General features: G+C 53.0%; 56 protein-coding genes, 2 tRNA genes and 1 pseudogene (1 of these 59 running past the window's edge). 33 read left to right on the forward strand and 26 right to left on the reverse strand.

Annotated elements, in window-relative coordinates:
* The first annotated feature begins 209 nt into the window (after positions 1-209).
* Positions 210-575, forward strand: a complete 366-nt coding sequence (locus tag BS640_RS17805; RefSeq protein ID WP_017492903.1) for a DNA-binding protein — start codon at positions 210-212, stop codon at positions 573-575.
* A gap of 153 nt (positions 576-728) precedes the next feature.
* Positions 729-1112 (forward strand): DNA-binding protein, encoded by a 384-nt coding sequence (locus BS640_RS17810; protein ID WP_084913025.1) that lies wholly within the window; start codon positions 729-731, stop codon positions 1110-1112.
* A gap of 58 nt (positions 1113-1170) precedes the next feature.
* On the opposite strand, the gene ispB is transcribed toward BS640_RS17810, so the two are convergent.
* Positions 1171-2142 (reverse strand): octaprenyl diphosphate synthase, encoded by a 972-nt coding sequence (ispB, locus tag BS640_RS17815; RefSeq protein ID WP_084913026.1) that lies wholly within the window; start codon positions 2140-2142, stop codon positions 1171-1173.
* A 259-nt stretch (positions 2143-2401) separates the two neighbouring features.
* Here ispB and rplU point away from each other — a divergent pair, with 259 nt between their 5' ends.
* The 4 genes and pseudogenes from rplU to cgtA all read left to right on the forward strand — a co-directional run bounded on the left by rplU (position 2402) and on the right by cgtA (position 4531).
* A complete protein-coding gene (rplU, locus tag BS640_RS17820; RefSeq protein WP_009636772.1) occupies positions 2402-2713 on the forward strand; it encodes a 50S ribosomal protein L21 in 312 nt (103 codons plus the stop codon).
* Positions 2714-2731: 18 nt separating this feature from the next.
* Positions 2732-2989, forward strand: coding sequence for a 50S ribosomal protein L27 (gene rpmA, locus BS640_RS17825; protein WP_017492900.1), 258 nt, complete (start codon positions 2732-2734; stop codon positions 2987-2989).
* Between the two features lie 96 nt (positions 2990-3085).
* Positions 3086-3368, forward strand: a pseudogene (locus tag BS640_RS22275) (EamA family transporter); the annotation flags it as partial.
* Positions 3365-4531 carry an Obg family GTPase CgtA gene (cgtA, locus tag BS640_RS17835; RefSeq protein WP_017492899.1) on the forward strand — a complete coding sequence of 389 codons (1167 nt, stop codon included), beginning with the start codon at positions 3365-3367 and terminating at the stop codon, positions 4529-4531. The pseudogene BS640_RS22275 and the gene cgtA, both read left to right, overlap by 4 nt.
* A gap of 76 nt (positions 4532-4607) precedes the next feature.
* Here cgtA and pmrB read toward each other — a convergent pair whose 3' ends face one another.
* Genes pmrB through dacB form a run of 3 tightly spaced genes read right to left on the reverse strand, consistent with a single transcriptional unit; the run spans position 4608 to position 7814 of the window.
* Positions 4608-5696 (reverse strand): two-component system sensor histidine kinase PmrB, encoded by a 1089-nt coding sequence (gene pmrB / locus BS640_RS17840; RefSeq protein ID WP_017492898.1) that lies wholly within the window; start codon positions 5694-5696, stop codon positions 4608-4610.
* Positions 5693-6355, reverse strand: coding sequence for a two-component system response regulator PmrA (pmrA, locus tag BS640_RS17845; RefSeq protein WP_017492897.1), 663 nt, complete (start codon positions 6353-6355; stop codon positions 5693-5695). The genes pmrB and pmrA overlap by 4 nt, the downstream gene beginning before the upstream one ends.
* Before the next feature lie 25 nt (positions 6356-6380).
* On the reverse strand, positions 6381-7814 hold the full coding sequence (dacB, locus tag BS640_RS17850) for a serine-type D-Ala-D-Ala carboxypeptidase (protein WP_084913027.1): 1434 nt from the start codon (positions 7812-7814) through the stop codon (positions 6381-6383).
* Between the two features lie 278 nt (positions 7815-8092).
* Between dacB and greA the strand changes: the two genes are divergently transcribed.
* A complete protein-coding gene (gene greA, locus BS640_RS17855) occupies positions 8093-8569 on the forward strand; it encodes a transcription elongation factor GreA (protein ID WP_017492895.1) in 477 nt (158 codons plus the stop codon).
* Between the two features lie 158 nt (positions 8570-8727).
* Here the strand turns inward: greA and yhbY are convergent, their stop codons facing one another.
* The gene (gene yhbY / locus BS640_RS17860) at positions 8728-9024 is read right to left on the reverse strand and encodes a ribosome assembly RNA-binding protein YhbY (protein ID WP_009636779.1); all 297 of its coding nucleotides are present in this window, start codon (positions 9022-9024) and stop codon (positions 8728-8730) included.
* A gap of 183 nt (positions 9025-9207) precedes the next feature.
* Here yhbY and rlmE point away from each other — a divergent pair, with 183 nt between their 5' ends.
* The 17 genes from rlmE (at position 9208) to BS640_RS17940 (ending at position 27466) form a co-directional block, all read left to right on the forward strand.
* On the forward strand, positions 9208-9837 hold the full coding sequence (gene rlmE / locus BS640_RS17865) for a 23S rRNA (uridine(2552)-2'-O)-methyltransferase RlmE (protein ID WP_026110675.1): 630 nt from the start codon (positions 9208-9210) through the stop codon (positions 9835-9837).
* A 56-nt stretch (positions 9838-9893) separates the two neighbouring features.
* Positions 9894-11837, forward strand: a complete 1944-nt coding sequence (ftsH, locus tag BS640_RS17870; RefSeq protein ID WP_084913028.1) for an ATP-dependent zinc metalloprotease FtsH — start codon at positions 9894-9896, stop codon at positions 11835-11837.
* 132 nt (positions 11838-11969) lie between these two features.
* Positions 11970-12806, forward strand: a complete 837-nt coding sequence (gene folP / locus BS640_RS17875) for a dihydropteroate synthase (protein WP_084913029.1) — start codon at positions 11970-11972, stop codon at positions 12804-12806.
* 9 nt (positions 12807-12815) lie between these two features.
* Entirely contained in the window at positions 12816-14150 is a 1335-nt protein-coding gene (gene glmM, locus BS640_RS17880; RefSeq protein WP_017492891.1) for a phosphoglucosamine mutase, read from the forward strand.
* Between the two features lie 249 nt (positions 14151-14399).
* Positions 14400-14735 carry a preprotein translocase subunit SecG gene (secG, locus tag BS640_RS17885; RefSeq protein WP_017492890.1) on the forward strand — a complete coding sequence of 112 codons (336 nt, stop codon included), beginning with the start codon at positions 14400-14402 and terminating at the stop codon, positions 14733-14735.
* A gap of 123 nt (positions 14736-14858) precedes the next feature.
* Positions 14859-14945, forward strand: a tRNA-Leu gene (locus tag BS640_RS17890).
* Positions 14946-15036: 91 nt separating this feature from the next.
* Positions 15037-15113: transfer RNA gene (locus tag BS640_RS17895), tRNA-Met, on the forward strand.
* 213 nt (positions 15114-15326) lie between these two features.
* Positions 15327-15779, forward strand: coding sequence for a ribosome maturation factor RimP (gene rimP / locus BS640_RS17900; protein WP_026110674.1), 453 nt, complete (start codon positions 15327-15329; stop codon positions 15777-15779).
* A gap of 21 nt (positions 15780-15800) precedes the next feature.
* Positions 15801-17309, forward strand: coding sequence for a transcription termination factor NusA (gene nusA, locus BS640_RS17905; protein WP_017492888.1), 1509 nt, complete (start codon positions 15801-15803; stop codon positions 17307-17309).
* Between the two features lie 24 nt (positions 17310-17333).
* Positions 17334-20036: a translation initiation factor IF-2 gene (gene infB / locus BS640_RS17910; protein WP_017492887.1), complete on the forward strand. Its 2703-nt coding sequence runs from the start codon at positions 17334-17336 to the stop codon at positions 20034-20036.
* A gap of 109 nt (positions 20037-20145) precedes the next feature.
* Positions 20146-20559 (forward strand): 30S ribosome-binding factor RbfA, encoded by a 414-nt coding sequence (gene rbfA, locus BS640_RS17915; protein ID WP_017492886.1) that lies wholly within the window; start codon positions 20146-20148, stop codon positions 20557-20559.
* Positions 20559-21503: a tRNA pseudouridine(55) synthase TruB gene (gene truB / locus BS640_RS17920; RefSeq protein ID WP_017492885.1), complete on the forward strand. Its 945-nt coding sequence runs from the start codon at positions 20559-20561 to the stop codon at positions 21501-21503. The genes rbfA and truB overlap by 1 nt, the downstream gene beginning before the upstream one ends.
* 157 nt (positions 21504-21660) lie before the next feature.
* A complete protein-coding gene (gene rpsO, locus BS640_RS17925) occupies positions 21661-21930 on the forward strand; it encodes a 30S ribosomal protein S15 (protein WP_017492884.1) in 270 nt (89 codons plus the stop codon).
* Positions 21931-22242: 312 nt separating this feature from the next.
* Positions 22243-24360: a polyribonucleotide nucleotidyltransferase gene (gene pnp, locus BS640_RS17930; protein WP_084913030.1), complete on the forward strand. Its 2118-nt coding sequence runs from the start codon at positions 22243-22245 to the stop codon at positions 24358-24360.
* A gap of 130 nt (positions 24361-24490) precedes the next feature.
* Positions 24491-25375, forward strand: coding sequence for a lipoprotein NlpI (nlpI, locus tag BS640_RS17935; protein ID WP_017494418.1), 885 nt, complete (start codon positions 24491-24493; stop codon positions 25373-25375).
* A gap of 122 nt (positions 25376-25497) precedes the next feature.
* Positions 25498-25572, forward strand: a complete 75-nt coding sequence (yrbN, locus tag BS640_RS22395) for a protein YrbN (RefSeq protein ID WP_223499600.1) — start codon at positions 25498-25500, stop codon at positions 25570-25572.
* Positions 25562-27466, forward strand: a complete 1905-nt coding sequence (locus BS640_RS17940; RefSeq protein WP_017494419.1) for a DEAD/DEAH family ATP-dependent RNA helicase — start codon at positions 25562-25564, stop codon at positions 27464-27466. Before yrbN ends, BS640_RS17940 begins: the two co-directional genes overlap by 11 nt.
* An 85-nt stretch (positions 27467-27551) precedes the next feature.
* On the opposite strand, the gene BS640_RS17945 is transcribed toward BS640_RS17940, so the two are convergent.
* Positions 27552-28589 carry a luciferase-like monooxygenase gene (locus BS640_RS17945; RefSeq protein WP_084913031.1) on the reverse strand — a complete coding sequence of 346 codons (1038 nt, stop codon included), beginning with the start codon at positions 28587-28589 and terminating at the stop codon, positions 27552-27554.
* A gap of 218 nt (positions 28590-28807) precedes the next feature.
* Between BS640_RS17945 and BS640_RS17950 the strand changes: the two genes are divergently transcribed.
* The 3 genes from BS640_RS17950 to BS640_RS17960 are packed head-to-tail and all read left to right on the forward strand — an operon-like array spanning position 28808 to position 32111.
* Positions 28808-29785 (forward strand): HlyD family secretion protein, encoded by a 978-nt coding sequence (locus BS640_RS17950; protein ID WP_084913032.1) that lies wholly within the window; start codon positions 28808-28810, stop codon positions 29783-29785.
* On the forward strand, positions 29785-30945 hold the full coding sequence (locus tag BS640_RS17955) for an ABC transporter permease (protein ID WP_084913043.1): 1161 nt from the start codon (positions 29785-29787) through the stop codon (positions 30943-30945). Before BS640_RS17950 ends, BS640_RS17955 begins: the two co-directional genes overlap by 1 nt.
* Positions 30942-32111, forward strand: coding sequence for an ABC transporter permease (locus tag BS640_RS17960; protein WP_017494213.1), 1170 nt, complete (start codon positions 30942-30944; stop codon positions 32109-32111). Before BS640_RS17955 ends, BS640_RS17960 begins: the two co-directional genes overlap by 4 nt.
* Before the next feature lie 5 nt (positions 32112-32116).
* On the opposite strand, the gene BS640_RS17965 is transcribed toward BS640_RS17960, so the two are convergent.
* Both BS640_RS17965 and ubiU read right to left on the reverse strand, forming a co-directional pair.
* Positions 32117-32995, reverse strand: a complete 879-nt coding sequence (locus BS640_RS17965; protein ID WP_084913033.1) for a U32 family peptidase — start codon at positions 32993-32995, stop codon at positions 32117-32119.
* A 13-nt stretch (positions 32996-33008) separates the two neighbouring features.
* Complete coding sequence (gene ubiU, locus BS640_RS17970) at positions 33009-34004, reverse strand: ubiquinone anaerobic biosynthesis protein UbiU (RefSeq protein ID WP_017494211.1); 996 nt, start codon at positions 34002-34004, stop codon at positions 33009-33011.
* A 280-nt stretch (positions 34005-34284) separates the two neighbouring features.
* On the opposite strand from ubiU, the gene ubiT reads away from it, so the two are divergent.
* The 3 genes from ubiT to BS640_RS17985 all read left to right on the forward strand — a co-directional run bounded on the left by ubiT (position 34285) and on the right by BS640_RS17985 (position 37101).
* A complete protein-coding gene (ubiT, locus tag BS640_RS17975; protein ID WP_026110835.1) occupies positions 34285-34821 on the forward strand; it encodes a ubiquinone anaerobic biosynthesis accessory factor UbiT in 537 nt (178 codons plus the stop codon).
* Entirely contained in the window at positions 34815-35318 is a 504-nt protein-coding gene (locus BS640_RS17980; protein WP_084913034.1) for a GNAT family N-acetyltransferase, read from the forward strand. The genes ubiT and BS640_RS17980 overlap by 7 nt, the downstream gene beginning before the upstream one ends.
* 427 nt (positions 35319-35745) lie before the next feature.
* On the forward strand, positions 35746-37101 hold the full coding sequence (locus BS640_RS17985) for a carbohydrate porin (protein WP_017494157.1): 1356 nt from the start codon (positions 35746-35748) through the stop codon (positions 37099-37101).
* 66 nt (positions 37102-37167) lie between these two features.
* On the opposite strand, the gene BS640_RS17990 is transcribed toward BS640_RS17985, so the two are convergent.
* Positions 37168-37464, reverse strand: a complete 297-nt coding sequence (locus tag BS640_RS17990; RefSeq protein WP_277620115.1) for a GIY-YIG nuclease family protein — start codon at positions 37462-37464, stop codon at positions 37168-37170.
* A 166-nt stretch (positions 37465-37630) separates the two neighbouring features.
* Here BS640_RS17990 and BS640_RS17995 point away from each other — a divergent pair, with 166 nt between their 5' ends.
* Complete coding sequence (locus BS640_RS17995) at positions 37631-38068, forward strand: YhbP family protein (protein WP_017494159.1); 438 nt, start codon at positions 37631-37633, stop codon at positions 38066-38068.
* Positions 38065-38949: a LysR family transcriptional regulator gene (locus tag BS640_RS18000; RefSeq protein WP_017494160.1), complete on the forward strand. Its 885-nt coding sequence runs from the start codon at positions 38065-38067 to the stop codon at positions 38947-38949. The genes BS640_RS17995 and BS640_RS18000 overlap by 4 nt, the downstream gene beginning before the upstream one ends.
* Before the next feature lie 3 nt (positions 38950-38952).
* On the opposite strand, the gene BS640_RS18005 is transcribed toward BS640_RS18000, so the two are convergent.
* From BS640_RS18005 to nrdD, 15 genes are all read right to left on the reverse strand, one after another.
* Positions 38953-39198, reverse strand: coding sequence for a non-oxidative hydroxyarylic acid decarboxylases subunit D (locus BS640_RS18005; protein WP_017494161.1), 246 nt, complete (start codon positions 39196-39198; stop codon positions 38953-38955).
* A 9-nt stretch (positions 39199-39207) separates the two neighbouring features.
* Entirely contained in the window at positions 39208-40677 is a 1470-nt protein-coding gene (locus BS640_RS18010) for a non-oxidative hydroxyarylic acid decarboxylases subunit C (protein WP_017494162.1), read from the reverse strand.
* A gap of 5 nt (positions 40678-40682) precedes the next feature.
* The gene (locus BS640_RS18015; RefSeq protein WP_017494163.1) at positions 40683-41255 is read right to left on the reverse strand and encodes a UbiX family flavin prenyltransferase; all 573 of its coding nucleotides are present in this window, start codon (positions 41253-41255) and stop codon (positions 40683-40685) included.
* A 212-nt stretch (positions 41256-41467) separates the two neighbouring features.
* Positions 41468-42082 carry a DapH/DapD/GlmU-related protein gene (locus BS640_RS18020; protein ID WP_017494164.1) on the reverse strand — a complete coding sequence of 205 codons (615 nt, stop codon included), beginning with the start codon at positions 42080-42082 and terminating at the stop codon, positions 41468-41470.
* A complete protein-coding gene (phnN, locus tag BS640_RS18025) occupies positions 42079-42681 on the reverse strand; it encodes a ribose 1,5-bisphosphokinase (protein WP_084913036.1) in 603 nt (200 codons plus the stop codon). The genes BS640_RS18020 and phnN overlap by 4 nt, the downstream gene beginning before the upstream one ends.
* Entirely contained in the window at positions 42681-43817 is a 1137-nt protein-coding gene (phnM, locus tag BS640_RS18030; RefSeq protein WP_084913037.1) for an alpha-D-ribose 1-methylphosphonate 5-triphosphate diphosphatase, read from the reverse strand. Before phnM ends, phnN begins: the two co-directional genes overlap by 1 nt.
* Positions 43814-44524 (reverse strand): phosphonate C-P lyase system protein PhnL, encoded by a 711-nt coding sequence (phnL, locus tag BS640_RS18035; RefSeq protein WP_017494225.1) that lies wholly within the window; start codon positions 44522-44524, stop codon positions 43814-43816. The genes phnM and phnL overlap by 4 nt, the downstream gene beginning before the upstream one ends.
* 24 nt (positions 44525-44548) lie before the next feature.
* Positions 44549-45337: a phosphonate C-P lyase system protein PhnK gene (phnK, locus tag BS640_RS18040; RefSeq protein WP_084913038.1), complete on the reverse strand. Its 789-nt coding sequence runs from the start codon at positions 45335-45337 to the stop codon at positions 44549-44551.
* Positions 45334-46212: an alpha-D-ribose 1-methylphosphonate 5-phosphate C-P-lyase PhnJ gene (locus BS640_RS18045; protein WP_017494227.1), complete on the reverse strand. Its 879-nt coding sequence runs from the start codon at positions 46210-46212 to the stop codon at positions 45334-45336. The genes phnK and BS640_RS18045 overlap by 4 nt, the downstream gene beginning before the upstream one ends.
* Positions 46202-47296 (reverse strand): carbon-phosphorus lyase complex subunit, encoded by a 1095-nt coding sequence (locus BS640_RS18050; RefSeq protein ID WP_017494228.1) that lies wholly within the window; start codon positions 47294-47296, stop codon positions 46202-46204. The genes BS640_RS18045 and BS640_RS18050 overlap by 11 nt, the downstream gene beginning before the upstream one ends.
* Positions 47296-47877, reverse strand: coding sequence for a phosphonate C-P lyase system protein PhnH (phnH, locus tag BS640_RS18055; RefSeq protein WP_017494229.1), 582 nt, complete (start codon positions 47875-47877; stop codon positions 47296-47298). Before phnH ends, BS640_RS18050 begins: the two co-directional genes overlap by 1 nt.
* 2 nt (positions 47878-47879) lie before the next feature.
* Entirely contained in the window at positions 47880-48323 is a 444-nt protein-coding gene (gene phnG / locus BS640_RS18060; protein ID WP_017494230.1) for a phosphonate C-P lyase system protein PhnG, read from the reverse strand.
* Entirely contained in the window at positions 48323-49048 is a 726-nt protein-coding gene (gene phnF, locus BS640_RS18065) for a phosphonate metabolism transcriptional regulator PhnF (RefSeq protein WP_026110837.1), read from the reverse strand. Before phnF ends, phnG begins: the two co-directional genes overlap by 1 nt.
* 306 nt (positions 49049-49354) lie before the next feature.
* The gene (gene nrdG, locus BS640_RS18075) at positions 49355-49819 is read right to left on the reverse strand and encodes an anaerobic ribonucleoside-triphosphate reductase-activating protein (protein ID WP_084913045.1); all 465 of its coding nucleotides are present in this window, start codon (positions 49817-49819) and stop codon (positions 49355-49357) included.
* Positions 49820-49823: 4 nt separating this feature from the next.
* Positions 49824-51956 (reverse strand): anaerobic ribonucleoside-triphosphate reductase, encoded by a 2133-nt coding sequence (nrdD, locus tag BS640_RS18080; RefSeq protein ID WP_084913044.1) that lies wholly within the window; start codon positions 51954-51956, stop codon positions 49824-49826.
* 624 nt (positions 51957-52580) lie between these two features.
* Here nrdD and mgtA point away from each other — a divergent pair.
* Entirely contained in the window at positions 52581-55292 is a 2712-nt protein-coding gene (mgtA, locus tag BS640_RS18085) for a magnesium-translocating P-type ATPase (protein WP_084913039.1), read from the forward strand.
* Between the two features lie 50 nt (positions 55293-55342).
* Here the strand turns inward: mgtA and BS640_RS18090 are convergent, their stop codons facing one another.
* Together BS640_RS18090 and BS640_RS22090 are read right to left on the reverse strand one after the other, a co-directional pair.
* The gene (locus tag BS640_RS18090) at positions 55343-56260 is read right to left on the reverse strand and encodes a nucleoside hydrolase (protein ID WP_084913040.1); all 918 of its coding nucleotides are present in this window, start codon (positions 56258-56260) and stop codon (positions 55343-55345) included.
* 777 nt (positions 56261-57037) lie between these two features.
* Positions 57038-57671, reverse strand: part of the annotated coding region (locus BS640_RS22090) for a hypothetical protein (RefSeq protein WP_158086754.1) (this coding region is incomplete at its 5' end). 565 nt of the annotated region lie beyond the right edge of the window; 634 of its 1199 annotated nt are in view.

Here is a 57671-nt window from a genome sequence, read left to right on the forward strand (position 1 = left end):
TTATTATTCTCAATAAAAATATTTCATCACGATTATGCTGCGCCAGGTTTTAATTTCGTGATGCATAGGCGTATTGTGTAGTGGTATAAGTTAAACGTTCTATGTAAATGCAGGTGCTAGCCTATTACCCTGAAATATGAGTTATTATCTCGATGTGGAGATTATAATTTGCATTACGTAAATAGATGAGATAACAAGAGAGAAAGTTTATGAATCAAGAGTGGTTTTCAGCGAAGGAACTAATTGGTTTTACTGGACTTCCTTCATCTACTCAGGGAGTCCACAGTATGGCAAGACGGCAAAGCTGGGTTCGACGTCGGCGGTTTGGTGTCCAGGGAAGAGGCGTTGAATATCATGTAGACAGTCTCCCGGTTAAAACAATTTCAAATTTAGTGCTAAAAGAACAGTCGGCACAGTATCTTTATTCTCATTATCAGGATCCGCTGGTTATTTGGATTGAAAGTTATAAGCAACTAGATGAAATAGAGAGAAGGCAGGTTATAACCTTTATTGTTCGGGAAGGTTTGACTGAAATGATAAATAGGCTGAATGTATTGGATGAAACCATTTATTAAATAGATATTTTCTCAAATTATTAATTTTTAACGAACTAAATTTCTAATTAACCGTTGATGTAAATGAGTTACCTTATGTGTTAACTGTAGATTGCGTGACCGCAAACATGGGCTGCGTGACTTCTAGAGCTTAAGACAATTAAAAGGATCGCCATGAAAAAGGAATGGTTTTCAGCAAGGGATCTCGTCGGATTAAATGGTCTGCCGACTTCAACGCAGGGTATCCATGGAATGGCCAGACGGCAAGAATGGGAAAAACGCCGTCGCGTGGGTGTTCAGGGAAGGGCGGTGGAATATCATATCAATAGTCTACCGAAAATGATGAAACCCGCATTAATCATTCAGGAAAAATCCGCTGAATATCTTTGTGCTTCCTATCATGACCCCCTGTTGATATGGATTGAGAGTTATAAACAGCTCAAAGATTCGGAACGTGAACAGATTATTTCGTTCATTGTACGCGAGGGGATGATGGCGATAATTAGTCGTTTAGGGCCAGCCAGAGAAAAGAGCGTCAATGAGGGACAGTGTGAATAGGCAAGGCACCCCATAGGGAGGGACCCTGCCAGCCAGATGTTGCTTAAAAAAGATTCAGTTAGAAATCGCGTTTCACGGCCAGATGGGCAAGACCCTCTAGCGCGAGACGATAAGGCGACTCAGGCAATATTTGCAGCGCGGCGATAGCCTTGTCTGCTTCTTCCTCTGCACGTTGGCGGGTATATACCAGGGAACCCCATTGATGCATGGCTTGCAGAACCGGCTCCAGCAAATGCCTGCCGTTACCTTCCTCGATAGCCAGGCGTATCATGCTTGACTGTTCCGGACTGCCGTTTTTCATCGCGTGCAGAAGTGGAAGGGTCGGTTTGCCTTCGTTAAGGTCATCGCCAGTGTTTTTGCCCAGCGTTTCTCCGTCGGCGTCGTAGTCCAGCAGATCGTCAATCAGCTGGAACGCAGTGCCGAGGTAACGACCGTAGTCCTGCAAGGCACGAACCTGTGCCTCATTACCGCCGGCAAGCATCGCTGATGCCTGTGCCGCTGCCTCGAAAAGACGCGCCGTTTTACTGTAGATAACCTGCATGTAGCTCTCTTCAGTAATGTCCGGGTCGTTGCAGTTCATCAACTGCAGCACTTCACCTTCTGCGATGACGTTCACTGCTTTAGACATCAACGCCAGCACCGGAAGTGATTCCAGGTCGGTCATCATCTGGAACGCACGGGTATAGATAAAGTCACCCACCAGAACGCTTGCTGCGTTGCCAAAGGCCGCATTGGCGGTTGCTTTACCGCGGCGCATATCCGATTCGTCAACCACATCGTCATGCAGCAGGGTCGCCGTGTGGATAAACTCTATCAACGCAGCGACGGTGACGTGCTTGTCGCCCTGATACTCAAGGGCGCGAGCAGCAAGAACGGCAATCATCGGGCGAATTCGTTTACCACCACCGCTAATGATGTAATATCCTAGTTGATTGATGAGCGAAACATCAGAGTTCAACTGTTCGAGAATTGCCGCATTAACTGCAGCCATATCCTGTTCGGTGAGGTCGGTAATCTGTTCTAGGTTCATTGTGATTTTTCGGCTTTATTTCTCTTCACCGCAATGAGAACGGGCTCACATTGGCACATGATGCAAACTGTAGCAGAGATTGTACTTGAAAAATGAGTGAGATAAACGCGTTCAAGTGAACTGCGCTTTTTTTCTTCTTTTCTGGTGAATGTGCTCTTGTCATATGCTGAGTTTTTGCGTAGAATTCGCGCCCTATTGTGAATATTTATAGCGCCCTCTGAACTATACAAAGTTGAGTGCGCGGAAAGCGGAGTTTTATATGTACGCGGTTTTCCAAAGTGGTGGTAAACAACACCGAGTAAGCGAAGGTCAAACTGTTCGCTTGGAAAAGCTGGACATCGCAACTGGTGAAACAATTGAGTTTGACCAAGTTCTGATGATCGCTAACGGTGAAGAAATCAACATCGGCTTGCCTTTAATTGCTGGCGGTGTGATCAAGGCAGAAGTTGTTGCTCACGGTCGTGGCGAGAAAATTAAGATCGTTAAGTTTCGTCGTCGTAAGCACTACCGTAAGCAGCAGGGCCACCGTCAGTGGTTCACTGATGTTAAAATCACCGGCATTAGCGCTTAAGTTTAGGAGAGCGGAACAATGGCACACAAGAAGGCTGGCGGTTCCACCCGCAACGGTCGCGATTCAGAAGCTAAACGTCTGGGCGTAAAACGCTTTGGCGGAGAAGCAGTACTGGCAGGCAGCATCATCGTTCGTCAGCGCGGCACCAAATTCCACGCTGGTATCAACGTGGGTTGCGGTAAAGACCACACTCTGTTTGCTTTGACTGACGGTAAAGTCAAGTTCGAAGTTAAAGGCAAGAACAACCGTAAATTCATCAGCATCGAAGCTGAATAATTTACCTTTCTCTTGTCCTTGAAAGTGATGTAAGCCCCGCAATTAGTTGCGGGGCTTTTTACATTCTGTTGGCCAAGACCGGCAAGAAAAAAATGAATGTTAAGAGGGCTGGCATCAACGCGGCTTCTCTTTTTGCTGTACACTTTATGTGCTATCGCACTGCTTCCTTTGGCGAAGCCTGAGACATTTTTTATGCTGGCAAGTAGCCTGTCTTCTGTTCTGCAGTGCTTAACCTGACGGGTTATTTCGGTGCCTTTGTGGTCGTTGCAGGGGCGATATTTTCTGCAATTGGCCATCGTAATGGCAACCAAGAACAGAACAAGACCTGGCGGCTGATTGCAGCATCCGGGTGAATGATTTACGGAGACAGTTCAAATGAAGTTTGTAGATGAAGCGACGATCCTGGTCGTAGCAGGCGATGGCGGCAACGGTTGCGTTAGCTTCCGCCGCGAAAAATATATTCCTCGTGGTGGCCCTGACGGCGGTGACGGCGGAGACGGCGGCGACGTGTATTTGATAGCCGACGAAAACCTTAACACGCTGATCGATTACCGTTTCGTAAAATCTTTCCGCGCCGAACGTGGTGAAAACGGCCAAAGCCGTGACTGTACCGGTAAGCGCGGTAAAGATATTACCGTCAAAGTTCCTGTCGGGACTCGCGCTCTGGATCAGGGCACCGGCGAAGTTCTGGCAGACATGACCCGCCACGGTCAGGTTCAGCTCGTTGCGAAAGGCGGCTGGCACGGTTTGGGCAATACCCGCTTCAAATCGTCCGTAAACCGCTCTCCGCGTCAGAAAACCATGGGTACCAAGGGTGAAATGCGTGATATCTCCCTGGAACTTATGTTGCTTGCCGACGTGGGTATGCTGGGCTTGCCGAATGCCGGTAAATCTACCTTCATTCGTGCCGTTTCTGCCGCTAAGCCAAAGGTAGCCGATTATCCGTTTACCACGCTGGTGCCAAGCCTCGGCGTAGTGCGTATGGACCACGAGCAGAGCTTCGTGGTTGCCGACATCCCGGGCCTGATTGAAGGCGCTTCTGACGGTGCCGGTCTGGGTATCCGCTTCCTGAAGCACCTTGAGCGTTGCCGCGTGCTTCTGCACCTTGTTGATATTGCGCCTATTGATGAATCTGATCCGGTTGAAAATGCCAAAGTCATCATCAATGAGCTGCAGCAGTACAGCGAGAAACTGGCAGAAAAACCGCGTTGGTTGGTCTTTAACAAGATTGATGTCATTGGTCAGGAAGAAGCAGAACGCCGCGCGAAAGAAATTGCTGAGGGCATGGGCTGGGAAGGCGATTACTTCCTTATCTCTGCTGCCAACCGCGAAGGCGTTAACGCGCTGTGCTGGGAAGTGATGAAGTTCATCAACGAGAATCCTAAGCACATGTCCGTTGAAGAAGCCGTACCGGAGAAAGTCGAGTTCATGTGGGATGATTATCACCGTGAACAGCTGGCCGTGGTCGAAGAAGAAGATGACGACTGGGACGACTGGGATGATGAAGACGACGAAGGCGTTGAAATCATTTATGAGCGTTAATTACGCGTAGTCATCGACCTCCATCATGACGAAAAAAAGGCCGCATTCAATGCGGCCTTTTCTTTTGGCGTTTTCGCTATTCTGACAGCGAGGTCGCACTGTTTTGCGTAAAGGCCTGACGCGGTAACCAGCACTGCGCGCTGAGCCCGCTGCGGTCTTTTCGATTGACCAGACGCAGGCTTCCGCCATGCATATTCAAAATACGTAAAACGATATTGAGCCCCAGACCACTGCCACCGAAGCGTTGATCGGCACGTTTATAGGCCTGTGTAAGCTCTCCTACGCGTTTCTCTTCAATCCCAGGCCCGCAGTCATCTACCTGCGCTAAAACGCCCTGATCGCTTTCTGAGAGCGTTATGGTGATATCGCTGTCTTGTGGGCCATAGCGGTAGGCATTCTCGACCACGTTCCTCAGCATTAAACGCAGCAACACTGCGTCACCCTCAACCTCGGCGTGCTCGCTGTGTTTCACAATCAGACGCTGTCGATGGCCTGCCAGCAGCTCCTCAAGCTCTTCCCGCAATGGCGCTATTACGTCGATGACAAGATTAACCTTCTGATATTGCCCCTCGGCGAAGTTTTGTCCGGCGCGAGAGAGCATCAGCAGCTGTTCTACGGTATGCATCAACTGGTCAATACGGCCTATCAACATACTGCTGCCGTCAACGCCTTTCCTTTCCATCAGCTCGAGATGCAGTCTCAGCCCCGCCAGCGGAGTGCGCAACTCGTGGGCTGCATCGGCGGTGAACAGCCTTTCCTGCGCGATGGTTTGTGAAAGCCGGGCTAACAGCTGATTCAAGGCGATGGTCACCGAGAAGACTTCCTGAATCTCGGTGTTCAACGGCAGCGGCGTAAGATTATCGGCCGAGCGTGTTTCAAGGCGGTGCTGCAGTTGCTTGAGTGGTCTGATGATCCAGTTGATCGCCCAGAAACACAGCAGCAGTGTCACCGCCAGCATGGTCAATGAAGGCGCGATAAGCGAGGCAATGGCCTCGGCTATCTCTTTCTCGACGTGAGCGTTACGTACCTTGGCTGAAAGCGTGTCATTGACCAGCAGGTTTATCTGTTCCTGACTCTCATGCCACAGCCAGAACACGCTGGTCAGCTGCGTAACAAACAGGATCAGCGCCAGCATCACCAACAGACGGCGGCGCATGCTGGTCATTTAGGCGTATCCAGGCGATAACCGATCCCGCGTACGGTATGGATAAGATCCTTGCCGAGTTTACGGCGCAGGTTGTGTACGTGAACCTCGAGGGTGTTGGATCCCAGATCGTCCTGCCAGGAGTAAAGATCCTGCTGCAACAGCTCACGATTCACCGTTTGACCGGCGCGCATGATGAGGCGCGAGAGGATAGCGAACTCTTTCGGCGTGATCTCGACCAGTTGTCCCTGCTGATAAACCTGCTGCGACGAGAGGTTGAGCGTCAGGTTGCCGACTTCGAGCAGGTTGTCACTGTGACCCTGATAGCGGCGGATAAGCGCGCGCACGCGGGCCATCAGTTCAACCAGAGCGAATGGCTTGACCAGGTAGTCATCTGCGCCTGCGTCTAATCCGTCAACGCGATCTTCGAGCGCATCGCGCGCGGTGAGGATAAGCACCGGCAGCGAGATATTCTGGCGGCGCCACTGCCGTAATAATGTGGCGCCGTCGGTATCTGGAAGGCCCAGATCGAGAATGATCAGGCTGTACTGACTGCTTTGCAAAAGCGCGTTGGCCTCCGCTGCGGTCGAGGCGCTGTCGCTGGCATAGTTCTCGCCGTTAAGCGCCAGGGTTAATCCCTGACGCAGCAGGTCATCATCTTCGACTATGAGTAATTTCATAAAACGTGCTCAGACCCTCATCCAATCAATTGTTTTGATAAATATCCCGATACAGACGGCTTTCAAAACGGACCAAAGGTGCGCGACGTGTGCGCTGATCTTCAGGCGGTACGGCATAGCCGGAAAGATACTGCACAAAGGCCAGACGCTGACCGCTGGCGGTGGTAATGAAGCCTGCCAGATTGTAGACGCCCGCGAGGGAGCCGGTTTTCGCCGACACCTTGCCGTCTACGCCTGCTTCATGCAGGCCACCGCGATATTGCAGAGTTCCATCATGGCCTGCCAAAGGCAGCATCGAGATGAAATCCAGCTCTTTATCATGCTCGGCGATATATTGCAGCGCCTGCATCATGGTTTTTGGCGACACCAGGTCATGGCGAGACAGGCCTGAGCCGTCTACCTGAATCGTGTTGCCCAACTCGATACCGGCTTTTTGGCGCAGGATCTGACGCACGGCATCCGAGCCTGCACGCCAGGTACCGGGTACGCCAAACAGCTGATGGCCGATAGTGCGGAACACGGTGTCGGCAATCATGTTGTCAGACTTTTTCAGCATCGTGTGCAGCAGCTCATGCAGAGGTGCCGACTGGGTTTGAGCCAAAATAGTGCCTGCCGGGGTGACGCGCGTCTGACGTTTCAGTCGGCCGTCTATCTGGATATCCGCCTGCAAAAGTTCCTGTTTAAGGATCTCGCCCGCATAGGCCGCGCCATCCTGAATCGAGAAGGCCAGCGGCAACGGTTCGCTCCGCTGAGTCAGGCATCCAGTCAGCGTATAGCGGTTGAATTCGCCCGGCATCACGTCAAGTTCACAGTACTGAGCATCTGGCGAGCCTTTTGCCAGCGTGCGAACCTGGCTGAACATCTGCACCGGATAGTAAGACGCGACGCGGATAAACGCATTCTCGTCCGGTTTGGTCGCGCTATACAGCGAGACCGAGAAACAGTTCCGGTCTACAATCGCCGCTGCCGGCGGGGCATCGAAGCACTGGGTGATATCGTTCCAGGGCCAACCCGGCGCTTTGTCATGACTGGCAAAAACGGAGGTATCGATGACGACGTCACCGCTAATCTCTTTAACGCCCTGCTTTTTGAGCGCAGCCACCATATTGCGAATATTCTGACGCTTAAAAGTCGGGTCACCGTCAAAACGTGCGATCAAATCGCCGCGCAGAACGCCGTCGCTGATACTGCCTTTGGTCTCAAAGGTGGTATTAAAACGGAAATCCGGACCTAACTGGAGCAGCGCTGCCAGCGCGGTGAATATTTTCATGGTACTGGCAGGCAGGCCCATCTGGTCGCCGTGGTAATCGACAACGGGCGTGGTTGCTCCAATCTTCTGTACCAGCACCGACAAGTTGGTGCCTTCTGGCAGGTATTGAGTATAGTTTTCTACCTGTGCAGCGTTTGCATTAAGAGCAATCGCGCAGGCTAATCCACTGACAATTCGTAAAAAACGCATTATTTTGAGTATAGGCTCTGGATAACTGCAGGATGACGTGGTGCCATACTACGATGCAACGAACGGGGGCGCAACGTGGGTGAAAGTAAACGATGATCCCGAATGAACTCTAGGCTAAAATACGACTCAAAATGAAAAACCAATCCTGGCTTGGGGCTTTCCCCGGGTGAGGTTTTTTTTGTTTATCGCCCGAGTGAATCGATCCTAAAGGCTTGATTTCTACCTGATAAATTCAGGACGGTGTATACCGAAAGGACAAAGTTAGAGGTAGTGAAAATATGAAACCGATTCCGATGACATTGCGTGGCGCTGAAAGATTACGTGAAGAGCTGGACCACCTGAAAAGCGTTCGACGCCCAAAAATTATTGCGGATATTGCAACCGCACGTGAGCACGGCGATCTGAAAGAGAACGCTGAATACCACGCCGCTCGCGAGCAGCAGGGTTTCTGCGAGGGGCGCATTCAGGAAATTGAAGCTAAACTTTCCAATGCTCAAGTTATTGATATCATGAAGATGCCGCAAACTGGGCGCGTGATTTTTGGCGCAACGGTGGCTGTGATGAACCTTGATACTGATGAAGAGCAGACTTATCGCATCGTGGGTGATGACGAAGCCGACTTCAAGCAGAACCTGATTTCGGTCAACTCGCCTATCGCGCGCGGCCTGATCGGCAAAGAAGCCGAGGACGTGGTGGTTATCAAAACGCCGGGTGGCGACGTCGAATACGAAGTGCTGAAAGTAGAATATATTTAATTGAGTGGTCAGGCGGTGGTTATGTGATGACTGCCGCTCTTTTTACCGGTCATGATGGCGGTAAAATGAAAAAGGCCCGTTAAGGCCTTTTTGTAAAACCACGTATAGATAGCAACTTTTCGTTAAATCCAAAGCGCTTTTCGTTAAACTCTAAAAAGTTAACGCGGTAATATAATTTTGCGGTCTTCAGTAGAAGGGCGATACAGTACCAGCATATTGCCGATAACTTGCACGTTGACTGCTTTGGTTTCACGCACAATAGCGTCTGCGATCAATGTCTTGGTTTCTCGCTCTTCGGCTGCAATTTTCACCTTGATGAGCTCATGATGCTGCAGCGCCTGTTCGATTTCGGCAAGCACACCTTCAGTGAGGCCGTTATTACCCAGCATGACAACCGGTTTTAACGGATGTGCCAAGCCTTTCAGGTACTGTTTTTGTTTATTGTTAAGATTCATCGTCTTTTTTTGCTTAAGTTGGGATTGAAAACGGGGCATTCTACCGCCATCTCATCTATATCACCAACTCGGTGTGTAACCGAGTGACGTGCCGAGACGACTTAGCCATAGACTAAACGACGCTAAGAGCTTGTTGTAAAGGCTCTACTCAGGGTAGTTTGAAAACTATATGGTTACTAAATAATGTCTAATAAAAAGCGTTCTGCAAGTTCCAGTCGCTGGTTGCAGGAACACTTTAGCGATAAATATGTGCTGGCAGCACAGAAAAAAGGGCTGCGTTCACGCGCCTGGTTTAAACTTGATGAAATACAGCAGGTCGACAAGCTGTTCAGACCGGGAATGACCGTTGTTGACTTAGGTGCAGCTCCGGGTGGATGGTCTCAGTACGTCGTAACGCAGATAGGCAACAAGGGGCGTATTATCGCTTGTGATATTCTGCCTATGGATCCCATCGTAGGTGTTGATTTCCTTCAAGGCGATTTTCGTGATGAATTAGTTCTCAAAGCCCTGCTCGACAGAGTAGGAGAAAACAAAGTTCAGGTGGTCATGTCCGATATGGCCCCGAATATGAGTGGTACTCCGGCAGTCGATATACCAAAATCGATGTATCTGGTTGAGTTAGCGCTGGATATGTGTCGTGATGTACTGGCACCAGGCGGAAGTTTCCTGGTGAAGGTGTTCCAGGGAGATGGTTTTGATGAATACCTACGGGAAATTCGCTCCCTGTTTACGAAGGTTAAGATTCGTAAGCCAGACGCTTCCCGAGCTCGTTCCCGAGAAGTGTACATCGTAGCGACAGGGCGGAAATCGTAGTACCCTAACGCTGTTTGTTAACACAGTTGTAATATGAGGTTAATCCCTTGAGTGACATGGCGAAGAACCTGATTCTCTGGTTAGTCATCGCGGTTGTATTGATGTCTGTATTTCAGAGCTTTGGGCCCAGCGAGTCTAATGGCCGTAGGGTAGATTACACTACCTTCATGTCCGAATTGACCCAAGATCAGATTCGTGAAGCACACATTAATGGACGTGAGATTGACGTTACCAAGAAAGACAGTAACAAATACACGACCTACATCCCTGTCAACGATCCTAAACTGCTGGATACCCTGTTGACCAAGAATGTGAAAGTTGTTGGCGAGCCGCCTGAAGAGCCGAGCCTGCTGGCATCTATCTTTATTTCCTGGTTCCCAATGCTGTTGCTGATTGGGGTCTGGATCTTCTTTATGCGCCAAATGCAGGGCGGCGGCGGCAAGGGCGCGATGTCCTTCGGTAAAAGCAAAGCCCGCATGTTGACGGAAGATCAGATCAAGACCACTTTTGCCGACGTCGCAGGTTGTGACGAAGCCAAGGAAGAGGTGAGCGAGCTGGTAGATTACCTGCGCGAGCCAAGCCGTTTCCAGAAACTGGGCGGTAAGATTCCTAAAGGCGTGCTGATGGTGGGCCCGCCAGGTACCGGTAAAACCCTTCTGGCAAAAGCGATTGCCGGTGAAGCGAAGGTGCCGTTCTTTACCATTTCAGGTTCCGACTTCGTAGAAATGTTCGTGGGTGTGGGTGCATCTCGTGTGCGTGACATGTTCGAGCAGGCGAAAAAAGCGGCCCCTTGCATCATCTTCATCGATGAGATCGACGCCGTCGGTCGTCAGCGCGGTGCCGGTTTGGGCGGTGGTCACGACGAACGTGAACAGACTCTGAACCAGATGCTGGTAGAGATGGATGGCTTTGAAGGTAACGAAGGTATTATCGTTATCGCGGCCACCAACCGTCCAGACGTATTGGACCCTGCGTTGCTGCGTCCGGGTCGTTTCGACCGTCAGGTTGTTGTTGGCCTGCCGGACGTTCGTGGCCGTGAGCAGATCCTTAAAGTTCACATGCGTCGCGTGCCACTGTCTCCAGATATCGATGCAGCGGTAATCGCGCGCGGTACACCTGGATTCTCCGGTGCTGACCTGGCTAACCTGGTCAACGAAGCGGCGCTGTTCTCTGCCCGTGGCAACAAACGCGTTGTGTCGATGGTCGAGTTTGAGAAAGCCAAAGACAAGATCATGATGGGTGCGGAACGTCGCTCCATGGTAATGACCGAAGCGCAGAAAGAATCTACTGCTTACCACGAAGCGGGCCATGCAATTATTGGCTGGTTACTGAAAGACAAGGGTCACGACCCGGTTCATAAAGTGACTATTATCCCACGTGGTCGTGCTCTGGGCGTGACGTTCTTCCTGCCGGAAGGCGACGCAATCAGCGCAAGCCGTGAGAAACTTGAAAGTCAGATCTCGACTCTGTACGGCGGTCGTCTGGCGGAAGAGATTATCTACGGTGCAGGTAAAGTTTCTACCGGTGCCTCTAACGACATTAAAGTTGCTACCTCGATTGCCCGTAACATGGTCACTCAATGGGGCTTCTCCGAGAAACTGGGTCCACTTCTGTATGCAGAAGAAGAGGGCGAAGTATTCCTGGGACGTTCAGTGGCGAAAGCCAAGCACATGTCCGATGAAACCGCGCGTATTATCGACCAGGAAGTGAAGTCTTTAATCGAGACCAACTACAAGCGTGCCCGTCAGATTCTGGATGAGAACATGGACATCTTGCACAGCATGACGAAAGCGCTGATGACGTACGAAACCATCGATGCACCACAGATTGACGATCTGATGACGCGTAAAGATGTGGTTCGTCCGCCAGCCGGTTGGGATGCAGCAACCAGCACCGGTTCTGATGACAACAACGGTACGCCAAAAGCACCGACGCCTGTCGATGAGCCACGTACGCCTAATCCAGGCAATACGATGTGCGAGCAGTACAGCGGCAAGTAAGTCGGCCGATGTCTGGCTTTGCTTACCTAGTCTGTTCTGACTAAAATAAAACCCCGGCCTTGCCCGGGGTTTTTTACATATTGCGCACCAAGAATCGCTTTACGGGAATACCCCTTTTACTGGAATCACAACATGCAACTCACCGCGAACGGCAGCACTCTCGATCTCACGTTCCCTCAAGTCATGGGAATTCTCAACGTCACCCCTGACTCCTTCTCCGACGGCGGCCGTCACAATACGCTGGATCTCGCAATACATCATGCTCAGGAGATGATCAATGCGGGCGCGACCATTCTCGACATCGGAGGTGAGTCCACGCGTCCTGGTGCAGCGGAGGTCAGCGATGACGAAGAGCTGTCGCGCGTGGTTCCGGTCGTCGAGGCGCTGGCAAAACGTTTTGACGTGTGGCTGTCGGTGGATACCTCAAAGGCGTCGGTTATCCGAGAGTCGGCAGGCGTGGGCGCGCATCTGATCAACGACATTCGCTCTTTGCAGGAGCCGGGTGCGATAAAAGCTGCCGCAGAGAGCGGTCTTCCAGTTTGCCTGATGCACATGCAGGGTGAGCCAAAAACAATGCAGCATGCGCCGCAATACGGTGATTTAATCGCTGAAGTCGATCAGTATTTTGTGCAACATATTGCGCAGTGCATCGATGCAGGTATCCCGAGGGAAAAATTGCTGCTCGACCCGGGGTTCGGTTTCGGTAAGAATTTGCACCATAACTATGAATTATTGGCCAGACTGGCAGAGTTTCACCATTTTGGATTACCGCTACTCGTCGGCATGTCGAGAAAATCGATGATTGGTCAGCTGTTACACGTTTCCCCCGAACAGCGGGTGACCGGCAGCGTTGCCTGCGCAGTAATTGCTGCGATGCAGGGGGCGCATATTGTCAGAGTCCATGACGTCAAAGAAACGGTGCAGGCCATGCGTATCGTCGAAGCAACACTTTCAGCTAAGAAGGGATGAGAATAAATTATGAGCAACCGTAAATACTTTGGTACAGACGGCATTCGTGGCAAGGTTGGCGATACCCCGATTACGCCTGATTTTGTACTAAAGCTCGGTTGGGCTGCGGGCAAGGTACTGGCTCGTCATAGCTCCGGTAAGGTGATTATCGGTAAAGATACGCGCATCTCTGGCTATATGCTCGAGTCAGCTCTCGAAGCGGGCCTGGCCGCTGCGGGGCTTTCAGCCTCGTTTACCGGTCCGATGCCGACGCCGGCGATCGCTTACCTCACTCGCACCTTCCGTGCCGAGGCGGGTATTGTGATTTCCGCCTCCCACAACCCTTATTACGATAACGGCATCAAATTCTTCTCAACGGATGGCGCAAAGCTGCCTGACCACGTGGAAGAGGCGATTGAAGCCGAGATGGAAAAACCGCTGACCTGCGTCGAGTCTGCCGAATTAGGCAAGGCGAGCCGTATCGTCGACGCGGCAGGGCGTTACATCGAGTTCTGTAAAGGCACCTTCCCCGCAGAGCTTAGCCTGAGCGGCTTGAAGATTGTGGTCGACTGTGCCAACGGTGCGACCTATCACATCGCCCCAAGCGTGATGCGTGAGTTGGGTGCGAAAGTGATTGCCATCGGCTGTGAGCCTGACGGTATGAACATCAACGAAGGCTGTGGTGCGACCGACGTGACTCTGTTGCAGCAGCGTGTACTGGAAGAGAAGGCCGATTTGGGCCTGGCGTTCGATGGCGACGGTGACCGTATCATCATGGTCGACCACGAAGGTAACAAAGTCGATGGCGACCAGATCCTTTACATCATCGCGCGTGAGGGTCTGCGTCAGGGCCAGCTGCGCGGCGGCGTAGTCGGTACGCTGATGAGCAACATGGGCCTTGAGCTGGCGCTTAAGCAGCTGGGTATTCCTTTTGCGCGTGCGAAAGTGGGTGACCGCTACGTGCTCGAGAAACTGCAGGAGAAGGGCTGGCGCATCGGGGCAGAAAACTCCGGTCACGTGATTTTACTCGACAAAACCACCACCGGTGACGGTATTGTCGCAGGTTTGCAAGTGCTCACTGCAATGGTTCGTAATCACATGAGCCTGCATGACCTGTGCAGCGGCATGAAACTATTGCCACAGATTCTGGTAAACGTTCGTTTCTCGGGTGAAAGTGATCCACTCGAAAATGCGGAAGTGAAAAGCGTGACCGCCGAGGTTGAGAAACAGCTGTCGGGCAAAGGTCGCGTACTGTTGCGTAAGTCGGGTACTGAACCGCTGATTCGCGTTATGGTTGAAGGTGAAGACGCGTCTCTGGTTGAGAGTCTGGCGCATCGTATCGCCGATGCAGTCAAAGCGGTGTAATTGTAATAAAAGTAAAAAGTGAGCGCCAAATTGTTCATCTTCTCGCCGTAAAGGGCGGGGGATTGCTGTATTTGGCGCTTTTTTCCGCAATCAAACGCTAACCTGAAAATTGCCCTTGCGCGAACATTAGGGTTTGGTTAGTATTCAGACCCGCTTCAGTAGGTCCTTGAAGACTTACGGCTAATCATAGTAAGAAGCTGGTGAGAAGCAATTAGCACGCGGTGAACCCGCAAGGATACAGGTACAACTATGTACGATGCTCTTCTGGTGATTTTCCTTATCGTAGCAATCGGCCTTGTCGGTCTGGTTATGCTGCAACAAGGTAAAGGTGCAGATATGGGAGCCTCTTTCGGAGCGGGTGCATCAGGCACTTTGTTCGGTTCGAGTGGTTCCGGTAACTTTATGACTCGAATGACAGCTATTTTGGCGGCGCTTTTCTTCGTCATTAGCCTGATTCTGGGTAACTTGAGCACCAATAAAACCAAACAAGGCAGCGAGTGGGAAAATCTGGGTCAGCCAGTTAAATCTGAGCAGACTACTGCGCCGGCAGCACCAACAGGGCCGACCAGCGATCTTCCTAAGTAAGTTGTAGATTGTAGTCGCAGTAAAGTTAAAGTAAGATTGACGCCAGTCGTCAGTGCTGAAAAGCAAAGAGTTTCAAACAATTGCAATTACTCGGACAGTAAGCGCGATTGAGAAAAAAAGAGTGCCGAGGTGGTGGAATTGGTAGACACGCTACCTTGAGGTGGTAGTGCCCGAATGGGCTTACGGGTTCAAGTCCCGTCCTCGGTACCAATCTTTTGATAACTTGCATTCTTGCGGTTATCAGCGTAGTATTTTGCGACATCAAGTCGCGTCAATATATACGCGTTACGTTGTTTTCGGACGCGGGGTGGAGCAGCCTGGTAGCTCGTCGGGCTCATAACCCGAAGGTCGTCGGTTCAAATCCGGCCCCCGCAACCACTTTCCTCAAGTATTTGTTTTCAAATATACTGCTAGTATCTCCCTGGTGCTTCCGAGTATCCATTTGAAAAAAATCCTTCTGAAAGTGCACCGAAGCCGCCATGCGGCAAATAGGGTCCAGTATCATAAAGCCCCGATTTATCGGGGTTTTTTGTTATTTGGCAACAGAATCACTGGGCTATTAAGCCCTTTTTTTATGTCTTGGGGGTGGACTTGTCCACATTAGAACAAAAATTAACAGAGATGATTTCAGCACCGGTCGAGGCATTAGGTTTCGAGCTGGTAGGTATTGAGTTCGTTCGAGCTCGCCAATCTACACTACGCATCTATATTGATAGTGAAGACGGGATCAACGTTGATGATTGTGCTGATGTCAGCCACCAGGTTAGCGCTGTACTCGAAGTAGAAGATCCGATTACCGTCGCCTACAACCTGGAAGTTTCCTCCCCGGGCCTCGATCGCCCTATGTTCACCGCAGAGCATTATCAACGTTTCCTTGGTGATGAAGTCAGCGTTGTATTGCGCATGGCAATGCAGAACCGCCGCAAATGGCAGGGAATTATCAAGGCTGTCGAAGGCGAAATGATCACGGTTACGGTGGATGGGAAAGATGAAGTGTTCGCACTGAGCAACATCCAGAAGGCGAACCTGGTACCCCACTTTTAAAGTTAGGATGAGGCAACTAGGATGAATAAAGAGATTCTGGCTGTTGTAGAAGCAGTTTCTAATGAAAAAGCCCTCCCGCGCGAGAAGATTTTTGAAGCGCTGGAAACTGCTTTGTCGACAGCGACCAAGAAGAAGTACGAGCAGGAAATCGAAGTTCGCGTCACCATCGATCGTAAAACCGGCGACTTTGACACCTTCCGCCGCTGGGTTGCTGTAAATGAAGTGACTCAGCCGACGCGCGAAATTACTCTCGAAGCTGCCCAATACGAAGATCCATCCATCGAACTGGGTGGTTACATCGAAGACCAAATCGAATCTGTCACCTTTGACCGTATCACCACTCAGACTGCCAAGCAGGTTATCGTACAGAAAGTACGTGAAGCCGAGCGCGCAATGGTAGTTGACGCATTCCGTGAACAGGAAGGCGAGATAGTGACCGGTGTGGTTAAAAAAGTTAACCGCGACAGCATCGCCCTGGATCTCGGCAGCAATGCTGAAGCTGTTATCCTGCGCGAAGACATGCTGCCACGTGAGAACTTCCGTTCTGGTGACCGTATTCGCGGCGTTCTTTACGCTGTGCGCCCAGAAGCGCGCGGTGCACAACTGTTTGTTAGTCGTTCACGTAACGAGATGCTGGTTGAACTGTTCCGCATCGAAGTACCTGAAATCGGCGAAGAACTTATTGAAATCAAAGCTGCTGCCCGTGACCCTGGTTCACGCGCCAAGATTGCAGTGAAGACTAATGATAAGCGTATCGACCCTGTTGGTGCTTGTGTCGGTATGCGCGGTGCGCGCGTTCAGGCCGTTTCCAGTGAACTGGGCGGGGAACGTATCGATATCATCCTTTGGGATGACAATCCTGCGCAATTCGTTATCAACGCTATGGCGCCGGCAGACGTCGCGTCTATCGTTGTTGATGAAGACAAGTGCACCATGGATATCGCCGTTGAAGCCAGCAACCTGGCACAGGCGATTGGCCGTAACGGCCAAAACGTGCGTTTAGCCTCCCAGCTTTTAAAGCAGCATCGTGGCGATGACAAGTGGGAACTGAACGTGATGACAGCAGACGACCTGCAGGCCAAACATCAGGCCGAGGCGCATGCTGCAATCGAAACCTTCACCAAGTATTTGGCAATCGACGAAGATTTCGCGACTGTTCTGGTTGAAGAAGGTTTCTCAACCCTCGAAGAACTGGCTTACGTGCCGGTGAACGAGTTGTTAGAAATTGATGGTCTGGACGAAGACACGGTAGATGCGCTGCGCGAACGTGCGAAAGAAGCGCTGACCACCCTGGCCCTTGCACAGGAAGAAAGTCTCGGTGACAACAAGCCAGCTGAAGACCTGCTTAATCTTGCAGGACTTGAACGCAGCATGGCGTTTAAACTGGCAGCAATCGGTGTTTGCACGCTGGAAGATCTTGCCGAGCAGGGTGTTGACGATCTGACAGATATTGAAGGTCTTAATGACGAGCAGGCTGGTGAGTTAATCATGGCCGCACGCAATATCTGCTGGTTTGGCGACAATGCGTAATAAACTGTAGCAGGAAGGAACAGCATGACAGATGTAACCGTAAAATCGCTGGCAGCGGAGATTCAAACTCCGGTTGATCGCCTGGTACAGCAATTTGCTGATGCAGGGATCGACAAGTCGGAAGCTGACTCTGTCACCCAGCATGAAAAAGAAACTTTGCTGGCGCATTTGAATGGTGGAAATTCGAATGCGACAAACAAACTGACGTTACAACGCAAAACGCGTAGTACACTTAATGTTCCGAGCACCGGCGGGAAGAGTAAATCGGTGCAAATCGAGGTCCGCAAGAAACGCACTTATGTTAAACGTGATATGACCGAGGCAGAACTTGCCCAGGCCGAAGCGGAAGAGCAGGCAAAGCGTGAAGCGGAAGAACAGGCTCAGCGTGTAGCACAAGAGCAGGCCCAGCAAGTGGCCGCTCAGGAAAAAGCTAAACGTGAAGCCGCTGAGCAAGCCAAACGTGAGGCCGCTGATAAAGCTAAGCGTGACGCAGCGGAAAAAGATAAAGTGACGAATCAACATACCGACGAAGTAACCAAGCCAGCTCAGGCAGAAAAAGCACGCCGTGAAGCTGAAGCCGCAGAACTTAAGCGTAAAGCGGAACAAGAAGCCCAGCGCAAAATCGAAGAGAACGCTAAACGCGTTGCTGAAGAAGCACGTAAAATGGCTGACTCAGGCGTTTGGACTGAAGCCCCTGCGCCAAGTGAAGCAGAAGCTGAAACTGCGGACTACCACGTAACCACTTCCCAGCACGCTCGTGCTGCTGAAGATGAGAACGATGCCAAAGTTGAAGGCGAGCGCCGCACCCGTACTCGCGGTGGCAAAGCGACCAAGCAGAAGAAAGGCAATAAACTGTCTGAATCTAAAGCCGATCGCGAAGAAGCCCGTGCCGTGGGCCGTAATGGCAAAGGTAAGCGTAAGCCAAGCAGCCTGCAACAGAGCTTCAACAAGCCTGTAGTCGCTGTTAACCGCGACGTAGTCGTTGGCGAAACCATTACCGTTGCCGAACTGGCAAACAAAATGGCAGTTAAAGGTTCTCAGGTCATCAAAACTATGATGAAACTGGGCGCTATGGCCACCATCAATCAAGTTATTGATCAGGAAACTGCTCAGCTGGTTGCTGAAGAAATGGGCCACAAAGTTATCCTGCGTCGTGAAAACGAGCTGGAAGAAGCGCTGATGAGCGACCGTGATACCGGTGCTTCAGCTGCTGCCGAGCCACGTGCGCCAGTTGTGACCATCATGGGCCACGTTGACCACGGTAAAACCTCTTTGCTCGATTATATTCGCTCAACGAAAGTAGCCGCAGGCGAAGCTGGCGGTATTACTCAGCACATCGGTGCTTATCATGTTGAAACCGAAAACGGCATGATCACCTTCCTCGATACCCCTGGACACGCCGCGTTTACATCAATGCGTGCTCGTGGTGCCAAGGCGACCGATATCGTTGTTCTGGTTGTTTCTGCGGACGATGGCGTGATGCCACAGACCGTAGAAGCGGTTCAGCATGCGAAAGCAGCTGGCGTGCCTATCGTTGTTGCAGTGAACAAAATCGATAAGCCTGAAGCTGATCCAGATCGCGTTAAAACCGAGCTGTCTCAGTACAACGTTATGCCAGAAGAGTGGGGCGGTGAGTCTCCATTCATCCACGTATCTGCTAAAGCGGGTACCGGTATTGACGATTTGCTGGAAGCTATCCTGTTGCAGGCTGAAGTTCTCGAACTGAAAGCAGTGCGTACCGGTATGGCAAACGGTGTTGTAATCGAATCCTTCCTTGATAAAGGCCGTGGCCCAGTTGCTACTGTTCTGGTTCAAGAAGGTACGCTTAACAAGGGTGATATCATCCTGTGTGGCTTCGAATACGGCCGCGTGCGTGCTATGCGTGACGAAATGGGTCGCGACATCACCTCAGCGGGTCCTTCTATCCCTGTCGAAGTTCTGGGTCTGTCCAGCGTTCCGGCTGCGGGTGACGAAGTTACCGTGGTACGTGACGAGAAGAAAGCGCGTGAAGTTGCGCTGTACCGTCAAGGTAAGTTCCGCGAAGTTAAACTGGCTCGCCAGCAGAAATCTAAACTGGAAAACATGTTTGCGAACATGACCGAAGGTGAAGTGTCTGAACTGAACATCGTGTTGAAATCTGACGTACAGGGTTCTTGTGAAGCGATTTCTGACGCGTTGCAGAATCTGTCAACCGCTGAAGTTAAAGTTAAAATCGTGGGCATGGGCGTAGGTGGTATCACTGAAACCGACGCAACGCTGGCGGCGGCTTCTAACGCTATCATCCTTGGCTTTAACGTTCGTGCCGATGCTTCTGCTCGCCGCGTCGTTGAAAACGAAAGCTTGGATCTGCGTTACTACTCCGTAATCTATAACCTGATTGACGAAGTCAAACAGGCAATGAGCGGTATGTTGGCACCAGAGTACAAACAGCAAATCATTGGCCTGGCTGAAGTTCGTGACGTGTTCAAGTCACCGAAATTTGGCGCAATCGCAGGCTGTATGGTTACTGAAGGTATGATCAAGCGCAATAACCCAATCCGCGTTCTGCGTGACAACGTGGTTATCTATGAAGGCGAGCTGGAATCCCTGCGCCGCTTCAAAGATGACGTTAGCGAAGTTCGTAACGGCATGGAATGTGGTATCGGCGTTAAAAACTACAACGACGTACGTCCTGGCGATGTGATCGAAGTCTTCGAAATCATCGAAATTAAACGTACTATCGCTTAACGTTTCGATCTGACCCGGACTCTCGGGTATACAGTCAGAACCATTGGGGGCCTTGCGCCCCCTTATTTGTCTGATGCATGGTTGAAGTAAAAGTTTGGAGTAACAAATTATGGCTAAAGAATTCAGCCGTACCCAACGCGTCTCTCAGGAGATGCAGAAAGAAATCGCCATCATACTGCAGCGTGAAGTTAAAGATCCGCGCGTAGGCATGGCGACCGTCTCTGGTGTCGAAGTTTCCCGTGATCTGGCCTATGCCAAAGTTTTCGTGACTTTCCTTGACGTACTGACCACTGAGCCACAGGATCCAGACCGCGTTAAAAACGGTATCAAGGCCCTGCAAGACGCTCAGGGATTCATCCGTACCCTTATTGGTAAAGCCATGCGCCTGCGCGTCGTGCCTGAACTGACTTTTGCCTATGACAACTCACTGGTTGAAGGCATGCGTATGTCTAACCTGGTGACTAACGTTGTTAAGAATGACGTTGAACGTCGTTCTGCTGCAGGCGATGACGAGGAATCTTAATGAGTCGTCCACGTCGCCGCGGTCGTGATATTCACGGCGTTCTGTTACTGGATAAGTCACTGGGTTTGTCATCCAACGACGCGTTGCAAAAGGTAAAACGCCTTTATAACGCCAATCGCGCAGGTCATACCGGCGCGTTGGATCCCCTGGCCACCGGCATGTTGCCGCTGTGCCTGGGTGAAGCGACCAAGTTTTCACGCTTTCTGCTCGACTCGGACAAGCGCTATCGCGTGATTGCCCGCATGGGCCAGCGTACTGATACTTCTGATGCCGAAGGTCAGATAATTTCAGAGCGTCCGGTCACATTCAGCGCTGCCGAGCTTGAGAATGCCCTCGAAAGTTTCCGTGGGGAGACGCAGCAAATCCCTTCAATGTATTCAGCATTGAAATATCAAGGGCGCAAGCTTTACGAGTATGCGCGTGAAGGGATAGAAGTTCCGCGAGAATCGCGCAGCATCACGGTCTATGAACTACAGTTCATTCGCTGGGAAGGCAACGAGGTTGAGCTGGAGATCCACTGTTCAAAAGGGACGTACATTCGCACCATCGTTGATGACCTCGGCGAAAAGCTGGGTTGCGGCGCCCACGTGACCTTCCTGCGACGTCTGCAGGTTGCGACCTATCCGTTTGAACGTATGGTCACCATGGAACAGCTGCACGCGCTGGTTGCTCAGGCCGAGGCCGAAGGCATTGAACCGCGCCTGCTGCTCGACCCGCTGTTGCTGCCGATGGACAGCCCGTGTGAAGACTTCCCTGAAGTCAATTTACTGCCCGTTGTGGCCGGCTACGTCAAGCAGGGCCAACCTGTTCAGGCTTCAGGTGCACCGCTTTCGGGCCTGGTGCGCATGACGGAAGGCGAAGAACGTAAATTCATCGGTGTCGGTGAAATCGACGATCAAGGCCGCGTTGCTCCTAAGCGCCTGGTTGTAGAGTACCCCGAGTAATTTGCCAGCCTGTAAATACAGGAAGGCGAGTTAACAGGGTGTTGCTCGTGTTGCGATCGGGCATCTCAAAGAGTAGAATAGCGCAGCTTATGCATGGGGTAGCTGAATTAGAGATCGGCACCCGTTTAAATTAATCTATAATATTTTGGAGTTCATTATGTCTCTAAGCGTTGAAGCTAAAGCTCAAATCGTTGCTGACTTCGGTCGTGGTGCAAACGACAGCGGTTCTACCGAAGTTCAGGTTGCTCTGCTGACTGCTCAGATTAACCATCTGCAAGGTCACTTCTCCGAGCACAAAAAAGATCACCACAGCCGTCGTGGTCTGCTGCGTATGGTTTCTCAGCGTCGTAAGCTGCTGGACTACCTGAAGAGCAAAGACGTAGCACGTTACACCACCGTTATCGAACGTCTGGGTCTGCGTCGCTAAGTTAGCGAGTTTCAGTGTAAAGGGGCCAAGTGGCCCCTTTATTCTAGGCAGCAAGAGTCAATCTAGCTATTGCCAAATCTGTTGTTTCTACGCTACTTTTCTATAAATGAAGCTTTATAAAAAAGTAGAGTTTTAAAGAGTACGTTTCGCGAGATCTTCCGTTACAGAGGTTCGCGCGGCTAATGAGAGACTTTAATCCCGCCGAGAGGATTAAGGATTGTCATTAGTCGCGAGGATGTAGTGAGAAGTTCAGATTTTATTGACGTGAACTGCTGTCATAACAGCTGCGCGTCACAAGAAAAGGATATTACATTGCTTAAAGCGACAGTTCGTAAGTTCCAATACGGTCAACATACTGTGACCATCGAAACCGGTATGATGGCACGCCAGGCCACTGCTGCAGTTATGGTCAGCATGGACGACACCGCGGTATTCGTTACCGTTGTTGGCCAGAAAAAAGCTAAACCGGGCCAGAGCTTCTTCCCTCTGACCGTAAACTACCAGGAGCGTACTTACGCTGCCGGTAAAATTCCAGGAAGCTTCTTCCGTCGTGAAGCGCGTCCAAGCGAAGGCGAGACCCTGACTTCTCGTCTGATCGACCGTCCAATTCGCCCACTGTTCCCGGACAGCTTCCTGAACGAAGTCCAGGTTATCGCGACCGTTGTTTCTCTGAACCCGCAGGTTAACCCAGACATCGTTGCGATGATTGGTGCCTCTGCTGCCCTGAGCCTGTCTGGTATTCCATTCAACGGCCCAATCGGTGCAGCTCGCGTGGGTTACATTAACGACCAGTACGTGCTGAACCCAACGGCTGATGAACTGCTTGAAAGCAAACTGGACTTGGTTGTTGCCGGTACGCAGGGCGCGGTTCTGATGGTTGAATCAGAAGCAGAAGTGCTCAGCGAAGAGCAGATGCTGGGCGCTGTGGTATTCGGCCACGACCAACAGCAGATCGTTATCAACGAAATCAATGCACTGGTTGCTGAAGTTGGCAAACCTAAGTGGGATTGGCAGCCAGAAGTGGTTAATGCTGACCTGCAAGCTCGCATTGCGGCTAAATCTGAAGCGCTGCTGGGCGACGCTTACCGTATCACCGACAAGCAAGAGCGTTACGCTCGCGTTGACGCCATCAAAGATGAAGTTACCGCTGCACTGCTTGCCGAAGACGAAACCTTGGACGCTGGTGAGATCTCCGATCTGCTGGGCGCTATCGAGAAAAACGTCGTACGTAGCCGCGTTCTGAGTGGCGCACCGCGTATCGATGGTCGTGAAAAAGACATGATCCGTGGTCTTGATGTTCGTACTGGCGTACTGCCACGTACTCACGGCTCTTCACTGTTTACTCGTGGTGAGACTCAGGCACTGGTTACCGCAACGCTGGGGACTACCCGTGATGCGCAGAGCCTGGACGAACTGATGGGTGCCAAAACTGACACCTTCCTGTTCCACTACAACTTCCCTCCGTACTCCGTGGGTGAAACAGGTATGGTCGGTTCGCCTAAGCGTCGCGAAATCGGTCACGGCCGTCTTGCCAAGCGTGGCGTACTGGCAGTAATGCCTAAGTTTGAAGATTTCCCATACACCGTTCGCGTTGTATCTGAAATCACCGAATCTAACGGTTCATCTTCCATGGCTTCCGTTTGTGGCGCATCACTGGCCCTGATGGACGCAGGTGTGCCGATTAAAGCCGCCGTTGCGGGTATCGCGATGGGTCTGGTTAAAGAAGGCGAAAACTTTGTCGTTCTGTCCGACATCCTGGGTGACGAAGACCACCTTGGTGATATGGACTTCAAAGTAGCAGGCAGCAGCGAAGGTATCACTGCACTGCAAATGGATATTAAAATCGAAGGTATCACCCGCGAAATCATGCAGGCTGCTCTGAGCCAGGCCAAAGGTGCACGTCTGCACATTCTGGGCGTGATGAACCAGGCAATCAGCGAATCTCGCGGCGATATCTCTCAGTTCGCTCCACGTATTCACACCATCAAAATTAACGCTGACAAGATCAAAGACGTCATCGGTAAAGGTGGTTCTGTAATCCGTGCACTGACTGAAGAAACCGGCACCACTATCGAAATCGAAGACGACGGTACTGTTAAAATTTCTGCAACCGACGGCGAAAAAGCGAAACACGCTATCCGTCGTATTGAAGAAATTACCGCCGAAATCGAAGTTGGCCGCATCTACCAGGGTAAAGTTACCCGTATCGTTGACTTTGGCGCGTTCGTTGCCATCGGTGGCGGTAAAGAAGGTCTGGTTCACATCTCTCAAATCGCTGACAAGCGCGTAGAGAAAGTGACTGACTATCTGACGATGGGTCAGGAAGTTCCGGTTAAGGTTCTGGAAGTTGATCGTCAGGGCCGTGTGCGCTTGAGCATTAAAGAAGCGACCACCCCATCTGAAGAATCGGCAACTCCAGCTGCAGAGTAATCTGTAACCTGTAGTTTACAGTCTCCCGGTCATCGGGCCGGGAGCTGTTCGTATCATGAGTGCAGGACGTACTTATGCTAAGCAAGCGGATAACAGGAAGTTTGTCCAATGTTTGTCTTCGGGAGTTGAAATGAAGCCTTTCTTGCGCTGTTGTTATGTTGCGACAACACTTTTGTTGGCAGGATGCAGCAACCATGATTGGCGCAAAAACGAAGTCCTGGCGATCCCGCTGCAGCCAACTTTGCAGCAGGAAGTGATTCTGGCGCGTATGGAACAAATACTTGCCAGCAGATCATTAACAGATGATGAACGCGCACAGCTGTTATATGAGCGCGGTGTGCTGTATGATAGTCTCGGGCTAAGAGCACTGGCGCGAAATGATTTCTCACAAGCGCTGTCTATTCGTCCTGATATGCCAGAAGTTTTTAACTACCTGGGGATTTACCTAACGCAGGCCGGCAACTACGATGCCGCCTATGAAGCGTTTGATTCTGTACTAGAGCTTGATCCAACTTACAATTACGCGCGTTTGAATCGCGGTATCGCACTGTATTACGGTGGCAGATATTCGCTAGCGCAGGATGATTTGCAGGCGTTTTATCGAGACGATCCAAATGATCCCTTCCGTTCGTTATGGCTGTATCTTGTGGAAAGAGAAATCAATCCAAAGAATGCCGAAGTAGCGCTCCAAGAGCGTTATGACAAAGCGGACAGAGGGCAATGGGGATGGAATATCGTCGAATTCTACCTTGGCAAAATCAGCGAATCCACGCTGATGGACCGCCTGAAGGCAGAAGCAACGGATAACACTTCGCTCGCTGAGCATCTCAGTGAAACTGACTTCTATTTAGGTAAGCACTACCTAAGTCTGGGGGACAAGGACAGCGCTTCTGCACTGTTCAAACTGACGGTAGCTAACAACGTTCATAATTTTGTTGAGCACCGCTATGCATTGTTGGAATTGGCGCTTTTGGGCCAAGAGCAAGACGACCTATCAGAATCGGACCAGCAATAGCTGACGAAACCAATCAGCCTGATTAACCATGGTGCTATGCCATTTTTAATCGCCTTAACGGGCGAGGGTTGCTTTGTTCGTTTTATAAACTAATTTGAGCCGGTTCACACTTTTCAATGAAAATGACTGAAAATTTTCTCGACGAGTTATGTAGACTGGCTGCCATTATTAATGAGGCACGTGTACATGACTACTGAGCTTGAAACCTCTTTTGCTGACCTGGGGCTGTCTGCTCCTATCATTTCTGCCCTGACCGATCTGGGCTACGAAAAACCATCACCGATTCAGGCCGAATGTATTCCTCACCTGTTGAGCGGTCGTGATGTTCTGGGTATGGCCCAGACCGGTAGTGGTAAAACTGCAGCATTCTCGCTGCCACTGTTGCACAACATTGATGCTTCCCTGAAAGCACCACAGATTCTTGTTTTGGCACCTACCCGCGAACTGGCGGTTCAGGTTGCTGAAGCGATGACCGATTTCTCTAAACACATGCACGGCGTGAACGTTGTTGCATTGTACGGCGGCCAACGCTATGACGTGCAGCTGCGCGCACTGCGTCAGGGTCCACAAGTTGTTGTGGGTACGCCTGGTCGTCTGCTGGACCACCTGAAACGCGGCACCCTGAACCTCTCTAACCTGAGCGGCCTGGTGCTGGACGAAGCCGATGAAATGCTGCGTATGGGCTTCATCGAAGACGTAGAAACCATCATGGCGCAGATCCCGGCTGAACATCAGACCGCGCTGTTCTCTGCAACCATGCCAGAAGCGATTCGTCGTATTACGCGTCGCTTCATGAAAGATCCACAGGAAGTTCGCATCCAGTCAAGCATCACCACGCGTCCGGACATCAGCCAGAGCTACTGGTCTGTGTACGGTATGCGTAAAAACGAAGCACTGGTTCGTTTCCTGGAAGCAGAAGATTTTGACGCAGCTATCATCTTTGTTCGCACCAAAAACGCGACCCTGGAAGTGGCTGAAGCGCTGGAGCGTAGCGGTTATAGCTCTGCGGCACTGAACGGCGACATGAACCAGGCCCTGCGTGAGCAGACTCTGGAACGTCTGAAAGACGGTCGTCTGGATATTCTGATTGCAACCGACGTGGCAGCACGTGGTCTGGACGTTGAACGTATCAGCCTGGTTGTGAACTACGATATCCCTATGGATTCAGAATCCTACGTTCACCGTATCGGCCGTACTGGTCGTGCTGGCCGTGCAGGTCGCGCGCTGTTGTTCGTTGAGAACCGCGAACGTCGTCTGCTGCGCAACGTAGAACGCACCATGAAGCTGACTATTCCAGAAGTGGAATTGCCAACTGCAGAAGTTCTGGGTCAACGTCGTCTGGCCAAGTTCGCCGCCAAAGTTCAGCAGCAGCTGGAAAGCAGCGATCTGGACCTGTACCGTGGACTGCTGGCTAAACTTCAGCCTGAAGAAGAGCTGGATATTGAAACTCTGGCCGCAGCACTGCTGAAAATGGCTCAGGGCGAACGTCCTCTGATCGTTGCCGCTGATCCCGTATTCAAAAGCCGTCCACCACGTCGTGAGTTCGAAGAGCGCGGTGACCGCAATGACCGTCGTCCAGCACGTGATGGCGATCGTCCTGCGCCGCGTGAAGGCGATCGTCCACGTCGTGAGCGTCGTGACGCGGGTGAAATGGAACTGTATCGCATTGAAGTGGGCCGTGATGATGGCGTTGAAGTTCGCCACATCGTGGGTGCTATCGCTAACGAAGGCGATATCAGCAGCCGTTACATCGGTAACATCAAGCTGTTCTCTTCACACTCAACTATCGAGCTGCCAAAAGGTATGCCGGGCGAAATTCTGTCTCATTTCACCCGTACTCGCATCCTGAATAAGCCGATGAACATGCAGTTGCTGGGCGATGCACAGCCTCAGTCAGCACGTCGTGAGCGTCCGGCTGGTGCCGCTGGTGAGCGTCGTGGTAATGGTGCTCCGCGTTCTTCTTTCAGCGGTGAGCGTCGTGAAGGTGGCCGTGGCCGTCCTTTCAACGGCGAACGTCGTGAAGGTGGTAACTCTGCTGCTGGCGAACGTCGTCCGCCAAGCCGCGCACCACGTCGTACTACTGACGCATAATCTGTCTGACCCTCGGGTCATCGGTAGATGAGCAATAAAAAACCAGCCCTCGGGCTGGTTTTTTTATGGGCGCAAAACCTCAGTATCAGTCGATGCGTGCCGGTTTCACCAGTTCGCCCTGCAGCTGCGAGACAATTTCAAAGGAGTGTAAACGGGCCTGATGGTCAAAGATCTGGCCATTAATCATCAGCTCATCCGCTTCTGTCTCACGCAGAATGGCCTGCAGGCCCTGACGAATACTCTCTTTATTACCCACCACCGACAGGCGCAGCGCCTGATCCACACCGAAACGCTCCTGGGCAGACCAAAGGCTCTCAATATTATCAACCGGAGCAGGCAATTTCCCCGGCTTACCGCGACGTAAATTGATGAACTGCTGCTGATTAGAGGTAAACATGCGGCGTGCCTCTTCGTCGGTATCGGCGGCGATAGCGTTGAGGCACACCATGGCATGAGGCTTTTGCAGCTGGGCAGAAGGCTGGAATTTACTCCGGTAAATCGCCAGCGCCTGATAGAGCATATCCGGGGCAAAATGTGAGGCGAAAGCGAAAGGCAGGCCTAATGCAGCGGCAAGCTGAGCACTGTAAAGGCTTGAGCCCAGCAGCCAGATTGGCACATGCAGCCCCTGTCCTGGCACTGCTTGTACAGGTTGCTCCGGTTGAACATCGCCGAAATAGTATTGCAGTTCCTGCACGTCCTGCGGGAAGTTATCAATCTCACCTGACATATGTCGACGCAGGGCAATCATGGTGCGCTGATCGGTGCCCGGCGCGCGTCCCAGACCCAGATCGATACGGCCTGGATACAGCGTCGCCAGCGTCCCGAACTGTTCAGCGATCACCAGCGGGGAGTGGTTTGGCAGCATAACACCACCGGATCCAACGCGGATCGTCTTGGTTCCTCCGGCAATGTGGCCGATAAGCACTGAGGTCGCGGCGCTGGCGATGCCGGTCATATTATGGTGCTCGGCTAACCAGTAGCGTTGATAGCCCCATTTTTCAGCGTGTTGTGCCAGCTCCAGTGAGGACTGGAATGCGTCGGCGGGCGTCTTGCCTTGGGGAACGGGCGCGAGATCGAGCACAGAAAAAGGCACAGCAATGTTTTTGGCGACAGCTTCAGACATATTTTTTCACCTTGTTATCTCTGACAAAATTTTGATATTTGTCAGCTAATCATAAAATCAGTATTCACCATTTATCGCTGCCTGAATACGCTATTTGAGCGGTAAAGCGTCCTGCGTCAGGTCGTTGTGAAGTAATCGTCACAATCCAATGCCTTATAAACCCTTAAAATATGTGCTAGAAATAGCTTTATTAAATGGATTAAAAGGTAAGAGAAAATATGAATAAAAGGATATTGCTGACCTTACTGCTCGTTGCTGTGGTTATTTCTCTTGCCGTCTTATTTCGCGCTAGCAATCAGTCACTTTTATTACAGGGAGAGGTCGACGCGCCCGAGGTTATCGTTGCGTCGAAAGCCAAGGGGCGGATCGTTGAACGTCACGTACAACGCGGCGATGATGTGAAAGCAGGCCAACTGTTGATAACTCTCGACAGCCCCGACCTCATGGCACAGTTGCGATCGTTACAAGCGTCGCGCGATCAGGCCAAGGCGCAGCTCGATCTCTCGCTTAACGGTACCCGTGAAGAGAGTATTCGCAACCTGAAAGCAGCGCTGGCCCAGGCGCAGGTCGCCTACGCCAATGCGCGTGACCTCTACAATCGTAATGCCAGCGTCGCGGCGAAAGGCTATATTTCTGCTTCGGATCTCGAAGATTCGCGTGAAGCCCGCGATAGCGCCTATCAGCAGGTTCAAGCCGCGAAAGCTAACCTCGACGAAGGCGTAAATGGCGATCGTATTGAACAGCGCGAGGTGTATGCCGCCGAGCTGCGAGCTGCGGAAGAGAATCTGTTAGAGCTGAAGGCACAAACCGACGATCTTCAGGTAAGAGCGCCGGTGGATGGCGAAGTCGGACCGATTCCGACAGAAGTCGGTGAACTTGAGAGCGCGGACAGCCCACTGTTGACGCTGGTCCAACTGCCTCAGGCCTATTTCGTTTTCAATCTGCGAGAAGATATTCTGGCCGGCATTCGTAAAGGCGACAAAATTTCGCTGCGCGTGCCGGGGATTGGCAATAAACAGGTTGAAGCGGAAATCCGCTACATTGCACCGCTGGGCGATTACGCCACCAAACGCGCAACGCGCGCTACCGGCGACTTCGATTTAAAAACCTTCGAAGTTCGGCTCTATCCGCTGCAGCCGGTGGAAGGATTAAGGCAAGGGATGAGCGCGCTTTGGCAGTGGAAAGCGAGCCACTGATGGCACACGCAACTCATCGCGCCAAAGCCGCATGGCGCTGCTTCAGCCGATCCTTTACCCGTGAGGCGAACCACGCTTTTCGCCAACCGGTGATCCACTGGCTGTGCTGGTGCTTTCCGCTGATCCTGTTTACGCTGATTGCCAGTAATTTTTCTGAGGGTACGCTGCTGGATCTCCCGGTGTCAGTGGTGGACAGCGACCACAGCAAGCTATCGCAAGAGTTGATCCGCAAGCTCGACGCAGGTTCGCACGCGCACGTCGAGGCCTATGCGGGCGGACTTCCGGAGGCGGAATATCGGCTGCGTACCGCGCAGGACTACGCGCTGCTGTACATACCGCCGCGCTTTGAGGCCGACGTGCTCGCAGGACGCCAGCCGAGCGCCGTGCTGTATTACAATGCCTTGTTTTACGGCGCGGGCCTCTATTCTACTCAGGATTTTAGCGGACTGATAACCGAGCTGAACAATAGCTATCGCAGCATTATCGCCGCAGAAATCGGTAAAACTGTGCCTTCGCTTGCCAGTGTCGATCTCTCTTACGGCAGCCTGTTTAACGCCAGCGGCAGCTACATCTATTACCAGCAGTTCGCCGCAACCATCCATCTGCTGCAATTGTTCACCGTCACCTGTATGATTTACGTGATGGCGCGGAGCCAGGCGCTCCTTGCTGCCCCTTCGTTCACCTTCGGACTGCTCGGCAAGCTTGCGCCCTATACGCTGTGCTTTACCACGCTGCTGATGGTCGAAATTGCCTTGCTGGTCGGCGTGTTTGATGCGCGAGTCAGCGGCAATCCTCTGGACATGCTGCTTATCGCCTTCTTCTACGTCATTGCGGCGCAAAGCCTGGGGCTGTTGCTGTTCACCTTCACGAGCACCACTATCTCCGCCTACTCTATGATGGCTATTTTCGTGGGACTGGCGCTGACCTTCTCGGGTATGGCGGTACCCGAACTGTCGATGCCGCTGCCTGCGCGCATAATTTCCGAAATCGAGCCGTTGACCCATGCCCTAAACGCCATGTTCGACGTTTTCCTGCGCCAGGTCCCAGGCGTGCGTATCGTCAGCGTGTGCGCCATATTGTTGGTATATCCACTGATTACCGGCCTGTTGGTGCACAGCAAACTGTATATGCGCCTGAAGAAGCAGGAGCCGGGAAAATGACCACGCGCGAAGGGCTTTCAATTTACTGGCATACCTTCACGCACTCCCTGCACGGGATGCTTGAAAAGCCGATGTGGATGATGCTGCTTATCTCGCTGTGCCTGATGAGTACCGTGTACGCCAATCGCACCGTGTGGGATCTGCCGGTGGCGGTCATCGATCAGGACCACAGCAGCGCCAGCCGTCTGCTGACCCGCGACCTTGATGCAACCTCAAAGATTAAAACGGTAAGCTATGACAGCATTCCCGAGGCGCGTCGTGACCTGGGTGAGCGCAAGCTGTTTGCTGTGGTTATCATGCCCATCGATCTTGAAAAGAAGATTCTGGCGGGTGAAGACATTGTTATTCCGGTTTATGGCGATGCAACCAACCGTTTGGCCAATGGGCAGATCCAGCAAGACGTTGTCGCGGCCTATCAGAGCCTGCTGTCGCAGTATAATACGCAACTTCTTCTGGCAAGCGGGTTCAGCAATCGGCAGGCCAACGTGCTGCTCACGCCTATTGTTGGCCAGACGCTGGACCTGTTTAACCCAGGAATCAGCTTCGCGGCGATCGTTTTCCCCGGACTGCTGGTGATGCTCTTGCAGCACTCTTTGTTGATAGCCAGTGTCAGGGTCAACATTACCCTGAAAAGTGCGCCCGACGGCAAACCCGCAATCCCGGCATTTCTCGGCGGCCTGTCGGCGCTAATCCCGATTTGGCTGTTTCTGTCGATCGTGCTGTTTGTGCTGTGGCCGTGGGTGCTTGGGTACCGGCAAACCGCCAGCATTGCTGAAATTATCCTGCTGACCTTCCCGTTTTTACTGGCCGTGCTTGGCCTCGGTAAGTTTGTGACCGAGTGCCTGCGTACCGTCGAAATGATTTATCTGACGCTGTCTTTTATTACCATGCCGGTGTTTTACATTTCCGGCACCCTCTGGCCGCTACAGGCACAGCCCGGCTGGGTACGCGTCGTCTCCTCAATGCTGCCGTCGACCTGGGCGACAAAAGCGATTGCCGGCGTTAACCAGATGGGCCTGCCTTTCCACGAAGTGGGTGGGGATATCCTGATGCTGCTGTTGCTGTGCGCGTTCTATACGCTGCTCGGCATCGGGCTCGGTTTCCTGCGTGACAGCGGTCGCCTGCGGACGCTGCTGCACCGTAAGAAACCGCTGCGAAACGACTGATCTGCTTACTCGACAAGCGCTAGCCCGGCAATGTTCTGCCAATAGCCGTTGCAGTCTTCGCGTGAGCTAAGCGCCAGCGGATTAAGGCCGCGCTCGTTGGCACGAAAATCGGCTAACACGTCGAGTGTTTCCGGGCCTTGTGGAGAGATTCGGACAATATCGACCAGGCCCTGCATCGCGACCAGGTCATTGCCGAGGTTGTAGCAGGCACCGCTCTGTGTCTGGATCCCGTTGAGCACAAACACCTGCTGATTCTCCTGTGACATGACTTTTCGGCCCCGCGGATACTTCACGCAGCAGGTTTCGCAGTCGTCCTTGGCGCGGTTCTCGGCGCGGGCGGTAAAACAGCGGGCGGAATAAGCCAGCGGCAGATGCCCGTAGGCCAATACCTCGACCTCAAACTTGTCACGGATGCCAAGCGACTGACACTGCGCCAGCATATTGGCCAGCCAGTCACGTGACAGTTCGACCGGCATGCACCAGCGAACCATGCCCTGCCGATGCAGTATCTTCAGCGTGACGGCGTTGTAGCAGTTGAGCGCATGACCGGCAACAAAAGGCAGTTTGCGCTCAGCCGCCATATTTACGGTGCCGATATCGTTCGCTTCCAGCAAAAACTCGCCGTTTTCGACGTATCGCTTAAGCTCTGTCAGTTCTGACGGTGCCTGCAAAAGCGCCAGCGTTGAGAGAACCACCTGCTTGCCGCTGGCGCTCAGTTGTTTTGCCAGGTCGAGCCAGTCACCGACCTTCATCTCTCGTCGTTTGGTACAAACGTTTTCACCCAGGTAAATAATGTCGGCCTCACTGCCTTGGGCAGCCTGATAAAACGCCTCCACCTGCGCTTTCTGCCAGTAGTACTGGATGGTTCCTAATGAGTATTTCATGATATCGCCTTAATCATTGCCATTTCCGGTGGTAGGCCCCAAGAGTGGTCTGGGTGCCTTCGGACAGTGACCCCAGCTCGGTCATCCAGGCATGTTCACTGATAAAACCCTGCGGATCGCGCTGACAGCGGTCGATGGCAGCGCGCCATATCCGCGTTACCTGGCTGACATAGGCTGGGCTACGCTGGCGACCCTCGATTTTTACCGAGGCTACGTTGGCTGCGAACAGTTCGGGCAGCAGTTCGAGTGTATTAAGGCTGGTGGGCTCTTCAAGCGCGTGGTAGCACACGTCGTCCACCCGATAACGCCCCTTGCATAGCGTCGGATAACCGGCATTTTCCCCAGGTTCGTAGCGGTCGATGAGCACGTTATTCAGCCGTGACTCCATGCCCTGTGGCGTTTGCTGCCAGCGAACAAAGCGGGCGGGCGAGCAGGCTCCCGAGGTATTCGGGGATTCGCCGGTGAGGTAGGAAGACAGGAAGCATCGCCCTTCGGCCATGATGCACAGGCTGCCAAAGGCGAACACTTCCAGCGGAACCACGCTGCTGCGTGAGAGCTGGCGGACCTGATGCATCGATAGTACGCGCGGCAGCACCACGCGTGCGACGTCGAAGTGATTTTTATAGAATGCAATGGCCTGCTCATTAGTGGCCGAAGCCTGTACCGAAACGTGACGTTCGACGCTGGGATAGCGGGTTGCTGCGTAGTCGAGCATCGCGATATCGGCCAGAATCAGCGCGTCGGCCCCCAGCTGCGCCGCCATATCTACGGCACGCTCCCAGCGCTGATAACCGTCGGGATGAGCGAAAGTGTTGATAGCAATATGCAGCTTGCGTCGGCGGCGATGAACGTACTCTACGGCTTCCTGTAATTTCTTCTCGGTAAAGTTCAGACCGGCAAAATGTCGGGCGTTGGTATCGTCTTTCAAACCGATATAAACCGCATCGGCACCATTATCGATCGCTGCCTTTAGCGCTGGCAGATTACCTGCCGGGCAAAGTAACTCCATAGTTATCTCCTGCTAAAACGGCTAGAGGGATGGCACGGTGTGCAACCCAATCGAGGCTCATTTTAGATAAGCTCAAACGGCAATATTTTGATTTAAGGCAGCTTATCCGCGGTTGAATGAAAGCCATTTACGGCAGAGGTTGTGTAAGGGATATTTCTGGTGCACTATTTTTGTAGGGCAATATTGATTTAGGCTGCGTTACAAAACTGCCGATATGGCAAAATGACCCGTTTTCAGCGCAATATTGTTCAGAAGACAGTTACCTAAAGGAGAAGTGCCAGTGTTGCAAAAACTACGAGCACGTATGGTGCGTCAAGGGCCGTCACTGTTAAGTGTACCGTTGAAATTTACCCCTTTTGCACTTAAGCGCCAGGTTCTGCAACAGGTGCTGTGCTGGCAATTTCAGGAGGCGCTGTCTGAAGGGGAACTCGATTTTCTGACCGGCCGTTGGCTGAAAATCGATATTACCGATCTCGGCCTACAGTGGCTAATGACCGTCGATAACGGCAGGCTGCGCGTAAGCCAACAGGGTGAGGCTGACGTAAGCTTTAGCGGCGACGCTAACGACCTGATCCTGGTTGCGGCGCGTAGGGAAGACCCCGATACGCTGTTCTTCAAGCGGCGTCTGCGAATTGAAGGGGATACTGAATTGGGCCTGAACGTTAAAAACCTGATGGACTCCATCGAACTCGACAGCATGCCCGCTTTACTGCGTCAGGGGCTTGAACGCCTGGCGACGTTTATTGAGGCTGGGCGCATTGAGACCGGCAGACAAGAGGACGGTGAGTTAGGCTCTCCGGCAGTATCATCATGTTAATTAGAGTTGAAATCCCGGTCGATGCTGCGGGCATCGATAACCTCCTGCGCAAGGCTTTTGGGCGTGATGACGAGGCCGATTTGGTGCAGCGTCTACGTGAAGACGGCCTGCTGACGCTGGGCGTCGTGGCAACGGATGATGAAGGGGGGGTCGTAGGTTATGCCGCATTCACCCCGGTCGACGTACAGGGTGAAGACCGCCAATGGGTTGGGCTGGGACCGCTGGCGGTAGAGGAATCTCTGCGCCGTCAGGGATTGGGCGAAAAGCTGGTATACGAAGGGCTGGATTCGCTCAATGAATTCGGTTACGCCGCCGTTGTCGTGCTCGGTGCGCCCGAGTACTACGGCCGATTTGGATTCAAACCCGCAGCGCAGTTTAATCTTCACTGCCGCTGGCCTGACTCCGCTGAGGCGTTCCAGCTTTATGTGCTGGCCAACAATGCTCTTGAAGGCGCAAACGGGCTGGTGGAGTATCCTCCTCATTTTAATCACAATTAAGTGAAAAAAGTCATTTAAGCTCTAAGAGCACTATTTCAAACAGGCTGATGTTCATACATCGGCCTTTTTTTATGAATAAATCGTGCTAATTTTAAAAAATAGCTTTATTTGCTAATGGAATGTAAAAAAATAAAGAATTAAGTAAGCGCAGATATGGGTGATAATTAATCGAATGAGTGAGTTACATTCGGAGGATATGTTTCCAACTCGCTGCGTAAAGGTAAAAATAAATGCAGTCTTAAAGCAGTTTTAGCACAAAAAATCCAAACTGTTGTTATTTAAAGCAATAATGCTCAACGTTGTGTTACATATTTAATTATATTGTTTTAAATAATCAAATGCAGGTCACAGAATATTACTCTGCGTGGAATAATATTGTCTTTACTGAAGTTTAAAACTGAACTTTAAGAATTATAAGGAATCTAAAGTGGCCAATTACTCCCCCCGTCGTTTTAAAAAGTTGTATCTGGCTTGTTCTGTTGGACTGCTTTTTAGCTCTGCCCAAGTATTGGCCGCAGATATGGGTCCATTCTCACCCGACTCTCCCTGGATGTTTGGTGACTGGGGCGGTGAACGTACTGCTCTGAAAGAACAAGGTATTGATTTCCAAACAAACTACACGTCTGAGACAGGCAGCAACTTCTCGGGCGGTTATGATAAGCATACCACCGCACGCTATTCCGACCAGTGGCAGCTTGGGGTCGATCTTGACCTCGACAAGTTGTTGAACTGGAAAGACACCGAATTCCAGATGACCCTGACCAACCGTAATGGGCGCAACATCTCCAACGACACCGTTGGCGATCCGCGTACCGGCACACTGTCTTCTTCTCAGGAAGTTTGGGGCCGTGGTCAAACCACGCGTCTGACCCAGTTCTGGATCCGTCAAGGATACTTCAACGACACCCTCGATGTTAAAGCCGGTCGTGTGACCGTGGGTGAAGACTTCGACTCGCTAAACAGCAACTTCCAGAACCTTGCGCTGGGTAGTGGCCAGGCGGGTAACTGGCGCGGTGACCGTTGGTATAACTGGCCTGTTTCCCAGTGGGGCGGTCGCATCAAGCTGAACTTTACCCCTGAAATTTATACCGAAGTCGGTATCTATAATCAGAACCCTAAAAACTATGACACCGGTAACGGCTTCCGTCTGGATACTTCAGGTTCAATCGGTAACCTGATCCCGGTCGAAGTAGGCTGGAAACCAACGCTGGGTCCAGACAAGCTGCCGGGTAAATACGCGCTGGGTGCTTACTACAGCTCGACTAAGGGTGACGTTTACAGCAGCGGTTCTATCGTAAACGGTAGCGAACAGTACAGCCGTGATGCCCACGCTTACGGCGGCTATGTGCTGGTGCAGCAACAGTTGACCTCGGTGGCTGGTGACAACACCCGTGGCCTGACGCTGACCGTACAAGGCGTGATGAACGACAAGAAAACCTCGAAAACTGACAACTATCAGTCTGTCGCGGTCACCTACAAAGGGATTTTCGACTCACGTCCTAAAGACGAGCTTGGCTTTGGCGTAGGCCGTATCCACGTGAACAGTGATTACACCGCGACTCAGCGCGATCAGGATGCTGCCAACGGTGTTGATAACTACAACAACCCAACCTATCTGCCAGTGCAGAGCGGTTCTGAAGTTAACTACGAACTGTACTACGGTATTCAGGCGACAAACTGGCTGACAATCCGTCCTAACCTGCAGTACGTTTCTGCCCCAGGCGCAGTGAGCCAGGTTAAAGATGCGTTTATCGGCGGCGTGATGGTTAACCTTGCTCTGTAATCGATATCGATAGACAACGTGTTACTGAAACGGGGCGCATCAAGCGCCCCGTTTTTTATGATGACTTCAGCCCGCCAGATAATCGGTAATGCTTTGCGGACCGTCCTGCACCAGCCGCTCTTTCTGCTTCTTACTCAATCGCTTAACCTGATACTCCAGCTTTGATGCCAGTGAACGATCGCCCGCGACGCAGTGAAAAACCAACCTGAGTTCACCTTTTCCACGCAGGGATTTCGCCCCCTTGCCATTTTGATGCTGTTGCAGACGGCGCGCCACGTCGGTCGTTATTCCGGTATAAAGCATACCCGTCGCGGTACGCAGTATATAGAGATACCAGTCATTGGCGGGCGGAGTATGAGGCAGGCTTTCCACGATAATTAAGCTACTCTGGTTCGTCACAAAATATTCAGCAGATTAACCCACAGCCATACCAATAAGTGAAGCAAAAACGCATGTTTAGCAACAGCGCAGACTGTTACTTGCCGGTCATCGCGCTAAAATAGAGCGAATTTTTCGCCAGGAGGCGGGTATGAACGATCCCGATGATGTAAAACTTATTAGTCGTTATCTTAGCAAAAACCACGTGCTTGCACTCTGTGCTCACGCGGAGGGCGACATCTGGAGCGCCAACTGCTTTTATGTGACGGACGTCGAACGTATGTGCCTGTATTTCATGACTGAGCTGAAGACACGCCATGGTTCACTGATGCATAAAAACCCTCAGGTCGTGGGCACTATTGCCACCCAGCCTAAGACTATCGCGCTTATCAAAGGCATTCAGTACAGCGGTACCGCGACGCTGCTTGAAGGGGAAGAGGATAAAGTCGGTCGCGCGCTCTACTGCAAACATTTCCCGGTAGCCATCGCCATGAAAGCGCCGGTTTGGCAGCTACAGTTGAATGAAATCAAGATGACAGACAATACGCTAGGCTTTGGTAAAAAGCTGATGTGGAAGAGGGAAATATGATCAAACTGAAGCCGCTGAGTTATTTCAAAGCCGTCTTTGAACACGGGTCAATCTCGGCAGCTTCAGAGGTGTTGTTCATCGCCCAGCCGCCGTTGAGCAAGGCGCTGCATCAGCTTGAGGACGAGTGGGGTGTAAAGCTGTTTGATAGGTCTAGTCGCGGTATGGCGCCTACCGAGGCAGGCATGTATCTCTATCGGCGCGCCAGCGACCTGTTACAGCTTGCGACTGAAATCGATGAAGAGATGCAGGCGTTCGGTGAGGGCTCACGTGGCGTGGTGCGCATTGGCACGGTTTCGATGGGCATTCCGAAGGTTGCGGCGGTGGTGAAACTGCTCAAGTCTGAACATCCGCAGCTGACCTTCTCGTTGCATCAGGGGGATACCGGTTACCTGGAAGAGCTGCTTGAACGGCGTCGCATCGACCTCGCGTTGGTGCACCTGCCGCTTACCACCAGCGATGAAGAGCTGTCTATTCAGCCGCTGGCGCGTTCGTGCTTTCGCGTCATGTGTCTCCCCGAGTCTTCTCTGGCACAGCATAAAACCGTGACCCTCGAGCAGCTTGCCGATTGTCCGTTGATACTAATGCGTCGCAAGTCGGGTTTCGGGGTATATGACAACGTGATGCAGTTTTTCAGCAAGGCGGGGCTAAAACCGCAGGTATTGGCGGATGCCTCAGATGTGCCGATGATGAAATATCTGGTCGAGCAGGGAATGGGCGTAGGACTGCTGCCGGTGCTGTCTGGCGAGAGTGAGTGGGACAACCTGCTGACGCTGCCCGTGCCGGAACTTGAGAGTGTTGCCGACGATCTGGTGTTGATTTACCGTTCGCACCATGAATTTAGCACCATGCTGCGAACGGTCATTAAGGCTTTTACGCCTTAGTCATTAACCCTTAGTTTTCAATTCGGGAATGGCCGGCATCACGCCAAAATTCGCCATATCAGCCGGAGAGAATTTAAAGTTTGGGTTGTACTTCTTCGGATCGGTAATGAAGTCCGGTTCCGTACTGCGCCAGGTGAAGAAACAGGTTGGGCAATGGAACACCGTCCAGGCACCCTCGACCGGAGAATGACTCAGCGCCTCCGGGCCATTGGATTCACAGCGCGGACAAATTTCAGGATGTTGTTTCATGCGGCTTCCTTAGCTGTTGTTGACCTTGGAGGAGTCTTTTGCCTGAGACAGGCTGTTAACCTGCATCATATTGTGCAGCTTCTCAACCCAGTCATCGGTGGTAATAGGATCGCGCAGCTCCTGCGAGAAGTGCCCGTGTTCTTCCGGTGCTTTTGGCGTAGTGGCGTCAATGATCACTTTGCTGGTCATTCCGGCGGGTTGTGAAGCCGGATCAAGCGGCAGAATGGACAGCCCAGGCACCGTCACCAGGTCGTACTCAGGGTTAAACTTGGTCGACATTGCCCACATCACCTGCGGCAGGTTGAAGGGGTCGATAGTCTCATCCACCACAATCACCATCTTGGCGTAACCCAAACCGTGCGGAGTGGTCAGCACGCGCATACCCACGCCCTTCGCAAAGCCGCCGAAGCGCGTCTTGGTGGAAACAATCACCACCAGTCCGTGGGTATAAAGCGCATTGACCGCGACGACTTCCGGGAACGCTTCTTTCAGCTGCACGTAAAGCGGTGCACAGGTGTTGATGCCCATCATGTAGTCGATTTCGGTCCACGGCATGCCGAGGTACAGATGCTCGAACAGCGGATTTTTACGGTGTGACACCTTGGTGATTTCGACGACCGGCATCTGACGGCCACCGGAATAGTGCCCGGTGAATTCACCAAACGGACCTTCTGCTTCGCGAACACGGGAAAGAATGCGGCCCTCGAGTACGAATTCGGAACCCCAAGGGACGTCCAGCCCGGTTAAGGCTGTTTTCACAATGGGATATGGCGTGCCGTTGAGTGCTCCGGCCATCGCATATTCCGACTGATTGTAAAGGATGGGCATAGCACCGACGGTGCTTATCATCGGGTCGTTGCCGATAGTGATGGCAATCGGCAGGTCTACGCCCAGCTCTTCGGCGCGTTGCAGGTGAATCGCAATGTCATGTGCGGGGACCGGTTGCAGGCCGAGGTGTTTTTTGCCTTTGACTTCAATGCGGTAGATGCCTACGTTCTGACTGTCTTCGTTTTCTTTCCCTTCCAGAGAAGGGTCACGCGAGACTACGCTGGCTTTATCGATGTAGAAGCCGCCGTCACCGTGGTTAAGTCTGAACAGCGGCAGGATATCGAACAGGTTAATGTCGTCCTCAATCACCACTTCCTGCCACGGCGCGCTGTCACGATGCTCAACTTCACCGGGATAATTCTGATAGCGCCGAACAAACTCGAAAAACTGCTGTTTCAGCGGGGTGTTTTTCGGCATGTCCATGGCGATTGCCAAATTTGGCCAGGATCCGTGGACGTTCATGGCAATGCGTGCGTCATGATATCCAAGGATATTTTCGAACAATAACGCCGGTGACTTGTCGCCCAGTTTTGCGGCAGCGCAGGCGGCGGCAGAGATATCGGGTTCAGGTTTTACCTGTTCTTCAATTCTCAGCAGCTGCTGCTGTTCGTCGAGCGCGTCAAGATAACTGCGTAAATCATGGAATGGCATGGTTATTACTCCTTATGACCCAGTCCTTCCCAGCGTTTGGCTGCCGGGTGAGACAGATGAAATTGGTCGAGAATCCTTACGGCGAGATGATCCAGAATTTGCGAAATTGACTCGGGATTGTTGTAGAAAGCGGGAGTCGGCGGGAAGATAACGGCGCCCATATTGCTGAGGTGCAGCATGTTCTCCAGGTGGATAGAGTTAAGAGGCGTCTCTCGGGTGACCATCAACAGCGTTCTGCGTTCTTTCAGCATCACGTCGGCGGCGCGGGCAATCAGGTTCTCGGCAAAGCCCATGCGGATAGCGGCCAGCGTCTTCATGCTGCACGGCACGATAACCATGCCTTCAACCTGAAACGATCCGCTCGACACGGTCGCACCCTGATTGCGCGGATCGTGAACCACGTCGGCCATGGCACAGAGATCGCGATAGCTCATGCCGCATTCCTGCTGGAGCGTGGTTTTTGCCCACTGCGAGACAATCAGATGGATTTCCACCTCCATTTCGCGCAGAAACTGCAGCACGCGAACCGCCAAAGGTGCGCCGGTGGCGCCCGTTACCCCAACAATAATTCTCTTCATGGTTCCTCCCGCTTTTTTTTCATTATCTGGGGGAGGAGGGGATTGGAAAATGACTTAAAAGGAAGGGGGGTATAGCTTTTATGTATACGCATTCAAGCGGAGGGATTACGCATTTTTTGCCCAATCGCTCGGGCGGGAGAGGAGGAAAAGACGCTATTGTTTATGCTAATGTATAAGCAAAAACGCCTGATTTTCCCCCGAGGATCGCGCGACTAGAGATACTTCTCCACAAAGCTGTCCAAATCCCTGAATTCTGGCATTCTCTCCTGCAACGTCTCATGGCTCCAGTTCCACCACTGGCTGCGCTCGATCCTTTCGATCAGCGAGTCTTCAAAACGCATGCCGATCTTTTTGGCCGCTACGCCCGCGACTATTGAGAAAGGTTCAACGTCTTTGGTCACCACCGCCGAGGATCCTATGACCGCGCCATTGCCTACGGTGACCCCGGGCATGATCACCGCGTTATGGCCAATCCAGACATCATGGCCCACGGTGACTGCGTGTTCACGGCGCCAGTTAAAGAAGTCGTTATCGTCTTCGCCTAATCCATAGGCCGAACTGCGATAGGTGAAATGGTGCTGGGCGATGCGCTGATAGGTAGGGTGGTTGCCTGGATTGATGCGCACATAGGTGGCAATCGAAACAAATTTACCTATCGTGGCATAGTGAATCTGGTTATGGCCGGCGGTATAGGAGTAATCACCGACCTCGACTTCTTCAAAGACCGCGTCGTCGCCCAGATGTACGTACTGGCCTAAACGAGTCTGTTTGAGCTCGACGTTGTTGCCTATTTTCGGGTCACTCGGCGTTGCGTTTGCAAGCGTCATAAAGCGTTATCCTGTGCGCAGACAATGGGGTGTTCTGGAGGCGGAAAGGTGCAGACCGCCTGTTCGGTAAGCAGCGTGAGCAGATCGGCCAGAGTGTCTTGCAGGCGTCCATCGTTGTTCAGCCGACGGCATTCGGCAGGCAGGCCGTGCTGATACTCGGCAGCACGTTGCAGGCGCTGCTGAATCTCCAGCGGCGTTTCGCGGCCGCGCAGCGCGAGCCGTTCGGCGAGCACCTCGCCCGAAACGTGCAGATAAACCGGCAGCAGCGCCGCGCCATAGCGAGCCACGGCCTCGGCCAGGTGCGCCCGAGAACCGTTCACGACCACGGTGAACCCACGCTGCATCCACAGATCAATCTCGACCCCGAGCGCATAGTGAGTCTGATGCGCCTGCCAGTCGAGTGCGAACAGCCGGTGGGCCTTACGCTGCTGAAACTCATCCAGACTGAGCGCGATGTGATTCTCCGCACCGGCGTGCGCCGGGCGGGTAATGTAGCGATGTGCCACCAGCAACCCGAGCGGGGTTATATTTCGCAGTGCGTCCAGCAGGCTGTCTTTGCCCGATCCCGATGCACCCATGACGTAAACAAGCTTAGCCATCAGAATACCTGTATTCCCTGACGCCAGACGTTTTGCACATAGTGATGATGGTCATGCGCTCTTGCCAACACCAGATCGGCGCGCTTACCTTCTGCAATCACTCCCCTGTCCTGCAATCCCAAGGCTTTCGCCGGATTACGCGTGACCAATGCCACCGCCTGCGACATGCTAAAGGCATTGTCCTCATCGTTGGCGATGCGGAACACTGCGTCCATCAGGCTGGCGGGATAATAGTCTGAAGAAAGAATATCAAGCAGGCCCAGCGACGCCAGATGTTTTGCCGCCACGTTGCCAGAATGCGAGCCGCCGCGCACGATATTTGGCGCCCCCATCAACACTTGCAGTCCTTCTGCGTGCGAGGCCCGAGCGGCGTCTTCGGTGGTTGGGAATTCGGCAATCACGCTGCCCAACGCTTTGGATTCATTGACGTGTTCTGCCGTCGCATCGTCATGACTCGCCAGGGCAATACCTCTCTCGCGGCAGTGCGCGGCAATCGCCATGCGGTTTGGCTGTGCCCAACGCAGCGAGTTGGCGATTTGCGCGGCCTGAAACTCTTCCATCTGCTCGTCGTTAAGCTGATATTTTCCCTGATAGTATTCACGATACTTTTGCGGCGTCGCAAATTGGCGCTGGCCCGGCGAGTGGTCCATCAATGAGACCAGCGAGACGCCCGGCTTGTGCATCAGCTCTTCGAACAGCGGCAGCGTGGAGGAGTGCGGCAGTTCACAGCGCAGATGCAAGCGGTGCTCGGCGCGGTTCAATCCGGCCTGTTGGCTGTTGATCACTGCGTCGATCATCTTTTGCAGATTCTCGAGCCGATGGCCACCGTCGCGCACGTCGCCGACCGCAACGGCGTCGAGCACTGTCGTTATCCCGCTCGCCACCATCAGCGCATCATGGCTGCTCATTGCCGAATGCGCTGGCCAGTCAACCTTCGGACGCGGTGTGAAAAACTTATCCAGATTGTCGGTATGCAGCTCGACAAAACCGGGCATCAGCCAGCCGCCTTCAGCGTCGAGCGCCTGCGGCAGATGACTCGGATTATCGGTAAAAGACCTAATCACGCCCTCTTGGATCTCAATCGATCCCCTGACGGTTTCTTCGGGCAGAACCAGATTGACGTTATTGATAATCATGCCAAATTCTCCGCATTAGCCTGTTCTGGGGTCATCACGTGAAGCCGGTCAGCCACGCGCTCACGCACATCTTCATCGTGGAAAATACCCACCACGGCGGCACCGCGCGCCTTGGCTTTTTCAATCAGTGTCACCACCGCTGCACGATTGGTCGCATCCAGCGAAGCGGTAGGTTCGTCGAGCAGCAGCACCGGATAATCAACGATAAAGCCGCGTGCAATATTGACTCGCTGTTGCTCACCTCCTGAGAAGGTTGACGGTGCGAGCTGCCACAGGCGCTCCGGCACGTTCAGATGCTGCAATAGTTCACCGGCGCGTTGCTCGGCCTCCGCCTTGCCAATGCCCAATTCAACCAGCGGCTGCATCACCAGATTCAGCGCACTGATGCGCGGAATGACGCGCAGGAACTGGCTGACCCAGCCCAGGGTGTGGCGGCGCACGTCGAGAATTTCTCGGGCCTGCGCGCTAACCATATCGACCCACTGCTCTTGATGTTTCACCCAGATATGGCCGCTGTCCGGCAGATAATTGCCGTAGAGTGAGCGCAGGAGAGTCGATTTTCCGCTGCCCGAACGGCCGTGCAGCACCACGCATTCCCCTGCGTTAACCTCGAGGCTGACGTTGTGAAACACCGGCAGTTTTATCCCTTGCTGGTTATGTAATACGAAAGTCTTACTTAATTTTTCGACCCGGAGTCTGGTTGTCATAGTGTTATCACTCTCTTGGGGTTCCTAGGATAAAACGGATGAAACGAGTAGCTGGGTATAAGGGTGATGTGGGTCATCGAGCACCCGATCGGTCAACCCGCTTTCTACGACCTGGCCTTGCTTCATCACCAGCAGGCGGTGGGCCAGCAGACGTGCTACGCCCAGGTCGTGGGTCACAATCACTACCGCCAGCTGCATCTCGACCACCAGCGTGCGCAGCAAGTCCAGCAGGCGTGCCTGTACGGATACGTCTAGCCCGCCGGTCGGCTCATCCATAAACACCAAACGAGGATGGGTCACTAGATTGCGGGCGATTTGCAAACGCTGTTGCATACCGCCCGAGAAGGTGGTCGGCAGGTCATCGAGGCGTGAAATCGGGATCTCGACGTCTTCCAGCCACTTGCCGGCTTCCTGACGAATGCGGGCATAGTTGCGTTCACCGATAGCCATCAGGCGTTCGCCGATATTGCCTCCGGCAGACACCTGGCGACGCAGGCCGTCCATCGGATGCTGGTGAACTACGCCCCAGTCGGTACGCAGCAGGCGACGACGATCGCTTTCCGGCATCTGATAAAGCGACTGCGCGTGCTGCACGCCGTTGTTGTAAATCACCTGACCCTGCTGAGGGGCCAGGCGCGCGGAGATGCTCTGTAACAGCGTGGTTTTACCCGAGCCGGACTCGCCGACAATGCCCAGCACTTCGCCGGGATAGAGCTGAAACGACACGTCGCTGAAGCCTTTTCCCGGCGCATAAAGGTGGGTCAGGTTCTCAACGGAAAGCAGCGGCGTGGCAGAAGCGTTGACCGGATTCATTGTTTATTGGCCTCTTTTAAAGATGCGGCGTCGAGCTGCTGAGCGCAGTAGTCGGTGTCAGAGCAGACGAACATGCGGTTGCCGAGATCGTCGAGCACCACTTCATCGAGATAGCTGTCGTGCGATCCGCAGAGAGCGCACGGCTGATCCCATTGCTGCACCGTGAAGGGGTGATCCTCAAAGTCCAGGCTTTCGACCTGGGTAAACGGCGGCAGCGCGTAGATACGTTTTTCGCGTCCCGCGCCGAACAGTTGCAGGGCGGGCATCATGTGCATCTTCGGGTTGTCGAATTTCGGAATAGGTGACGGATCCATCACGTAGCGATTGTTGACCTTCACCGGATAGGCATAGGTGGTCGCGATGTGGCCGAAGCGGGCGATGTCTTCATAAAGCTTCACCTGCATAACGCCGTACTCTTCGAGCGCATGCATTTTTCGCGTCTCGGTTTCACGCGGCTCGATAAAGCGCAACGGCTCGGGGATCGGCACCTGAAAAATCAGGATCTGATCTTCCTGCAGCGGTGTTTCAGGAATTCGGTGGCGGGTCTGGATAAGCGTCGCCTCGGTGGTTTTTTCGGTCGTCTCGACGCCGGCGACATTTTTAAAGAAACGGCGGATCGACACGGCGTTGGTGGTATCGTCGGCCCCCTGATCGATGACCTTCAGCACGTCCTCCTGACCTATCACGCTGGCAGTAATCTGAATACCGCCGGTGCCCCAGCCGTAAGGCATCGGCATCTCACGACCGGCGAACGGCACCTGATAGCCGGGGATCGCCACGGCCTTCAAAATAGCTCGGCGGATCATGCGCTTGGTTTGCTCGTCTAGATAACCCTGGTTATAGCCGGTTGCGGTTGCAGCATTATTATTTTTCATTGGAGAGATCCTTGCCATTGGCCGCTTCGTGCTGTTTGCGCAGGCGCTGCAACAGCTCCAGTTCAGCCTGGAAATCGACGTAGTGAGGGAGCTTCAGGTGCGAGACAAACCCTGCGGCCTCGACGTTATCGGCGTGGGACAGCACAAACTCTTCATCCTGCGCCGGGCTGCGGACCTGCTCATCGTATTCGGGGGCCTGTAGTGCGCGGTCAACCAGCGACATCGACATGGCCTTGCGTTCGGCGCGGCCAAACACCAGCCCATACCCACGGGTGAAGTGCGGTGGTCGATCTTCTGGGGTAATAAAGCCGTTCACCATCTCGCATTCTGTCAGCAGGATCTCGCCGATATCGATAGCAAAGCCCAGCTCTTCCGGCACGATTTCGACCGTCAGCCAGCCGGTGCGAATTTCGCCGGCGAAAGGGTGGGTGCGGCCATAGCCACGCTGGGTGGAATAACTCAGCGACAGCAGAAAACCTTCGTCGCCGCGCACCAACTGCTGCAAACGTGCGGCGCGGGTGGCCGGATAGACAGGCGGCGTGCGGGTAATGTCGTCCGGCTCGCTGCCGTCGTCTTGCTCAGTGACCGCCAACTGTTGATTGGCCAACAGGTCAAACACGTGTCCGCAGGATTCGGGGAGCGTCTCGTCGGCGTTGGGGGCGACGGGATCCAATCCTTCGGCCAGCAGAGCGAAGTCCAGCAGGCGGTGGGTGTAGTCATAGGTCGGGCCTAGCACTTGTCCGCCCGGCAGGTCTTTATAAATCGCCGATACGCGGCGTTCGAGGCGCATATTGGCGGTATTCAGCGGCTGACTGATGGCCAGACGCGGCAGCGTGGTGCGGTAGGCGCGCAGCAGGAAGATGGCCTCAACCAGATCCCCTGACGACTGTTTAATAGCCAGTGCGGCCAACTGGGGATCGTAAATTCCGCCCTCGCTCATGACGCGATCGACGGCCAAGCCAAGCTGTTGCTCAATTTGTTCGGCGTTGATTTCAGTGACCTGAGTGTCACCGCGGCGCTGGTGTGCCAGCAGTTCGTGAGCGGCCTCGATGGCCTTCTCGCCCCCTTTAACGGCAACGTACATTAGCAGGCCTCCACGCGGGTCGTGCGCGGCAAGGCAAGCAGCTGCTCACCGCAGGTAAACATAAAGTCCAGCCCCAGCGGGAAGCGGTGTGGACGATTGAGTAAATATTGGGTGACGGCGTCGGGCAGCTGCACCGAGATAACGCGTGACTGTTCAATCCCCGGGCCCAGCAAGCGCAGCGGCTTGCCGCCTTCCAGCGACTCAACCTGCACGATGACGCTGGTGGCCAGCTCAGGCGACATTTCATCACCGCACGGGAAGGCCAACAGCGTGGCGCTGTCGAGCGAACCCTCCGCCAGCGCAAAGCTAACGCTGCTCGGGTCTTCGGTCAGTACGGCACCGGTGTGGAATCGCAAATTCTGACGCAGCACGTCGTCGTTGAGCCGTGGGCTTATCCACAGCGGCGTATCTTGATCGATAAGCGTCAGCAGCACGCAGGCGCTGGCAGAATCCAGCACGCCGAAGCCGGACATTTCCGGCAGCGCGACAATCGAGCCGGGTTCGCTTAACGCTTTGAGGATACGACGGAAACTAAACTGGGCATCGGCGACCGGATGCTTAAAACTTGCAACGAGTGACATAGTTACTCTCCCCTAACCAGAGTGAAGAAGTCGACGCGGCTGGACGCAATTTCGCGGGCACGCTGTTCGCGACGCGCCTGCTGGCTGGCGGCCAGTGGCGCAATGACGCGTTTATGGAGCAGCTCCTCCATACCGGAGACCTGTAGCAGCGCATCAATCACGGCGCAGAGCTCGGCGTGGGCCTTGTCGCGACCGCGAACATAGCTGTAGCCGTAGACGCCGGAGGCAAGCTGGATAACGGCGCGGGTGACGGTCATGTCGCCCATCACGAAGCGTTTTCCGGTGCCACCCATCCGGGCCTGTAGCTGCGTCAGGCCGGTTTCAGCCGGGCGCAGGCGTTCAAAGGTAGGGCTGAGATTGAGCGGCTTCCAGTGTTCAAGCAGCTCCGACGGCTGGCTGTGGGCCAGCACCGACATCCAGCGTTGACGGTTTTCTAAGGCGTCCATTAGTGCTCCATGGTGAGTTCAATCATGTCAGCACGCGTCAGGCTGACGGAGTATTCCGCTACGCTGCCGTTGCTGTCACAGGTGTTAATGGTGCGCACGCAAAGCAGCGGTGCCTGCGGGACAATTTCCAGCAGTTTGCTTTCTTTGGCCTGCGCGCGGCGGGCATTGATACGTGTCGTGCGGCGGCTCAGACGCTGATTGATTTCGGTGCGGATAAAGTCATGCAGCGAACCGTTTTGGAAATTCTGGAGGATGGGCCACCAGCCGAGATCTGGCAGGTAGTGGTCAATCACGCAGACAGGCACATTGTTAACGCGACGCAGAGTGCGCAGATGAATAACCGTTTCACCCTCCTGACGCCCCAGGGCGGTCGCAACGTGATCGGTCGCCGGACGGAGCACCGCCAACAGCCTTTCGCTGGTGGGATGACTTCCCTGATCCAGCAGGTTTTGGCTGAAGCGTGCCTGCGAGTGCAGCGGATAATCATAAGGGCGCATCAACACCAGTGTGCCGATACCCTGACGGCGCTGAAGCCAGCCGCGATCGACCAGTTCATCGACCGCACGCCGCAGCGTATGGCGGTTAACCTGAAAACGTTCGGCGAGCTGGTTTTCCGGAGGCAGATAGTCACCGCAGCGGTAAGTGCTACGCAACTCCTGCTCGAGCTGAGCGGCTATCTGCTGGTAACGCGTTGGGTAGCTGGTCGGATGTCTAGATAGGTCTATCACAATGAATACCTCGCTGCCTGAATGTCAGCGCGTAGGTCAGGAGCAGAAACGTGCTCTGCCGGGCGACCGCGGGGGTGATGTAAAGACTGTCTGATTGAGTCAAAAATTTGCATGGTGTCAACCTCGGTTCGACGTTGGCACCATCTTGGAGGGGGAAAATGACAGTTCGGTGAAGCAGGAGTTGCAGGTTGATGAACAATGCGGGACGGCGACGGGAATAAATAGCCAAGTCGTTGATGCAGCGATCGTTAGGCTGAAGAGAATGGATCTTTCGTCCATCCTCAACGATTTTAAGCGGCAGTTTTAACGTAAAAAGTGGATCACCTGGTTGCTGCTACCGCGCCAGACAAGGGAAGGATCGTGCAGATCCTGCACAAATTTCCCGTCGACAAGCACGTTGACTCGAGCGATCGTCCGCCGCTGATCGCCGCTGAGCTCGTCGAGGCGATAACCGGTCCACATCCAAACGTTTTTTCCCGGACACTCGTCGCTTATGCGCTGCAAAAGATGGTCGACAGCCGACAGATTTTGCGGATGCAGCGGATCCCCGCCCGAGAGCGACAGACCCTGACGCGGGATGACCTTATCCTGTAAATCAGTGACTATGCGGTCTTCTATCTCGGGCGTGAAAAGCTGGCCTGAGGTGAGTCGCCAGGTGCTCTTGTTATAACAGCCACGGCACTGATGCACGCACCCGGAGACAAACAGCGTACAACGGGTGCCCGGCCCGTTGACGACGTCTAGCGGATAATAGGCGTGATAGTTCATGCGATTAACCGAGCTGCCCATTATCGAGATGCTTTACGCGGCGCTTAACCTCTTCCTGCTTACCGGCGTTGAAAGGACGCGCATCCGGGCTGCCGAGATAGCCGCACACCCGACGTGTGACCGACACCCTCGAGGCATCGTGATTGCCGCATTTCGGACAGGTAAATCCTTTGCTGGTACAGGAAAACTCGCCGGTAAAACCGCAATCGTAGCATTCGTCTATTGGCGTATTCGTGCCGTAATAGGGGACGCGGGTATAGCTGTAGTCCCAAACGTCTTCGAGCGCGCGCAGGTTGTGCTGCAGGTTGGGGTATTCGCCGTAGCAGATGAATCCGCCGTTGCTGACCGGGGGATAAGGCGCCTCGAAATCCAGCTTCTCATACGGATTGACCTTCTTCTCTACGTCGAGGTGGAAGCTGTTGGTGTAATAGCCTTTGTCGGTCACGCCTGGGATCATGCCGAATTCTGCGGTATCGAGTCGGCAGAACCGATCGCACAGGTTTTCGCTCGGCGTACTGTAGAGGCTGAAGCCGTAGCCGGTTTCCTGCTTCCAGGCCTCGGTGGCCGCCTTCAGTCGGGCAACAATTGACACGGCTTTGTCGCGCAGTGCAGCGTTATCAAACAGATGCGCTTGGCCGCCATACAGCGCAGTGATAGTTTCGTGCACGCCGATATAACCCAGCGAGATGGAGGCCCGCCCGTTTTTGAAGATTTCGCTGATGTCATCATCGGCTTTCAAGCGCACGCCGCAGGCACCCTCCATATAAAGGATCGGCGCGACGCGGGCTTTTACCCCGTCGAGTCGGGCGATACGGGTCATCAACGCTTTTTTGGCCAGCAGCAGACGCTGGTCGAGTAAATCCCAAAAGGCAGGTTCATTGCCTTTGGCTTCCAGCGCGATGCGCGGCAGGTTCAGGCTTATCACGCCAATGTTGTTGCGCCCGTCATGAACCTCTTCGCCGTGCTCCTGGTAAACGCCGAGAAAGCTGCGGCAGCCCATCGGGGTTTTAAACGAACCGGTGACCTTAACCACCTGATCGTAATTAAGAATATCAGGATACATACGCTTGCTGGCGCATTCGAGGGCGAGCTGTTTGATGTCATAATTGGCGTCGGCCGCCTTATGATTTATGCCGTCGCGAATGGCGAAAACCAATTTGGGAAACACGGCCGTTTTACGATTTTTTCCTAATCCGGCGATACGGTTGCGCAGAATCGATTTTTGAATCAGCCGCGCTTGCCAACAGGTACCCAGACCAAAGCCAAAGGTCACAAACGGCGTCTGGCCGTTGGCGGTGTGAAGCGTATTAACCTCATATTCCAGCGACTGAAAGGCGTCGTAGCACTCTTTTTCTGTGAGCTGGTGGGCGTAGGCTTCAACGTCGGAAATAGCCCACTGCGTTGCCGTTTTTCTATGCTTCTTAAAACTTTGCGTGACAAAGGGCGCTAGAATTTCGTCGATACGGTTGATGGTGGTTCCGCCGTAAATGTGGCTGGCAACCTGAGCGATAATCTGTGCCGTGACGGCGGTCGCGGTGGAGATGGACTTCGGCGTATCGATTTCCGCGTTGCCCATTTTAAAACCTTTATTCAACATGCCTTTGAGGTCGATGAGCATGCAGTTGAACATCGGGAAAAACGGTGAGTAGTCGAGATCGTGATAATGAATTTCGCCGCGCTCGTGGGCCAGCACCACGTCACGAGGCAGAATATGCTGACGCGCATAGTGTTTCGCCACAATCCCCGCCAGCAGGTCGCGCTGTGTGGGAATGACTTTGCTGTCCTTATTGGCGTTTTCATTAAGCAACGCGAGATTACTTTGCTCCACCAGTCCACGGATCTCCTGATTGAGACGGCTGCGCAATTCACGTTTGATGTCCCGGTCGTGGCGATACTCGATGTAGGCGCGCGCCAGCGGCTTATAGGGGCCTGCCATCAGCTGGTTTTCAACCGCTTCCTGAATCTCATGGATGTCGATGCGATGTTTACCGCGCAGAGTCTCTGTCACCTCACTCGCCACGCGGGTGCAATATGCCATATCGTCGACGTTAACGGCGGCCGCCGCACGTTGCACCGCCTGCATGATCAACTGCCCGTCAAACAGCACCTGACAGCCATCGCGCTTGATGACCAGCAGGCCTGAGTTCTCAAGTTTCAAAATAGAAGTCCCTTCGATTAAAACGCTATATATAGATTAATAACGACAATATACACGCTACATATAGATTTATTCCCGGGCTTAATGGGGCATTTTTTGACTTGAGACAAGGAAAATTGTTATCGGAAATCTGCTGCTGAGAGCGCTTCAATCTGCTGCAAGTCCTGTCGATTTACTTCGCACAGAGTTAAAGCTTTTTCGATCTGTGGATAAAACCTACGCATTGCGGTGAAGGCAAGGCGACAGGCCGGGCGACCGCGAGGGTGCTTTAGAGGGTTTAAGGAAGGTTTAGTGATGGTTTAGATATGGTTAATGTTATCAGGAGTATGATTCGCGCACTTAATTGATTGAGATCAGTTCAGTTCGCGGCGTTTGCGCGACAATCCGCATCGCCGTTTATTAACCTACCGAGAAAAATTTTATGGATCCCGACCCCGACGCAGTAAGTCCGTCTTGATCCGGTAAGCACCTGCCTTTTCGCTGCTGCTTACCGGACAACATTTGGTAAGCAGCAGCCTGCTCTCTCTGATTGCATGCTCTGTTTTTTACACCCTTTGCCATGCCCACGGTGATTTTGTCGTGGGCGCAAGAAAGGTAAGAGCTATGTTTAAAACTATGACTCAACGACTGATCCACGTGTTCAGCCGTACTTTGCCGCTACGTCTTATCCGCCGTTCTCCGATGCTGGAAAATGCCCAGCCAAACGGCGGCAAAGACTTGCCGCCTTCTATTGTTCAACATTGCCAACACTGCGCGCGCGCCAGTGCCGAGCAGCTTTACGCCCAATTCAACAGCCATTTCGAGGGGCTGACAGAGCTTGAAGCGGAGGCCATTCGTGAACGCGTTGGCCCGAATCAGACCAACGACCAGCAACCGATGCCGTGGTGGCAACACCTGTGGATTTGCTATCGCAACCCGTTCAACCTTCTGCTGACGATTCTGGCAGCAGTTTCATACGCCACTGAAGATATGAAGGCCACGCTGGTCATTGGCAGTATGGTGGTTATCTCTACCCTGATGCGCTTTGTTCAGGAGGCGCGCTCCAATAAAGCCGCCGATGCGCTAAAGGCCATGGTCAGCAATACGGCTACCGTGCTTCGCAGCGATACTCAAACCGGGCAAAGCCGCACCGTTGAATTACCTATCAATCAGCTTGTTCCCGGCGACCTAGTGAAACTCTCTGCGGGCGATATGATCCCGGCCGACCTGCGTATCCTGTCCGCCAAAGACCTGTTCATCAGCCAGGCGGCGTTGACCGGAGAGTCGCTGCCCGTTGAGAAGCAGGCCAATAGCCGCATGCCGGTTGACTGCGATCCTCTTGAGCAGGATACGCTGTGCTTTATGGGCACCAACGTTATCAGCGGTACGGCGTTGGCAATGGTTATCTCTACCGGTGCGCAGACCTGGTTTGGTCAGCTTGCCGAGCGCGTCATGAAGCAAGACGACCAGCCGAACGCCTTCCAGCGCGGCATCAGCAAAGTCAGCTGGCTGCTGATCCGCTTTATGATGGTGATGACGCCAGTGGTGCTGCTGATCAACGGCTATACCAAGGGTGACTGGTGGGAGGCGGCGTTATTCTCGCTGTCGGTGGCCGTAGGTCTGACGCCAGAGATGCTGCCGATGATTGTCACCTCGACGCTGGCAAAGGGAGCCGTCAAACTTTCTCGTCAAAAAGTCATTGTTAAACATCTGGATGCCATTCAGAACTTTGGTGCGATGGATATTCTGTGCACCGACAAAACCGGCACCCTGACGCAGGACAAAATCATTCTTGAGCGCCATACCGACGTATTGGGTACGCCATGTAATGATGTGCTGCATCTGGCGTGGCTCAACAGCCATTATCAAACTGGGTTGAAGAACCTGCTCGATGTCGCAGTGCTTGAGGGCGCTGAGGCGGTTGAAATGGAACAGAGACAGAATCGCTATATCAAAATCGACGAGATTCCGTTCGACTTTGACCGTCGCCGTATGTCTGTGGTGGTGTCAGAGGCTGCTGATTATCATCGTTTGATCTGTAAAGGCGCGCTGGAAGAGATCCTGTCGATTTGTACGCTGGTAAAGCTCAACGATGAAACTGTCCCCTTGACCGCGCAGCTGCTGAGCCGTATTCGCGGTATCACGGATGACCTTAATCAGCAGGGTCTGCGGGTGGTTGCGGTCGCGCATAAAGTCATACCTGCACGCACCCACGATTACGCGGTAGCGGATGAATCGAGCCTGATCCTTGCCGGTTACATCGCGTTCCTCGATCCACCAAAAGAGAGCACGGCACCGGCTTTAAAAGCCTTGCAGCGTAAAGGTGTGACCGTCAAGATCCTGACCGGTGACAACCCGCTGGTCGCGAGAAAAGTCTGTAAGGACGTAGGGCTCGAAGTTGACAATATTTTGACTGGCAGCGACGTTGAGAAATTGAGTGACGCTGAGCTGGCTGAGGTGGCAAGAAATACTCGCGTATTTGCCAAGCTGGCACCGCTGCACAAGGAGCGTATTGTGCGCGTACTGCGTGAGCAAGGGCACGTGGTCGGCTTTATGGGAGATGGCATTAACGATGCTCCCGCGCTGCGTGCCGCTGACATCGGCATTTCGGTTGATTCTGCCGTCGATATCGCCAAAGAGGCGGCCGATATCATCCTGCTGGAAAAAAGCCTGATGGTGTTAGAGCAGGGCGTGACAGAAGGGCGTCGCACTTTTGCCAACATGCTTAAGTACATCAAGATGACCGCCAGCTCAAACTTCGGTAATGTTTTCAGCGTATTGGTTGCGAGCGCCTTCCTGCCGTTCCTGCCTATGCTGCCGTTGCATCTGCTGGTGCAGAACCTGATTTATGATGTGTCGCAGGTTGCTATTCCTTTCGATAACGTCGACGAGGAGCAACTGTCTAAACCCCAGCGCTGGAACGCCGGCGATATTGGGCGTTTTATGGTGTTCTTCGGTCCTATCAGCTCAGTGTTTGATATTCTCACCTTCTCGCTGATGTGGTGGGTGTTCAAGGCGAATACGCCTGAGATGCAGACTCTATTCCAGTCCGGCTGGTTCATCGAAGGCCTGCTGTCGCAGACGCTGATTGTACATATGATCCGCACCCGTAAAGTGCCATTTATTCAAAGCCGGGCTTCGTTGCCACTGTGCATCATGACACTGCTGGTAGTGATTACCGGTATCGGGATTATCTTCTCGCCGGTGGCCGGGTTCCTGCAACTTCAGGCACTGCCGCTCAGCTACTTCCCATGGCTGATTGTGATTCTGGCGGCCTACATGGTGATGACCCAGGGCGTTAAAGGCTGGTTTGTGCGTCGTTACGGCTGGCAGTAAAATTTTGATGTAACAAAGCCCCCACGGTTAGCCAACTGCGGGGGCTTTTTTTACAAGCGACTTAAGCGCTCGGCCAGCATCTCCAGCAGGCGAGGATTATCGACTTCGGTCATAACATCAATATTGGTTGAATCATCGTCGAGGTGACGAGGCTTAACGGCAACCAGCGTCTGACCTCGGTGCTGGTCATCCTGATAGCTCACGCTGATTTTCCCCGCGATGCCTGTAAACAGGCTAGGGTCGATAAGCCAGGCAATGACGCAAGGGTCGTGCAGGCAAGGATCGCTAACCCCATAGTTGCGCAGCATGGCCGTTGCGGTCTTCAGTAAAGGATTCACCTGCTCTAGGGCATCAAGATAAGGGGCGTTTATCTTGGCTTGCAGGGTGACATCAAGACCAAACATCACCTGAGGAATACCCGCGCTCAGCACCACGTGTGCGGCCCAAGGGTCAACGTAGATATTGAATTCAGCAGTCGGGGAGACATTGCCCGGACAGAAAGCCGCACCGCCCATAAATACCAGCCGTTTTATCTTCGGAACAATGGTCGGGTCTTTGATAATCGCCAGCGCAATGTTGGTCATCGGGCCGATAGGGCAGAGCGTGATTTGGCCCGGTTCGGCGTGCAGGGTATGGATGATGAAGTCGACGGCGTGCTGAGGTTCCAGGCTAAAGGCAGGCTGAGGCAGCTTCACGTTCCCAAGCCCGTCATTACCGTGAACCGTGGTATGGATGCACTCGGCTTCAAGCATTGGGCGTGTGCATCCGGCATAGACTGGGATGTCTTCTCGGCCCGCAAGGGTACAAATGCGACGCGCATTATAGGAGGTTCTTTCGAGCGAAACGTTGCCTGAAACCGTCGTGATACCGACCAGTTCAATCTCTTCTGGCGAGGCCAGGGCCAGCAAAATAGCCACCGCGTCATCAATGCCGGGATCGCAGTCGAGAATGATTTTATGTTGTGCCATGAGCCACCTTGCATAAGTTGTATGAACGTCTTGCTGCGCGTTAAGGCTATAAAATTAGACGCCTTATCGCGCACTGGCAACGCGTTTTTATGCTATCACCGGTAGAGATTAAAACGCTGTTCGTTCAGCCAGACTGTGGCCTGGCTCATGAGTTTAGCGTCGCCCTGTAGGTTGGGGTTATTCAGCAACCATCGAAAAATAACTCTGATTCATCTCAACGCCGTCGGTTTAGAGTCGGTATGCGTTTGGGGTGTGTTGAGAAATAAAGTCGACCCTAATGCCGGTAATGCCGTTAGCTAAGACCTCTTTAATCTTTTCAACAGACTGATTAATAGTGAGGTTGGGCTGCTTTGAGAGTCTAAGGGCTGTGATGGCGTGTTTACGATACTGGTCGGTTCCTGGCGCCTGTTTTAAATCCGCTGAGGCTTTTCTTGCCCCTGTCGGAGACCCTTGCATTTTCTCAGTGATATTTTGAATAGCCCTCGCTGGCTTGCCTGGCAAAGCGGGAAGTGCGCCCTATCGAGAGGGGCTTTAGCGGCAGGTTCAGGTGTGAGACTGCTGTGTTTCCAATTGCTCATAAATGTCCCGATACGATTTTTATCCCTTTCAAGTTCAGAATAAAGGCGCCTTAGGCTTTTTGTACTGGGGTATCCGTTGTTACATTAAGCGAGATGATATTTATACGATTGTGAGAACGTAGTCGACAGGTCATGGCGGCCACCAAATTTAAAAGTTATTTTTATATTAAATATTTTTTAATTATCGCAGTCGGTGTCATCACGCATGTCTTGAAGTGGCTGATGGGTCGTTAAATCCGATGTCGATTATCGGTGGGAGTGGCGCTTGTCTCTTAAGTCGGGCGAGTTGGCTGAGTCGGTTTTTTGCTGTGTTAAGTTGATCTATCTGTGCATCAAGGGGGTTCGACAAGCTTTGGGTATCTGCTTTGTTTATTTTAAATATATCACGCTTTATCTTTTCGATTTTTGCATCAGCATCAGCTAGCAGTTTTTGATAGTTAACAATGGCGGAAGCACCGTTTAATGCCTTTGGCTGCTGAGGATTCGTTTCATAGGTGAGGGCATCAATTTGATAATCATCTATCTTGTCATAGATGTATTCATCATCACTATGTGCATAGCCAGACTCTTCTGACTCTGATGCTATTTTCTCGTGAAATTGACGGTATTCTTTTTCCTCATAAGAATAGTTGTCAGCATGACGTGTTTTTTCGGCATGGGTAGGATGATCCTCAACGAACTTTTTGAATGAAAGTTCTTCAATTTTTTGTTTGATCGATTTCAGTGAGTTTTCCGATAAAATAGCTGATGTCTTAGCATTAACCTGCGGCAGGCGCTGGGTAATATCGAAAAATCCGCAGATCTCATCACTCACTGGAGGATAGTCCGGATGA

It is taken from the genome of Rouxiella badensis (assembly GCF_002093665.1).
Lineage (GTDB): Bacteria > Pseudomonadota > Gammaproteobacteria > Enterobacterales > Enterobacteriaceae > Rouxiella > Rouxiella badensis.

Bases quoted from the DNA above. Each gene is read 5' to 3' on its own strand.
- BS640_RS18005 (WP_017494161.1), bottom strand. From the start codon at position 39,198: ATGAAACAACATCCTGAAATTTGTCCGCGCTGTGAATCCAATGGCCCG.
- phnK (WP_084913038.1), bottom strand. From the start codon at position 45,337: ATGAATCCGGTCAACGCTTCTGCCACGCCGCTGCTTTCCGTTGAGAAC.
- ftsH (WP_084913028.1), top strand. From the start codon at position 9,894: ATGGCGAAGAACCTGATTCTCTGGTTAGTCATCGCGGTTGTATTGATG.
- rpsO (WP_017492884.1), top strand. From the start codon at position 21,661: ATGTCTCTAAGCGTTGAAGCTAAAGCTCAAATCGTTGCTGACTTCGGT.
- BS640_RS17955 (WP_084913043.1), top strand. From the start codon at position 29,785: ATGGCACACGCAACTCATCGCGCCAAAGCCGCATGGCGCTGCTTCAGC.
- nlpI (WP_017494418.1), top strand. From the start codon at position 24,491: ATGAAGCCTTTCTTGCGCTGTTGTTATGTTGCGACAACACTTTTGTTG.
- BS640_RS18050 (WP_017494228.1), bottom strand. From the start codon at position 47,296: ATGTACGTTGCCGTTAAAGGGGGCGAGAAGGCCATCGAGGCCGCTCAC.
- BS640_RS18045 (WP_017494227.1), bottom strand. From the start codon at position 46,212: ATGAAAAATAATAATGCTGCAACCGCAACCGGCTATAACCAGGGTTAT.
- cgtA (WP_017492899.1), top strand. From the start codon at position 3,365: ATGAAGTTTGTAGATGAAGCGACGATCCTGGTCGTAGCAGGCGATGGC.
- BS640_RS18000 (WP_017494160.1), top strand. From the start codon at position 38,065: ATGATCAAACTGAAGCCGCTGAGTTATTTCAAAGCCGTCTTTGAACAC.
- BS640_RS17980 (WP_084913034.1), top strand. From the start codon at position 34,815: ATGTTAATTAGAGTTGAAATCCCGGTCGATGCTGCGGGCATCGATAAC.
- phnM (WP_084913037.1), bottom strand. From the start codon at position 43,817: ATGATTATCAATAACGTCAATCTGGTTCTGCCCGAAGAAACCGTCAGG.
- glmM (WP_017492891.1), top strand. From the start codon at position 12,816: ATGAGCAACCGTAAATACTTTGGTACAGACGGCATTCGTGGCAAGGTT.
- BS640_RS17945 (WP_084913031.1), bottom strand. From the start codon at position 28,589: ATGTCTGAAGCTGTCGCCAAAAACATTGCTGTGCCTTTTTCTGTGCTC.
- BS640_RS17940 (WP_017494419.1), top strand. From the start codon at position 25,562: ATGACTACTGAGCTTGAAACCTCTTTTGCTGACCTGGGGCTGTCTGCT.
- BS640_RS18090 (WP_084913040.1), bottom strand. From the start codon at position 56,260: ATGGCACAACATAAAATCATTCTCGACTGCGATCCCGGCATTGATGAC.
- rlmE (WP_026110675.1), top strand. From the start codon at position 9,208: ATGTCTAATAAAAAGCGTTCTGCAAGTTCCAGTCGCTGGTTGCAGGAA.
- nrdG (WP_084913045.1), bottom strand. From the start codon at position 49,819: ATGAACTATCACGCCTATTATCCGCTAGACGTCGTCAACGGGCCGGGC.
- ispB (WP_084913026.1), bottom strand. From the start codon at position 2,142: ATGAACCTAGAACAGATTACCGACCTCACCGAACAGGATATGGCTGCA.
- BS640_RS17950 (WP_084913032.1), top strand. From the start codon at position 28,808: ATGAATAAAAGGATATTGCTGACCTTACTGCTCGTTGCTGTGGTTATT.
- BS640_RS17810 (WP_084913025.1), top strand. From the start codon at position 729: ATGAAAAAGGAATGGTTTTCAGCAAGGGATCTCGTCGGATTAAATGGT.
- phnH (WP_017494229.1), bottom strand. From the start codon at position 47,877: ATGTCACTCGTTGCAAGTTTTAAGCATCCGGTCGCCGATGCCCAGTTT.
- greA (WP_017492895.1), top strand. From the start codon at position 8,093: ATGAAACCGATTCCGATGACATTGCGTGGCGCTGAAAGATTACGTGAA.
- rplU (WP_009636772.1), top strand. From the start codon at position 2,402: ATGTACGCGGTTTTCCAAAGTGGTGGTAAACAACACCGAGTAAGCGAA.
- BS640_RS17805 (WP_017492903.1), top strand. From the start codon at position 210: ATGAATCAAGAGTGGTTTTCAGCGAAGGAACTAATTGGTTTTACTGGA.
- truB (WP_017492885.1), top strand. From the start codon at position 20,559: ATGAGTCGTCCACGTCGCCGCGGTCGTGATATTCACGGCGTTCTGTTA.
- pmrA (WP_017492897.1), bottom strand. From the start codon at position 6,355: ATGAAATTACTCATAGTCGAAGATGATGACCTGCTGCGTCAGGGATTA.
- secG (WP_017492890.1), top strand. From the start codon at position 14,400: ATGTACGATGCTCTTCTGGTGATTTTCCTTATCGTAGCAATCGGCCTT.
- infB (WP_017492887.1), top strand. From the start codon at position 17,334: ATGACAGATGTAACCGTAAAATCGCTGGCAGCGGAGATTCAAACTCCG.
- nusA (WP_017492888.1), top strand. From the start codon at position 15,801: ATGAATAAAGAGATTCTGGCTGTTGTAGAAGCAGTTTCTAATGAAAAA.
- pmrB (WP_017492898.1), bottom strand. From the start codon at position 5,696: ATGACCAGCATGCGCCGCCGTCTGTTGGTGATGCTGGCGCTGATCCTG.
- dacB (WP_084913027.1), bottom strand. From the start codon at position 7,814: ATGCGTTTTTTACGAATTGTCAGTGGATTAGCCTGCGCGATTGCTCTT.
- BS640_RS17965 (WP_084913033.1), bottom strand. From the start codon at position 32,995: ATGAAATACTCATTAGGAACCATCCAGTACTACTGGCAGAAAGCGCAG.
- BS640_RS18015 (WP_017494163.1), bottom strand. From the start codon at position 41,255: ATGAAGAGAATTATTGTTGGGGTAACGGGCGCCACCGGCGCACCTTTG.
- ubiU (WP_017494211.1), bottom strand. From the start codon at position 34,004: ATGGAGTTACTTTGCCCGGCAGGTAATCTGCCAGCGCTAAAGGCAGCG.
- BS640_RS17960 (WP_017494213.1), top strand. From the start codon at position 30,942: ATGACCACGCGCGAAGGGCTTTCAATTTACTGGCATACCTTCACGCAC.
- phnN (WP_084913036.1), bottom strand. From the start codon at position 42,681: ATGGCTAAGCTTGTTTACGTCATGGGTGCATCGGGATCGGGCAAAGAC.
- phnL (WP_017494225.1), bottom strand. From the start codon at position 44,524: ATGACAACCAGACTCCGGGTCGAAAAATTAAGTAAGACTTTCGTATTA.
- rpmA (WP_017492900.1), top strand. From the start codon at position 2,732: ATGGCACACAAGAAGGCTGGCGGTTCCACCCGCAACGGTCGCGATTCA.
- BS640_RS18010 (WP_017494162.1), bottom strand. From the start codon at position 40,677: ATGCCATTCCATGATTTACGCAGTTATCTTGACGCGCTCGACGAACAG.
- folP (WP_084913029.1), top strand. From the start codon at position 11,970: ATGCAACTCACCGCGAACGGCAGCACTCTCGATCTCACGTTCCCTCAA.
- BS640_RS18020 (WP_017494164.1), bottom strand. From the start codon at position 42,082: ATGACGCTTGCAAACGCAACGCCGAGTGACCCGAAAATAGGCAACAAC.
- BS640_RS17995 (WP_017494159.1), top strand. From the start codon at position 37,631: ATGAACGATCCCGATGATGTAAAACTTATTAGTCGTTATCTTAGCAAA.
- phnG (WP_017494230.1), bottom strand. From the start codon at position 48,323: ATGGACGCCTTAGAAAACCGTCAACGCTGGATGTCGGTGCTGGCCCAC.
- yhbY (WP_009636779.1), bottom strand. From the start codon at position 9,024: ATGAATCTTAACAATAAACAAAAACAGTACCTGAAAGGCTTGGCACAT.
- rbfA (WP_017492886.1), top strand. From the start codon at position 20,146: ATGGCTAAAGAATTCAGCCGTACCCAACGCGTCTCTCAGGAGATGCAG.
- mgtA (WP_084913039.1), top strand. From the start codon at position 52,581: ATGTTTAAAACTATGACTCAACGACTGATCCACGTGTTCAGCCGTACT.